The organism is Acrocarpospora catenulata (genome assembly GCF_018476525.1).
Classification (GTDB): Bacteria; Actinomycetota; Actinomycetes; order Streptosporangiales; family Streptosporangiaceae; genus Acrocarpospora; species Acrocarpospora catenulata.
This window is the reverse complement of sequence record NZ_JAHCST010000013.1, coordinates 1-56,177: the sequence shown is the minus strand read 5'-3', so window position 1 is coordinate 56,177 and position 56,177 is coordinate 1. Positions and strand designations below refer to the sequence as shown.

At 68.7% G+C, this 56,177-nt stretch carries 52 protein-coding genes, 3 tRNA genes and 1 pseudogene (1 of these 56 running past the window's edge); 31 read left to right on the top strand and 25 right to left on the bottom strand.

Annotation, left to right across the window (positions count from 1 at the left end):
• On the bottom strand, nt 1-1,910 hold the 5' portion of the coding sequence (locus KIP79_RS15925) for a heavy metal translocating P-type ATPase (RefSeq protein WP_308169742.1). It extends 79 nt beyond the left edge of the window; the window shows 1,910 of its 1,989 coding nt (coding positions 1-1,910); it begins with the start codon at nt 1,908-1,910; its stop codon lies off the left edge, out of view.
• Nucleotides 1,911-1,976: 66 nt separating this feature from the next.
• Here KIP79_RS15925 and KIP79_RS15920 point away from each other — a divergent pair, with 66 nt between their 5' ends.
• Nucleotides 1,977-2,333, top strand: a complete 357-nt coding sequence (locus KIP79_RS15920; RefSeq protein WP_214105584.1) for an ArsR/SmtB family transcription factor — start codon at nt 1,977-1,979, stop codon at nt 2,331-2,333.
• A 34-nt stretch (nt 2,334-2,367) separates the two neighbouring features.
• Here the strand turns inward: KIP79_RS15920 and KIP79_RS15915 are convergent, their stop codons facing one another.
• From KIP79_RS15915 to KIP79_RS15905, 3 genes are all read right to left on the bottom strand, one after another.
• Nucleotides 2,368-3,786 (bottom strand): RCC1 domain-containing protein, encoded by a 1,419-nt coding sequence (locus KIP79_RS15915; RefSeq protein ID WP_214105583.1) that lies wholly within the window; start codon nt 3,784-3,786, stop codon nt 2,368-2,370.
• A 312-nt stretch (nt 3,787-4,098) separates the two neighbouring features.
• Nucleotides 4,099-5,256 carry a tetratricopeptide repeat protein gene (locus KIP79_RS15910; RefSeq protein ID WP_214105582.1) on the bottom strand — a complete coding sequence of 386 codons (1,158 nt, stop codon included), beginning with the start codon at nt 5,254-5,256 and terminating at the stop codon, nt 4,099-4,101.
• A gap of 238 nt (nt 5,257-5,494) precedes the next feature.
• The gene (locus KIP79_RS15905) at nt 5,495-6,376 is read right to left on the bottom strand and encodes a GAF domain-containing protein (RefSeq protein WP_214105581.1); all 882 of its coding nucleotides are present in this window, start codon (nt 6,374-6,376) and stop codon (nt 5,495-5,497) included.
• A gap of 144 nt (nt 6,377-6,520) precedes the next feature.
• Here KIP79_RS15905 and KIP79_RS15900 point away from each other — a divergent pair.
• A pseudogene (locus tag KIP79_RS15900) lies at nt 6,521-6,697 on the top strand (S1 RNA-binding domain-containing protein); the annotation flags it as partial.
• An 80-nt stretch (nt 6,698-6,777) separates the two neighbouring features.
• Here the strand turns inward: KIP79_RS15900 and KIP79_RS15895 are convergent.
• From KIP79_RS15895 to KIP79_RS49455, 4 genes are all read right to left on the bottom strand, one after another.
• Entirely contained in the window at nt 6,778-7,602 is an 825-nt protein-coding gene (locus KIP79_RS15895) for a hypothetical protein (RefSeq protein ID WP_214105580.1), read from the bottom strand.
• 98 nt (nt 7,603-7,700) lie between these two features.
• Entirely contained in the window at nt 7,701-8,120 is a 420-nt protein-coding gene (locus KIP79_RS15890) for an SRPBCC family protein (RefSeq protein WP_214105579.1), read from the bottom strand.
• Between the two features lie 431 nt (nt 8,121-8,551).
• The gene (locus KIP79_RS15885) at nt 8,552-9,310 is read right to left on the bottom strand and encodes a hypothetical protein (RefSeq protein WP_214105578.1); all 759 of its coding nucleotides are present in this window, start codon (nt 9,308-9,310) and stop codon (nt 8,552-8,554) included.
• A 362-nt stretch (nt 9,311-9,672) separates the two neighbouring features.
• Complete coding sequence (locus KIP79_RS49455; RefSeq protein WP_214105577.1) at nt 9,673-11,580, bottom strand: Ig domain-containing protein; 1,908 nt, start codon at nt 11,578-11,580, stop codon at nt 9,673-9,675.
• Between the two features lie 491 nt (nt 11,581-12,071).
• Here KIP79_RS49455 and KIP79_RS15875 point away from each other — a divergent pair, with 491 nt between their 5' ends.
• From KIP79_RS15875 to KIP79_RS15825, 11 genes are all read left to right on the top strand, one after another.
• A complete protein-coding gene (locus KIP79_RS15875) occupies nt 12,072-13,295 on the top strand; it encodes an ABC transporter substrate-binding protein (protein WP_214105576.1) in 1,224 nt (407 codons plus the stop codon).
• A complete protein-coding gene (locus tag KIP79_RS15870) occupies nt 13,292-14,485 on the top strand; it encodes an acyl-CoA dehydrogenase family protein (protein ID WP_214105575.1) in 1,194 nt (397 codons plus the stop codon). Before KIP79_RS15875 ends, KIP79_RS15870 begins: the two co-directional genes overlap by 4 nt.
• On the top strand, nt 14,482-15,357 hold the full coding sequence (locus KIP79_RS15865) for a branched-chain amino acid ABC transporter permease (RefSeq protein ID WP_214105574.1): 876 nt from the start codon (nt 14,482-14,484) through the stop codon (nt 15,355-15,357). The genes KIP79_RS15870 and KIP79_RS15865 overlap by 4 nt, the downstream gene beginning before the upstream one ends.
• 8 nt (nt 15,358-15,365) lie before the next feature.
• A complete protein-coding gene (locus tag KIP79_RS15860; RefSeq protein WP_214105573.1) occupies nt 15,366-16,394 on the top strand; it encodes a branched-chain amino acid ABC transporter permease in 1,029 nt (342 codons plus the stop codon).
• The gene (locus KIP79_RS15855) at nt 16,391-17,104 is read left to right on the top strand and encodes an ABC transporter ATP-binding protein (RefSeq protein WP_214105572.1); all 714 of its coding nucleotides are present in this window, start codon (nt 16,391-16,393) and stop codon (nt 17,102-17,104) included. Before KIP79_RS15860 ends, KIP79_RS15855 begins: the two co-directional genes overlap by 4 nt.
• Nucleotides 17,097-17,963 carry an ABC transporter ATP-binding protein gene (locus KIP79_RS15850; protein ID WP_214105571.1) on the top strand — a complete coding sequence of 289 codons (867 nt, stop codon included), beginning with the start codon at nt 17,097-17,099 and terminating at the stop codon, nt 17,961-17,963. Before KIP79_RS15855 ends, KIP79_RS15850 begins: the two co-directional genes overlap by 8 nt.
• Nucleotides 17,947-18,774 carry an enoyl-CoA hydratase/isomerase family protein gene (locus KIP79_RS15845; protein ID WP_214105570.1) on the top strand — a complete coding sequence of 276 codons (828 nt, stop codon included), beginning with the start codon at nt 17,947-17,949 and terminating at the stop codon, nt 18,772-18,774. The genes KIP79_RS15850 and KIP79_RS15845 overlap by 17 nt, the downstream gene beginning before the upstream one ends.
• Nucleotides 18,775-18,813: 39 nt before the next feature.
• A complete protein-coding gene (locus tag KIP79_RS15840; protein WP_214105569.1) occupies nt 18,814-20,340 on the top strand; it encodes a phenylacetate--CoA ligase family protein in 1,527 nt (508 codons plus the stop codon).
• On the top strand, nt 20,337-21,941 hold the full coding sequence (locus KIP79_RS15835) for an AMP-binding protein (protein WP_214105568.1): 1,605 nt from the start codon (nt 20,337-20,339) through the stop codon (nt 21,939-21,941). The genes KIP79_RS15840 and KIP79_RS15835 overlap by 4 nt, the downstream gene beginning before the upstream one ends.
• Nucleotides 21,942-21,961: 20 nt before the next feature.
• Entirely contained in the window at nt 21,962-23,941 is a 1,980-nt protein-coding gene (locus KIP79_RS15830; RefSeq protein WP_214105567.1) for a helix-turn-helix domain-containing protein, read from the top strand.
• Between the two features lie 101 nt (nt 23,942-24,042).
• Complete coding sequence (locus KIP79_RS15825) at nt 24,043-24,450, top strand: DUF6461 domain-containing protein (RefSeq protein WP_214105566.1); 408 nt, start codon at nt 24,043-24,045, stop codon at nt 24,448-24,450.
• Between the two features lie 375 nt (nt 24,451-24,825).
• On the opposite strand, the gene KIP79_RS15820 is transcribed toward KIP79_RS15825, so the two are convergent.
• Nucleotides 24,826-24,996, bottom strand: a complete 171-nt coding sequence (locus KIP79_RS15820) for a hypothetical protein (protein WP_214105565.1) — start codon at nt 24,994-24,996, stop codon at nt 24,826-24,828.
• A 172-nt stretch (nt 24,997-25,168) separates the two neighbouring features.
• On the opposite strand from KIP79_RS15820, the gene KIP79_RS15815 reads away from it, so the two are divergent.
• The 6 genes from KIP79_RS15815 (at nt 25,169) to KIP79_RS50060 (ending at nt 30,982) form a co-directional block, all read left to right on the top strand.
• On the top strand, nt 25,169-26,620 hold the full coding sequence (locus KIP79_RS15815; protein WP_214105564.1) for a helix-turn-helix domain-containing protein: 1,452 nt from the start codon (nt 25,169-25,171) through the stop codon (nt 26,618-26,620).
• Nucleotides 26,574-28,115 carry a tetratricopeptide repeat protein gene (locus tag KIP79_RS15810; protein ID WP_214105563.1) on the top strand — a complete coding sequence of 514 codons (1,542 nt, stop codon included), beginning with the start codon at nt 26,574-26,576 and terminating at the stop codon, nt 28,113-28,115. The genes KIP79_RS15815 and KIP79_RS15810 overlap by 47 nt, the downstream gene beginning before the upstream one ends.
• Before the next feature lie 180 nt (nt 28,116-28,295).
• Nucleotides 28,296-28,463, top strand: a complete 168-nt coding sequence (locus tag KIP79_RS15805) for a hypothetical protein (protein WP_214105562.1) — start codon at nt 28,296-28,298, stop codon at nt 28,461-28,463.
• A gap of 311 nt (nt 28,464-28,774) precedes the next feature.
• Nucleotides 28,775-29,041 carry a hypothetical protein gene (locus KIP79_RS15800; protein ID WP_214105561.1) on the top strand — a complete coding sequence of 89 codons (267 nt, stop codon included), beginning with the start codon at nt 28,775-28,777 and terminating at the stop codon, nt 29,039-29,041.
• Nucleotides 29,038-30,030 carry a hypothetical protein gene (locus KIP79_RS15795; RefSeq protein ID WP_214105560.1) on the top strand — a complete coding sequence of 331 codons (993 nt, stop codon included), beginning with the start codon at nt 29,038-29,040 and terminating at the stop codon, nt 30,028-30,030. Before KIP79_RS15800 ends, KIP79_RS15795 begins: the two co-directional genes overlap by 4 nt.
• Complete coding sequence (locus tag KIP79_RS50060; protein ID WP_372453586.1) at nt 30,002-30,982, top strand: nSTAND1 domain-containing NTPase; 981 nt, start codon at nt 30,002-30,004, stop codon at nt 30,980-30,982. The genes KIP79_RS15795 and KIP79_RS50060 overlap by 29 nt, the downstream gene beginning before the upstream one ends.
• Before the next feature lie 362 nt (nt 30,983-31,344).
• On the opposite strand, the gene KIP79_RS15790 is transcribed toward KIP79_RS50060, so the two are convergent.
• Together KIP79_RS15790 and KIP79_RS50055 are read right to left on the bottom strand one after the other, a co-directional pair.
• A complete protein-coding gene (locus tag KIP79_RS15790) occupies nt 31,345-32,409 on the bottom strand; it encodes a cellulose binding domain-containing protein (protein ID WP_214105559.1) in 1,065 nt (354 codons plus the stop codon).
• A gap of 137 nt (nt 32,410-32,546) precedes the next feature.
• Nucleotides 32,547-32,729, bottom strand: a complete 183-nt coding sequence (locus KIP79_RS50055; RefSeq protein WP_372453590.1) for a hypothetical protein — start codon at nt 32,727-32,729, stop codon at nt 32,547-32,549.
• A gap of 6 nt (nt 32,730-32,735) precedes the next feature.
• Between KIP79_RS50055 and KIP79_RS49450 the strand changes: the two genes are divergently transcribed.
• A complete protein-coding gene (locus tag KIP79_RS49450; protein WP_308169741.1) occupies nt 32,736-33,299 on the top strand; it encodes a tyrosine-type recombinase/integrase in 564 nt (187 codons plus the stop codon).
• A gap of 88 nt (nt 33,300-33,387) precedes the next feature.
• On the opposite strand, the gene KIP79_RS15775 is transcribed toward KIP79_RS49450, so the two are convergent.
• Nucleotides 33,388-33,462 (bottom strand) — tRNA-Val (locus KIP79_RS15775).
• Between the two features lie 10 nt (nt 33,463-33,472).
• A tRNA-Gly gene (locus tag KIP79_RS15770) sits at nt 33,473-33,544 on the bottom strand.
• Between the two features lie 133 nt (nt 33,545-33,677).
• On the opposite strand from KIP79_RS15770, the gene hutH reads away from it, so the two are divergent.
• The 4 genes from hutH to KIP79_RS15750 all read left to right on the top strand — a co-directional run bounded on the left by hutH (nt 33,678) and on the right by KIP79_RS15750 (nt 37,858).
• Nucleotides 33,678-35,225 (top strand): histidine ammonia-lyase, encoded by a 1,548-nt coding sequence (hutH, locus tag KIP79_RS15765; protein WP_214105718.1) that lies wholly within the window; start codon nt 33,678-33,680, stop codon nt 35,223-35,225.
• Between the two features lie 176 nt (nt 35,226-35,401).
• Nucleotides 35,402-36,424 (top strand): chorismate-binding protein, encoded by a 1,023-nt coding sequence (locus KIP79_RS15760; protein WP_214105557.1) that lies wholly within the window; start codon nt 35,402-35,404, stop codon nt 36,422-36,424.
• A complete protein-coding gene (locus tag KIP79_RS15755) occupies nt 36,396-37,226 on the top strand; it encodes an aminotransferase class IV (protein ID WP_214105556.1) in 831 nt (276 codons plus the stop codon). The genes KIP79_RS15760 and KIP79_RS15755 overlap by 29 nt, the downstream gene beginning before the upstream one ends.
• A 59-nt stretch (nt 37,227-37,285) precedes the next feature.
• A complete protein-coding gene (locus tag KIP79_RS15750) occupies nt 37,286-37,858 on the top strand; it encodes a TIGR03086 family metal-binding protein (protein ID WP_214105555.1) in 573 nt (190 codons plus the stop codon).
• Nucleotide 37,859: 1 nt separating this feature from the next.
• Here KIP79_RS15750 and KIP79_RS15745 read toward each other — a convergent pair whose 3' ends face one another.
• Complete coding sequence (locus KIP79_RS15745) at nt 37,860-39,272, bottom strand: LVIVD repeat-containing protein (RefSeq protein WP_214105554.1); 1,413 nt, start codon at nt 39,270-39,272, stop codon at nt 37,860-37,862.
• Between the two features lie 73 nt (nt 39,273-39,345).
• Nucleotides 39,346-39,762 (bottom strand): SsgA family sporulation/cell division regulator, encoded by a 417-nt coding sequence (locus tag KIP79_RS15740; protein ID WP_214105553.1) that lies wholly within the window; start codon nt 39,760-39,762, stop codon nt 39,346-39,348.
• 694 nt (nt 39,763-40,456) lie between these two features.
• Between KIP79_RS15740 and KIP79_RS15735 the strand changes: the two genes are divergently transcribed.
• Together KIP79_RS15735 and KIP79_RS15730 are read left to right on the top strand one after the other, a co-directional pair.
• Complete coding sequence (locus KIP79_RS15735) at nt 40,457-41,038, top strand: universal stress protein (protein WP_214105552.1); 582 nt, start codon at nt 40,457-40,459, stop codon at nt 41,036-41,038.
• 59 nt (nt 41,039-41,097) lie between these two features.
• Complete coding sequence (locus KIP79_RS15730; RefSeq protein WP_250213312.1) at nt 41,098-42,783, top strand: sensor histidine kinase; 1,686 nt, start codon at nt 41,098-41,100, stop codon at nt 42,781-42,783.
• On the opposite strand, the gene KIP79_RS15725 is transcribed toward KIP79_RS15730, so the two are convergent.
• Together KIP79_RS15725 and KIP79_RS15720 are read right to left on the bottom strand one after the other, a co-directional pair.
• Nucleotides 42,784-43,197 (bottom strand): pyridoxamine 5'-phosphate oxidase family protein, encoded by a 414-nt coding sequence (locus KIP79_RS15725; protein ID WP_214105716.1) that lies wholly within the window; start codon nt 43,195-43,197, stop codon nt 42,784-42,786. It abuts the gene before it with no gap.
• A gap of 56 nt (nt 43,198-43,253) precedes the next feature.
• Entirely contained in the window at nt 43,254-43,892 is a 639-nt protein-coding gene (locus KIP79_RS15720) for a response regulator transcription factor (RefSeq protein ID WP_214105551.1), read from the bottom strand.
• A gap of 291 nt (nt 43,893-44,183) precedes the next feature.
• Here KIP79_RS15720 and KIP79_RS15715 point away from each other — a divergent pair, with 291 nt between their 5' ends.
• Together KIP79_RS15715 and KIP79_RS15710 are read left to right on the top strand one after the other, a co-directional pair.
• On the top strand, nt 44,184-44,519 hold the full coding sequence (locus tag KIP79_RS15715; protein WP_214105550.1) for an ArsR/SmtB family transcription factor: 336 nt from the start codon (nt 44,184-44,186) through the stop codon (nt 44,517-44,519).
• A 13-nt stretch (nt 44,520-44,532) separates the two neighbouring features.
• The gene (locus KIP79_RS15710) at nt 44,533-45,528 is read left to right on the top strand and encodes a GNAT family N-acetyltransferase (protein ID WP_214105549.1); all 996 of its coding nucleotides are present in this window, start codon (nt 44,533-44,535) and stop codon (nt 45,526-45,528) included.
• 19 nt (nt 45,529-45,547) lie between these two features.
• Here KIP79_RS15710 and KIP79_RS15705 read toward each other — a convergent pair whose 3' ends face one another.
• A complete protein-coding gene (locus KIP79_RS15705) occupies nt 45,548-45,961 on the bottom strand; it encodes an arsenate reductase ArsC (RefSeq protein ID WP_214105548.1) in 414 nt (137 codons plus the stop codon).
• Nucleotides 45,962-46,034: 73 nt separating this feature from the next.
• On the opposite strand from KIP79_RS15705, the gene KIP79_RS15700 reads away from it, so the two are divergent.
• Entirely contained in the window at nt 46,035-46,400 is a 366-nt protein-coding gene (locus KIP79_RS15700; RefSeq protein ID WP_250213311.1) for an ArsR/SmtB family transcription factor, read from the top strand.
• A gap of 4 nt (nt 46,401-46,404) precedes the next feature.
• Nucleotides 46,405-47,130, top strand: a complete 726-nt coding sequence (locus KIP79_RS15695) for an aquaporin (RefSeq protein WP_214105546.1) — start codon at nt 46,405-46,407, stop codon at nt 47,128-47,130.
• Between the two features lie 138 nt (nt 47,131-47,268).
• Here the strand turns inward: KIP79_RS15695 and KIP79_RS15690 are convergent, their stop codons facing one another.
• From KIP79_RS15690 to KIP79_RS15670, 5 genes are all read right to left on the bottom strand, one after another.
• The gene (locus KIP79_RS15690; protein ID WP_214105545.1) at nt 47,269-49,119 is read right to left on the bottom strand and encodes a S9 family peptidase; all 1,851 of its coding nucleotides are present in this window, start codon (nt 49,117-49,119) and stop codon (nt 47,269-47,271) included.
• Between the two features lie 51 nt (nt 49,120-49,170).
• Nucleotides 49,171-50,607: a peptide ABC transporter substrate-binding protein gene (locus KIP79_RS15685; protein ID WP_214105544.1), complete on the bottom strand. Its 1,437-nt coding sequence runs from the start codon at nt 50,605-50,607 to the stop codon at nt 49,171-49,173.
• Between the two features lie 627 nt (nt 50,608-51,234).
• Nucleotides 51,235-51,627 carry an ArsR/SmtB family transcription factor gene (locus KIP79_RS15680; RefSeq protein WP_214105543.1) on the bottom strand — a complete coding sequence of 131 codons (393 nt, stop codon included), beginning with the start codon at nt 51,625-51,627 and terminating at the stop codon, nt 51,235-51,237.
• A 43-nt stretch (nt 51,628-51,670) separates the two neighbouring features.
• Entirely contained in the window at nt 51,671-51,949 is a 279-nt protein-coding gene (locus tag KIP79_RS46980) for a hypothetical protein (protein WP_250213310.1), read from the bottom strand.
• An 88-nt stretch (nt 51,950-52,037) separates the two neighbouring features.
• Entirely contained in the window at nt 52,038-53,450 is a 1,413-nt protein-coding gene (locus KIP79_RS15670) for an FAD-dependent oxidoreductase (protein ID WP_214105542.1), read from the bottom strand.
• A gap of 559 nt (nt 53,451-54,009) precedes the next feature.
• Between KIP79_RS15670 and KIP79_RS15665 the strand changes: the two genes are divergently transcribed.
• A complete protein-coding gene (locus KIP79_RS15665) occupies nt 54,010-55,620 on the top strand; it encodes a DUF305 domain-containing protein (protein WP_214105541.1) in 1,611 nt (536 codons plus the stop codon).
• 77 nt (nt 55,621-55,697) lie between these two features.
• On the opposite strand, the gene KIP79_RS15660 is transcribed toward KIP79_RS15665, so the two are convergent.
• Both KIP79_RS15660 and KIP79_RS15655 read right to left on the bottom strand, forming a co-directional pair.
• The gene (locus tag KIP79_RS15660; RefSeq protein ID WP_214105540.1) at nt 55,698-55,910 is read right to left on the bottom strand and encodes a type II toxin-antitoxin system HicB family antitoxin; all 213 of its coding nucleotides are present in this window, start codon (nt 55,908-55,910) and stop codon (nt 55,698-55,700) included.
• Between the two features lie 85 nt (nt 55,911-55,995).
• Nucleotides 55,996-56,070 (bottom strand) — tRNA-Val (locus tag KIP79_RS15655).
• Nucleotides 56,071-56,177 lie beyond the last annotated feature (107 nt).

Sequence of the window (56,177 nt, the reverse complement as noted above, 5' to 3'; positions counted from 1 at the left end):
CCGACGATGACGGTGGAGCCCTCGTGGCCGGCCACGCCGAGCGGCAGCGGCAACTCGCCGAACAGGTCCCAGGCGGCCAGCACGATGATGAAGGTCGCGGCGATGACGAGGTTGGCGATCACCAGGCGGCGGGCGCGCCGGGCCAGGGCGATCATCGCGGGCACGGTGGCCAGCTCGTCGCGCGTGATGACCGCGTCGGCGGTGTCCAGGGCCAGGTCGGAACCGGCGCGGCCCATCGCGATCCCGGCCTGGGCCGTGGCCAGGGCGGGGGCGTCGTTGACCCCGTCGCCCACCAGCGCCACCCGGGCGCCGCCGTCCTGAAGTTCACGCACCGCGCTCACCTTGTCGGCGGGCAGCAGGCCGGCGCGCACCTGGGTGATGCCGACCTGGCCGGCCAGCCTGCTCGCCGCCCGTGGGTTGTCGCCGGTCAGGAGCACCGGCGTGGTGCCGGTCAGGGTCGTCAGCCGGGTCACGGCCTCGGCCGCGCCGGTCCGTACGCGGTCGGCCAGGGCCAGCACCGCGGCGGGGTGGCCGTCCAGCAGCATCACCACGGCGCTGTGCCCGCCGTCTTCGTGTTCGGCCACCACGTCACGGGCCGCGGTTCCCTCGGGGATCAGGTGGGCGGGGCTGCCGACCTCGACCAGGCGCCCGTTGACGCGGGCGCGTACGCCACGTCCGGGCAGGGCGGTGAACTCGGTGGCCGCGGGCACCGGCAGGCCGGCCTGGCGGGCCGCGGCGACGATCGTCCGGCCCAGGGGGTGTTCTGAGCCGTTCTCGGCGGCGGCGGCCAGCGCGAGCAGCTCGTCCCGCTCGGTGGCCTGGCCGGGGAGGGGGCGGATCTCGGCCAGGTGGGGTCGGCCCTCGGTGAGGGTGCCGGTCTTGTCGAAGGCCACGGTGGTGACGTCGGCGAGGTGTTCCATCACGACGGCGGACTTGACCAGGACGCCGTGGCGTCCGGCGGTGGCGATGGCGGCCAGCAGCGGCGGCATGGTGGCCAGCACGATGGCGCACGGCGATGCGACGATCATGAAGGTCATCGCGCGCAGCAGGCTGTCCTGCAGGTCCTGGCCCAGCGCGAGCGGGATGGCGAACAGTGCCACGGTGGCGGCGACCATGGCCACCGAGTAGCGCTGCTCGACCTTCTCGATGAACAGCTGGGTGCGTGCCTTGGTAGCGCTGGCCTGTTCGACCATGGCCACGATCCGGGCGATCACCGTCTCGGCGGCGGGGCGGGTGACGCGGACGCGCAGGGCGCCGGTGCCGTTGAGGGTGCCGGCGAAGACCTCGTCGCCGGGCTGTTTGTCCGCCGGCATGCTCTCGCCGGTGATGGAGGCCTGGTCGACGTCGCTGGTCCCGGTGACCACCTGGCCGTCGGCGCCGATCCGCTCCCCGGGGCGTACCAGGATCACCTCGCCGACGGCGAGCGTGGCGGCCTCGACCACTTCCTCCTCGCCCGCCTCGTTTATCCGGGTGGCCCGGTCGGGGGCCAGGTCGAGCAGGCCGCGTACGGAGTCCTCGGTGCGTTTGGTGGCCACGGCCTCCAGCGCGCCGGAGGTGGCGAAGATCACGATGAGGAGGGCGCCGTCGAAGACCTGCCCGATCGTGGCGGCGCCGATCGCCGCCACGATCATGAGCAGGTCGACGTCCAGCGTCCGCTCGCGCAACGCGCGCAGCCCGGACAAGGCGGGTTCCCAGCCGCCGGCGGCGTAGCAGGCCAGGTAGAGCCCCCACCACAGCCAGGCGGGGGCGCCGGCCAGCTGGACGGCACCGCCCGCGGCGAACAGCGCGGTCGCCGCGATCGCCCAGCGCACTTCGGGCAGAGACCCGGCCCCCGACCGCCACCACGATGGGGGGCGCCCGGGTGGGGCCGTGGCCTGCCGGGCGGGAGGCGTTCTCAGTTCAGTCACCACAGTTGCATCGTACCTGCGCACTCACGTAGGTATGCAAGCAGTGAACTCCGCAGGTACGCTGGCGGCATGCACACCTCGCTACCCGACTTCGAGATGCCGAACGAGGAACAGGTGCACCTGGCCGCCGAGTCGTTCCGGCTGCTGTCCGACCCCACCCGCATCAAGATCTTGTGGGCGCTGCTGCAGGGCGAGTCATCGGTGGCCTGCCTGGCCGAGCTCGCCGGGGCCGCGCCGACCGCCGTCAGCCAGCACCTGGCCAAACTCCGCCTGGCCGGGCTGGTCAAGGGCCGCCGCGAGGGCACCTTCGTGTACTACCGCGCCGCCGACGAGCACGTACGCCGCCTGCTGGCCGAAGGCCTCTTCCACGCCGACCACATCGACCGCGGCGAACCGGACTCCTCTCCGGTTTCCTCCTCCGTATGACGGTTCCTGGCGCGGCCGCGCCAGGAACCGTCGGTCAGGACAGGGTGAGCAGGAGCGACAGGGATTCGGTCCGGTCAGGATCCTTCTCCACCGACGCGTCCACTCTGATCGGGACTGCTCCCTCCGTCCGGCTGTCACCGGTCAGGGTGATCTTCGTGTCGCCCTTGGAGGGGACGACCGCCGGATCGACCGTCGCCTTCACGCCGTCCGGCAGTCCGCTCACCGTGAACGTCCGCTCCTCGGCGGTGTTGTTGGTGACCAGCACCGAATCGTTGAGCCGTACGTCGGTGCGCTCCGCCACGATTCCGGCGGAGACCGCCGCGTCGCGGAGCACGAACACGCCGAGCGGTGACGCCGAGATCGCCTGCACGCCGGTCAGTCCCGGGACGAGGAACGGCGACATCTGCTGCTGCGTGATGGCGCACGAGCCGAGCATGCAGTACGTCGCGTTGCCCAGGGAGTAGATCCTCCCGTTCCTGATGGCGAAGCTGCTCTGGGTCGATGCCGCGATGGCGTCGACGTCGGCGAGTTCGTACATCCAGCGGGGGGACAGGCTCTCCTGGACGCTCCACGTGTTGAGCTGGTAGGACGCGTTCGACCCCCAGCCCATCACATGGCCGCTGGACAGCAGCGCCAGACTGTGCTGGCCGCCTGCCGCGATGGCCGTCACACCGTAGAGGTTGCCCAGCACCTTCACCGGCCGGGTCCGCTGCGTCTTGGTGCCGTCACCCAGCTCGCCGCTGATGTTCCGGCCCCAGGAGAACAGCTCCGCCGTGCCGCCGGCCAAGGCCACCGTGTGGAACTCGCCGGCGGCGATGGCGGTGATACCGCCCTGGATGATCGCCACCGGATACCACCGGGTGATGGTGGTGCCGTCGCCCAGCTGCCCGTTGGTGTTACGCCCCCACGCCCACGTCCGGCCGCCATGGTCGATGGCGAAGGCGTGCTTGCTGGAGGCGAACACCTTGGTGATCGGCGGCAGGCTCGTCACCTGAGTCGGGGCGATCCGCCGGGAACTGGTTCCGAGGCCGAGCTGACCCGTGTCGTTCTCCCCCCAGGTCCAGACGGTGCCATCGGACCGCAGCGCCACGCCGAAGCTCTCCCCGGCCGCGATGTCGACCACGTTGTCCAGCTCGCCGAACCGCTGCGGAGTGAAGATGATCACCGAGCCCGGGGCGGTGTGCGTGAAGAACTTGCCCCAGTGCCACACGCGGCCGTCTCGGTCGAGAGCCACGGTGTAGTTCACGCCTGTGGCGACCTTGGTGTATGTCTCACCCCCGATGACCTGGACCGGGTCGTGCGGGGGAGAGGAGAAACCGGCACCCAGGCTGGCCTGCCCGTTGGCTCCCCAGGAGTGGGTCTGCGGCGCGATCAGATCGGCCCGCGCCGGGCTCATCGGTACGAACAGTGTCGCCGTGACCGCGAACGCGATCACGGCACGTAAGAACTTCATGAAGCCTCTCCGTGTTTCGGTCGTATGTCTTCACCTCCAGGGAAACGGAGGCGGAGAGGCCGGGACGAGGTCCACTCACCACGGGATTGCGCGGGTTACTGGTTGGTCGTGGTCGCGACACCGCGGGAGCCGAGCGCACCTGGCTGATCGCCGCCCAAGGACTCCGCCAGGCAGGACTCCGTCGAACAGATCGTGGCGGAGAGTCCCAGTGCTGTGAAGACCTGGCCGAGTGGGCCGGAGCCGAACGTGTCAGCCGGTCTGATCCGGACATCGTGGTCGGCTGGAGAATCCTCGAGGCGACCGATTACGGCACTAGCCCGGAATGCGACCCATGTTGCTTACCTTGATGATCGGCACAAAGACCGCCAGCATCCAGGCGAAATGGAGGACGGTGACCGTGATCCAGGCGCGTTCATCCGTAACCTGAACGGCCGCCATGATGATGGAGGTCGCCATGAGGCCGCCGGTGATCAGCAGGTAGATGCACAGCGTCAGGCTGGCGGTGAGGAACCGCCGGGGCTGTCCGGGGCCGAGCCACCAGCGCAGGGCCGGCCACAGCAGCAGGCTCAGCACGGCGACGACGGCGGCCGCGACGGCCACCGCCCCAGGACTGGGCGGTACTTTTTCATCCAGCACGGCAATGCCGAGCCACACCGTGACGAGGAGCGGCAAGAAGCAGAGCCAGCCCGCGAAACTCGTCGCCGAGACGGCGAGCTTGTCGGGGAGTGTGACATGGAGTTCGCGGGACACGGCCCGCCGACGCTGGATGGCGGGGCCGATCCTGTCGCCGCCGCGCCAGATCCTGATCGCCCGGTAGATCCCCCATCCGGCCACGCCCACCGCGAGGACGATCAGGACTCCCACCAGGGGGAACTCGTCCTGAGGTCGGTCGACTTCCAGCAGGTCCTCGATCCTGCGGCCCAGCCATTTCAGGATGGTGGCCCCGAACATCAAGCAGAGGATGCTCACCACCAGGAGCACCCCTGGGCGGATCGAGGTCCAGGAGGAACGCCTCTCCACCTGTTCCTCGGGCGTCGGCTGGGTTTCCGGTTCCCCGGCCGCCAGCTCGGCCGCCTTCGCGGCGTGGTAGTCGGCCTCGAGCAGCAGGTTGCGCTTGGGGTCTGCGGCGTACGCGTCGGCCAATGCTTCGTGGGCCATCCAGAGGTCGGGATCGATCTCAACCGCGCGCCGACCGTGGGAGATCGCCTGGGTGACGTCACCGAGGAGACGGAACAGCCTGCTGGCTAAGACGAGTTCGCGTGCTTGGAGGTCCGGGGTGACGATCATCGCCCGGTCGATTGCCTCGCGGGCGGCGTGAGGACTGCCCTCAAGGATGTGGACGTGGGCCAAGACAAGGATGGGACCGGGATCGTGTGGATGCTCCGCTATCAGGTGGTTCAGCCGGGTGCGAGCCTGATCAAACCGTTTCAGAGTACACAGTTCTAAAACATGATCGTACTCACTCTCCATTTCTCCAGCTTAGCCAGGAGATCGGCGTGTGGAGTCTGCGCGCGAGCTCACTGCCGCAGTTCGATCTCGCGCTCGAACGCATACGGGGCGTGCCCCGGCGTGAAGGACACGTTTAACTCCCTGGACCACCAACGCCCGCACCTGATCACGCATTGCTCACGCGTGGATGACCGCACATGAGAAGGCTGGGCATGATCGTGGCGGCCTGCAGCGTCAAGACGTTGTAGGTCCTGCGACTTCAGGGGCCTGGCAACAACACGCTTACGGCGATGCCGGCAGGCTCCGCGGAGCCGGTCACCGGTTGTGCCACCAGCGTGGCGATGCGGCCGTCGGAAAGGGCGACCTCCCGCGTTGCCGTCCGCCCCTCCGCGATCAGGCTCACGGCGGAGTCCTCCAAGGCGAGTTGATCGCGGCGGCACAAGCCCCTGAGCGGGGAGCCCGGCGTGCGTCTGGCACCCTGCGACCGGAGAAACGTCTCCAGCAGCGCACGCTCGCGCTCGGTGGCCATCTCGATCAGTTGCTCCTCGACGGCGGCGGCCGAGCGCCGGGCCAGGGTCATCATCTCCACGTTCGCCCACTCGTTCGGGCAGACGACGCAGACGACGCCGTTCAGGCGCCCGCTGAGCGGATCCCGTACCGGGGTACCCACAGCTGTGAACCTGCGCAGCACCTCGGCGTAGTGCTCGTTGCCCGTGATCTGGCAGGTGCGCCGCTCTGCCAGCACCGAGCCGTGGGCGTTGTTTCCCATTTCCGCCTCGGTGAAGCCGAAGCCGGGCGCGGCGCCAACCTCGTCCATCGCCCTGCGCATCGCTGGTTCACCCACGTTGCGCAGGACCATCGCGCCGTTGGCATCGCCCAAAAGCATGCATACCGGGGTGTTCGCGATGGTGGTCCCCAGTCCCTCGAACACGGGCCGGGCCGCGCGCACCAGGCCACACTCAAAGTCCAGGCCCTCGATCACGGGCGCATGGGCGATGCCGGGGCTGAGCCCCGTCGCCTGGCACCGTCGCCACGAGTGCACGATCTGGGCGCGTACGTCGTTCCCGGTGGTCCCCCCACCTAGGAACCGCTCCACGATCTCCTCGGTGGCTCCTCTCCCGTCGTCCCAGATATCCGTCATTTCGCCATAATACGAACAAATGGTATTATTATTCTCACTAGCGGGCAAAAGGATACCCCCTTTCGGGCGATATGGTGGCGCGGCTTATATCGGATGCGATCTGCTCGTGATGTCGGGTCCGGCGTCGAAGATTTCGAAGCCCGCCTATCGCTGCGAGCTACCCAACCCGACCTGTTCCAGGAGTTCGCGCGCCGCGCTCACGTGGGGCAGATCCTGCACGGTCCGGTCACCAAGCTGGTGCCCTTCGGCGTCTTCGTCCGCGTGGCAGACGGCATCGAAGGCTTGGTCCACATCACCGAACTCACCCCATCGACTGCCGAGGAAATCAGACGCTGCGGTCCAGGCCGGCGACGAGGTCATCCTCTTCTACCCGGTCGTCTGGTGGGACCCGGCTGCGGCCGTCACGGTGTCGCCGGGTGCGCGGGGAGGGGCTCGGACGGGGCCGGCTCGTGGTGCGGGTCCGCGAGGTCGTGGGCCGAGCGGGCCAGCCAGATCATCATCAGGACGTCGGCGGCCGCCTTGGCGTCGCTGTAGACGTTTCCCATGCTAGTGAGCAGCCCGCCCACCAGCCCGAGAACGAGCGGCACCACCAGGGAGGCGATGCCGTACCGGACGGTGGCCCGCTGCCAGCGGCCGTCCCGCCACTGGGCGCGCAGGATCAGCACCGTCCAGACCAGGCCGGCCAGGCCGCAGAGCGCGATCAGAACGCCGGGCAACGGCCAGTCGAGGACGTCGAACACCTCGATGGCGGCGATGCCTCCGTACGCCAGCACGCCCGCGGTCCGCGCGGGATCGGCATACGCCAGGTTGCGTCCCAGCACTTGGTGGAACAGCATCACGACCGCCCCCATCACCACGGCGTCGAGCGCCACCGCCCACCAGGGCCAGAACGGCATTACGGCGTAGAGCAGCCAGGACACCACCGCGGCGTACAGCCCCACCCGCAGCCGCCGCGTGTCCCGGTCCAATTCCGGCGGTGGCCCGGCCAGCGGCCCGCGCAGGCTCTGCCACAGCGCCCAGGCCCACGGCATGCCGACCAGGACCAGGATGAGGACGTTCTGCCACGTCACCGCGACGCCTTCGCCCATCTCCGCGAACAGCGTCAATCGCCACAACGCGCCGAGGCCACCGGTGGTCAGCGCGATCACGGCGGCGACCGCCAGCGCGAGGATGTACCCGCCCGCGATGAGCAGGGCGGGACGGCCGAAACGGTAACGACCGGACACGTGACACTTCCTGGGGGAATGGGAATGAACGCCCCACCTTAGCGAGCCGCCGCCGCGAAGTCGATCAAGAATCCCGAGGGGATGCTGTCCAGCAGGCGTCAAGTGCCGAGCGTCCGCCGCAGGGCGTCGAGGCCGCCGCTCAAGACGCGGTGGACGATGGCGATCGCCTCCTCTTCGGTTACCCCCGCCGCTGTGAAACTGCCCGACCATTCCACCTGGGATCTTTCCGGTTCGCCGGGAACCTCGTGTACGACGATGGTGGCGCGGTAGTCCTGTACCGGAAGGGGCGGCTCCGGGGCGGAGTAGCTGTAGGTGCGGGCCCGCTCGTCGAAGTGTTCGAGGCGCTCGACGATGACGCCGCCGTCCTTGGTGGTGACCCTGCGAACGCGGCCACCCTCGAGGAGCTCGCTGCCCGTAATGGAAGGCAGCCAGTCGGGTAGCGAGTCGAAGCCGCCGATGAGCCCCCAGACGCGGTCGGGCGAGGCGGCGAAGTCGGCGGATGCGGTCGTGCTGGCCATGATGATCTCCTGAAGCCGGGGCGCTCATGTGGCGTGTACGATGCGCCACCTTTTCGCATGTGCACTCCTGTGTGTATCTTCACTCGGACCCGCGATCCAGGCTTCGCGGAGACACGGTCGTGTTAACTCGACGGCATTGGCGCCACGGTTTTCACCACGCGTTCCAGACGTGGTCGGCTTGTGGAAGAGAAAAGTCCAGCGACATGGTCACGGCGAGATCGCTCCCGAGCGGGCCCGCGTCTCGGATCCTTCCGCTTTGACTCACGTGCACGCTGTGACCGTTGGCGTTGGAGTCGCCGTGTCGGTCTGTGCGGGGTGGCGTTCGAGGCCCCAGCTGCGGATGTCCGCAGCTGGGGTTAAGCGATCGGCGCGCGCGATGCCGTCGCCGCCACCACGATCACGATGCTGTGTCTCGCGGCGATGGGTTCTGGTTACGAAACCTGGGCAGTGGAAGCGCTCCAGGTGTTGCAGTACTTGGGGTTGCGGGAGTTGAAGCCGCGGTTCAGCCAATACGTGATGGCCTTGGCTGAGCCGTAGATGTAGCCGACCTCTTTGCTCTTCTCGCGGACGATGGACTTCCACTCGGCCGTCTTGCGGGGCATCGACTTGTAGACGCTCGCGGTGAAGGCGGCACCCAGGCAGACGGCTTGCAGGTGGAGGCGGCGGACGCTCTCGGCGAACCCCTCCTCGTCCTCATCGGGGTCGGGGGCGGTCTCGGCCCAGCCGGCGTCGAGGCGCGTGAGACTCTGGACGTGCTGGCCGTACAGTTCGGCCGTGGTGAGGAAGATGTAGAGGTCGTTGGGCTCGAGGTTGAGCAGGCGCCGGTCGAGCACGATGGCGATCGTCCGATTGAGCAAGCAGTAGTCGTAAATGGTCTCCTTCTCCCACTTGCTGCCGCAGAAGCGGGCGGGGTTCTTGGACAGCAGCGTGACCTTGGGTTTCGCGAACTTGTGGCCGGTCTTGGCCAGGTGCTTGGACCAGGCCTTGTTGAGGCAGCCCACCACGCTGGTCACGTACGCCTTGGCGATGGGGAAGTTGTTGCGTTTGCTGATCGGCTTCTCGGCGCAGGTCGTGCGGGCGATGGCGCCGGCAGTGTAGAGGCGGTTCACGGCGGGGTCGTCGGCAACACGTGCGAACGCGGCGCTGCTCGGGATCAAGCTGGCGGCGAGGAACGCGGCGATGGGAACCATGATTCGGATCACGAGTCCCATATCGTTGTGGATCGCTTACTGCATGGCAAATGGGTAGTTAGGCCGCATCCCGGGCTCAACGAGACGGGAAGGCCGGGAACCTCGCCCGAGAAATCTTCGATGCGGCGTTGGACCGCGACCGCCGCGAACACGGCGGACAAGGCCAGGACCGCGAGCATTGACGCTCCGATCCTGGCCTTGAGGCGAAGGAGCATTGCGCCTCCTTGGTGGGGGAGCGTTCACCGGGGGAGCGAGCGCACCGTAGGATCCCTGCCCGCATTTTGTCAATCGACCAAACTAATAACAGGAATCCAGCAGGTGGAACGCGTGATAGTAAACGCTTCCCGTTCAAAGAGGGGAGATCAGCCGAACGCCTTGACCTCCAGCAGCCCGACCGACGCCGCCCCGCTCTGGAGGGCGACCCGCAGCCGGGTCGTGGTGACCGGGGAGAAGGTGGCACGGTTGTAGGTGTTGGCCGCGACGGGGTAGGTCGCCGGGATGTCCACGTAGGACGACCCGTTCCACCACTGGAGCCGCCACGAGGCCGGCAGGTCGATGCCCTGGCCGTCGTCGAAGAAGTACACGTCCGCAGACCGGAGGGTCTGCGCCGAAGGCCAGGTCAGTTCAGCCCACTGGGCGCCGGTGTTCGGCCAGGTGCCCCAGCGCGGGTTGACGGTGTCGTTCGAGCTCGGCGGGTCGATCCCGTCGTTGATCGCGGCCACCGACTCCCACGGCGAGGTGTAGGAGGCGCTCGGCGTGGCGCTCCGGGCGAGGTTCACGGCCGAGGTGCCGCCCACGGTGATCGAGAAGGTCCGGCTCACCGGGGTGCTGCGGTTGTCGTAGTCCCGGAGTTGCACCGTGAACTGCGAGGTGCCGTTGGCCGTCGGGGTGCCGGTGATGCTACCCGTGAAACGGTCGAGGGTCAGCCCGGCGGGGAGCGCGCCGCCGGTGATCGTCCAGTCGTAGAACGGAACCCCGCCGCGTGCCGCCAAGGTCTGGGAGTAGGCCGTGCCGGCCGTTCCGGCGGACAGCGTCGTCGTGGTGATCGACGGGGGCAGGAACGGGGTCAGGTTGCGGTTGAGGCGCCAGCCGGCGTTCTCCGCGATGAGCAGCGCCAGCTTGGTCAGGGTCCAGCGCCGGGTCGGGAAGGCGTGGGTCCAGCCGCCGCTCTGGCCACTGATGCGGTCCCAGTACTGCTGGGTTCCGGGGATGTGGTAGCTGGAGTCGAGCGGCACCCGGATGCCCTGGTAGGCCTCGACCTCCGCGTCGACGCCGCCCGACTGCACGTAGGACCGCATGCCGGCCCAGTCGCTGTGGTAGGCGACGGCGTGGCCGTATTCGTGCATGACCAGGCCGTACACGTCGAGGACCGAGCCCTGGATGGTGGTGCGCCACCAGTCCTCGTCGGCGAGGGAGGTGAAGAGTTGTTTGCCCGCCTCGTCGTACTCGAAGATCATCGAGGTCGAGCGGTGCAGCGGGCCCGCGACCTGCTGGCCGCCGCGCGTGGCGTAGCGGCCGTTCGCGGCGGGATAACCCGTCGAGTACGGCGTCTGGATGCCCCGGAAGAACACGTAGTGGCCGTTGAACGCGGTGTTGTTCGTGACGTTGATCGTGTTCTGCCAGTCGTTGCCCGGCAGGTGGTTGGGCTCGGCCCCGGCCGCGACGCTGTCGAAGGGCGCCAGCTCGAAGTAGCGGAACCAGTCCTTCACCGCCTCCTCGGCCGCCGCCCGGAACGCGGCGTTGCCGAAGTAGCCGGTGATGTTGTCGAACCGGTAGTCGAAGGTGATCGGGATCGACGGTTCGAGCGGGGTCTTCTCGTCCTGCTGGACCCGGATCGGCATCGTCTGCGTGTACGTCGCGCCTCCGGCGTCCCGGATCGTCAGCCGGAAGAGGTGGGTCTCGTCCTGCCCGGCGCCCCGTTTCGACTGGATGCCCAGCCGGAACGTCTTCTGCTCCGAGGCGTTGGCGAACGTGAGCGTCTTGGTCGCGCCGGTCGCGGTGAGCTGGCTCGGCAGGTCCATCATCAGCCGCGAGGTGCCCTCGGCCTTGAGGTCGACGGTGACGGGGAAACGTACGTCGGCCGGCGGCCGGACCGTGAAGGTCAGGGCGGGGTTGGCGACGTGCCCCTGCCAGTCGACGAGCTGGATGCCGTACGCGTTGATCGTGCGCCCGAACATGTCGACGACCGTGGCCGTCGGGGCGGCATGGGAGGTGGTGGGGACGGTGAGGAACGCGATGAGGAGAGTAGCGGTCAGGGCTAATCGTCTCACTGGGGGATCCTTTCTGGCAGAAAACCTTTTCGTCCACCTTTCGCGGGTACCTTACGCCGCAGTCAACATCACCGAAAGCGTTTTCGTACACTCATTCAGGCTTCTGCCACGCCCGCCCCGCCCGGCGAGACGGTCACCGGGCTCAGGCCGAGTGTCGCGACCTCGGAGGACGGAGATCAGGCGGCCGACCTTCGCCGGCAACACGCCCAGCGCCCGAGGAGGCGGGAGCCTTCGCATCAGGGGGCTCGGGAGGTCGTCCTCCGTGTAAACGACGAAGGAGACCCGGGGAAGCGGCGAACGCCGGGCCGAGGCCCGGGTTCCTGAGGGAGGCCCGTCCGGCGGCCGACGGTCGACGGGCGGTGTGACTCAGCACACAGAACACCACTGATTGTGGAGAGCGCCCCATTGAGGCGCCAAATGCCCGCTTGCTTGAGTGGTGCCCCCACAGCCGTGCCCCCACAGCCGTGGCCAGCATCAGCAAGGGATCAAGCATGAAGCGAGTGCGCACGATGGCAGCGCTCACCACCTCGGTGGTGGCACTCATGGCCGCGGCCGCCTGTGGCGGCCACGAATCGACCAGTGGTTCGGACGGCACCACCTTCCAGCTCGCCGCGGTGGCCGACTTCACCGGCCCGGCCAGCGGGTTGGGTAAGACCTACACCAACATGATCAAGATGTCGGTCGACGACATCAACAAGGCCGGCGGCTTCACCGTCAACGGCAAGAAGGTCACCTTCAAGCTCACCACGGTCGACCACCAGAGCAACCCGTCGGTGGCCGTCACCGAGGTCCGCAAGCTCATGGATAACCCGGGGATCAAGCTGCTGCTCGGCGACACCACCACGGTGGCTCAGGCGCTCCAGCCCGTCCTCACCCCACGCAAGATCCCGATGGTGTGGCTCGGCTCGGACCCCAGCGTCATCCAGGCCGGCGGCGGCAACTACTTCGGCGTGCTGCCCGGGCCCAATGACCGGGCTTCGCTGCTCGGCCAGTATCTGTCGCAGAACGGCATCACGAAGGCCGCCATCATCGCCGAGGACTCGGGCTACGGCAATGCATACGCCAAGGAATTCAATACGACCCTGCCCACGTTCGGGATCGACGTCACGGGCACCGAGAAGTTCCCCGCCGACGGGACCGACTTCACCACGCCGCTCACGTCACTGCGCAAGGGCGACCCCCAGGCAATCATCATGCTGACCTTCCCGAAGGCCGGCGGACTCATCGCCAAGCAGGCGCGGGAGCTGCGCTTCACCGGCGACATCGTCAGCGACGGCACCGCCGCCTCCGGCTCCGACTTCGTCAGCAGTGGCGGCTCGGCGGTCGACGGGGTCATCACGCTGGACTACGGCACCGACCCGCTGTACCAGGACAAGACCACGCAGGAGGTGACCTCGCGGTTCCAGGAGGAGTACGGCTTCGCGCCGGCGTCGGTCGGGCTGTACTACTACGAGTACCCGCAGCTGATCGCCAAGGCGCTCTCGGACGCCGGCACGCTCACCGACGAAGCGAAGATCCGCGAAGCCATCAGCAAGGCGAGCGTGGACGGCATCGCGGGCCACATCCAGTTCGTCACCCAGGCCGGCGGCCGGGTTCCGGCGAACCAGGCCCTGCCGGTCCTCTCGATCGTCACCTGGAAGGGCGACGGCTCCCGGGTGAAAGGCTCGACCTGGACCCGTGACCCGCAGTCGGGTGACTGGTCGGAGGCCAAGTGAGCGACACGATCGCATCACCGCTGCAGCTCGACGAGCTCGTCGACCGGCTGTTCGGCACCTTCGACCCGTCCGCGCAGCCCAGCGCCGACCACGTCCGTGAGCTGGGCAGCCACGGCTGGGCCGCGCCCACCGTCCCGGTGGCGTACGGCGGGCGCGGGGTCGGCCTCCGGTCCGCGTGCGAGCTCGCCGCCGAGCTGAGCCGAGTGGATCCCTCGCTCGGCATGGCCGCCGGCGCCCAGCTCCTCGCCGCGACCCTCGTCCAGGAGCTGGGCACCGATGAGCAGAAGCGCGAGCTGCTGCCGGCCATCGCCGACGGCTCGTTGGTGGCGTCGGTGGCCATCACCGAGCCGCAGGCCGGAACCGACATCGCGGGCATCTCGACAACCCTCCTCCGCACCGCCGACGGCCTCCGGCTCGACGGCACCAAGGCGATGGTCAACAACGCGGGTCTCGCGGACCGCTATTTCGTGGTGGCCAAGGTCGAGGAGGAGCCGGCCGGAGAAGATCGGCGCCCCGGCTTCGCCGTGGTCGTGGTGAGTCCGTCGGCGGACGGGGTCACCATCGGGTCCGGCGAGCGCATGATGGGCTTCGAGGGCTGCAGCGTGGCGGGACTTCAGCTGGCCGGCGTGCAGGTCGACCCCGCGGACGTCCTGGGGGCGGACCTCACCAGGTCCGCGCTGCCCCATCTCATGCGCAGCCTCGTCTTCACCCGGTGCTGGACAGCAGGCATGGGGGTCGGCGTGGCGGCGGAGGCGCTGGACCGGGCACTCCTCCACGCCGAGTCCCGGACGGTGGGCGGTCAGCCTCTCGCGCGGATGCAGGGGATCGCGTTCAAGCTGGCGGACATGGCGGTCCAGGTCGAGGCCGCGCGGCGGCTCACCATCTGGGCCGCCGAGACGTGCGACCCCGGTTCGGGCGCCACGACGGGCGAGCGGGCCTATGCTTCCTCCCTGGCGAAGTTGCGGGCCACCGATGCGGCAATGGCGGTCACCATCGAGGCCGTCCAGGTTCTCGGTGGATGGGGCTACTTCGAGAGCGGCGGCGTGGCGCGGCTGATGCGCGCCGCCAAGGCGTTGCAGATCTTCGAGGGAGCGAACGAGGTCCACCGTTCGATCATCAGCCGCAACCTGTACCCGGTGTCCCCGCGGGTAGCGGCCCGGGTTCCGGACACCTCCCAGCAGGCGACATGACTGAGCTGGGTCAGTACCTCGCCAACGGGCTGGTCAGCGGTGCGATCTATGTGCTGGTCGCGCTTGGGCTGGCGATCGTGTTCAGCACCCTGGACGTGGTCAACTTCGCGCACGGGCAGCTGTTCATGCTGGGCGGCTACGCGGCGTACGTGTGCGTTGTCTCGCTCGACTTGCCCTACCTGCTTTCGCTGCCCGTCGCGGCGCTGGTGCTGGCCGTCGTCGGCCTGGTGATCGAGCGCCTGGTGTTCCGGCCGCTCTACGACCGACCTCACCTCGACATGATCCTTGTCTCGGTGGGGCTGATCCAGATCTTCCAGTACGGCGCGTCGTGGATTTGGGGCATCGAGGCCCGGGAGGTGCCGACCGGGATGGGCCCGAGCGTGGAGATCCTCGGTACCGGCATGTTTCTCAGCCGCGAGCGGCTGCTGCTCATCGCCGTCGCCACGCTCCTGATCCCGGTGGTGGCGCTGCTGCTCCAGCGCACGCTGTTCGGCAAGGCGCTGCACGCGATCGCCGACGATGAGGAGGGGGCGGCCACCGTGGGCATCCATCGGCCGACGTTCGCCTCCTTGGCGTTCATCGCCGGCGCCGCGCTGGCCGGTCTGGCGGGTGCCCTGCTGGCGCCGATATCGCTGGTCAGCCCCAGTTCGGGCGCGGAGGTGGTCATCAAGGCTTTCGTCATCCTGATCGTCGGCGGGATCGGCAGCATCCGGGGCGCGATCTCCGCGGGCGTCCTCCTCGGGCTCGCGGAGGCGGTGCTGGGCGGCTACCTCGGGTACCGCTACGTGGACGTCTTCGCGTTCGGTCTGGTGATCATCGCACTCATCGTCCGCCCCCAGGGCCTGCTCGGTCGGGCCACCCGACCCGTCTAGGGAGAACGATGAATACGGCGACTCTTGTCCATCAACGACGACACCGGCTGCTGGTCGCGGTGGTCCCGCTCGCGCTCACACTCGCGGCGTGGGCCTACCTGTTCACCGGCATGGGCGACTACGGCTACACGCTGATCATCCTGATCGCGATCAACGCCCTGATGGCCACGTCGTTCAACGTCGTCCTCGGTCGCGCCGGTCAACTCTCGCTCGCCCAAGCTGGAGTGATGGGCGCCGGCGCCTACGCCACCGGTCTCCTCATCGTGCGAGGTGGCTACGCACCCTGGCCGGCGCTCGTGGCGGCTGTCCTGGTCGGGATGGTCTTCGCGGCGCTCACCGCACTGCCGGTGCTGCATCTGAAGGGGCTGTACTTCGCCATCACCACCTTCGCGGCGGGTGAGCTGGTGGTCATCTACCTCGGCATCGACGAGGCGCTGACGGGGGGCGGCATGGGGCTGACCGGCATCGCCCCACTGAGCCCGGTGCATCTGGGCGGTAGGACGCTGCTCGACCCGCTCTTCCCCCGTGACATGGCGATCGTGACCTCGCTCGCACTGATGCTGGTCACGGTGCTGGTGGCGCTGCTCGCGCGGCTGCGGGTCGGCGCCACCTGGACCGCGACCAAGGACGACGAGACGTTGGCCGCCTCGCTCGGCGTCACGCCGTACCGGGCCAAGCTCACGGCCATCATCGTGTCCGGAGGCATCGCCGGGCTGGCCGGTGGCCTGTACGCCACGTACCTGCAGTACCTGCAACCCAGCCAGTTCGACTCGTGGCAGTCGATCATGTTCCTGTCGATGGCCGTGGTGGGTGGCCTGGGCCGGACCTACGGCCCGCTGGCAGGCGCGGCACTGCTGACACTGCTCAGCGAGTGGCTCCGTGACCTGCACCTCAACGACGCCGCCTTCATCCTCAGCGGACTCGCGCTGATCGCCATCGTGCTGGTGGCCCCGCGCGGCATCGTAGGGGAACTCGCCCGGGCCGTGCCGCGGCTCCGGCCCGGTGCAAGCCCTCGCGAGGAGGTTCGGCCGAGATGACTTTCTCCATCCACAACGTCGCCAAGAACTTCGGGGGGCTGTCGGTGCTGACCGACGTGTCCTTCGACGTGGATCCAGGACGGATCGTCGGCCTGATCGGACCAAACGGCGCGGGCAAGACCACGCTCCTCAACATCGCGAGCGGCTACCTGGGCACCCGAACCGGGACGATCACCCTCGAGGGGCGCCGGATCATCGGTCGATCGCCGGCCCAACTGCACCGGCTCGGCATGTCCAGGACCTTCCAGGACGGGCGCCTGTTCGACAGCCAGTCCCTGCGGCGCAACCTCGACCTTGCCGCCCAGATCAGCGGCCGACGGGATCGCCCGGAGGAGTACGAGCGCGTCGTCGGCTTCCTGCAGGAGCGCAGCGGCCTCGACGTGCCGGCCGCCAACCTGCCGCACGGCACCCGCATGCTGGTCGGGCTGGCGATGGCGATCACCCGCAGGCCACGCCTCCTTCTCATGGACGAACCGCTCGCCGGCCTCGACCAGGACGAGGTCTCGCTCCTGCTCGGCTCAGTCCGCTCCTTGGCCGCCTCGGGCGTGGGGGTGATCCTCATCGAGCACAACATCGACCACGTCGTCCGGACCTGTGACTCGGTCGTCGTCCTCGACCGCGGCACTGTGATCGCGGAAGGTGCGCCGCACGACGTGGTCGCCGATACCGCGGTCATCGAGGCCTACCTGGGGGTGTCGCTCCATGCCTGACGGACAAACGGCTGACGGACAAACGGCTGGGCCCCCGAACACCAAGACGCTCGAAGTCCGCCGGCTCACCTGCGGGTACGGCGGGCGGCCGGTCATTTTCGGGGTGGACCTGCGGGTGCGCGGCGGCGAGTGTCTGGCCGTTCTCGGGAGCAACGGGGCGGGCAAGTCCACCCTCATCCGGTCGATCGCCGGGACGCTGCGGCCGGTGCTCGGCGGTGAGGTGACGGTGGCAGGGGTGCAGCTCGCGAGGGCCGGCGCCGCGGAGGTCGTGCGGCACGCGGTCCGCCTCGTCCCAGAGGGACGTCGCCTGTTCCCGACCATGACCGTGGAGGAGAACATCGAGCTGGGCGGCTTTACCCTGCGCAGCAAGAGGGACAGAGGGCGTCGCCTGGCCGAGACGCTCGAAGCCTTCCCCCGGCTCGCGGAGCGCCGTCGGCAGCTCGTCGGCACGCTGAGCGGCGGTGAGCGGCAGATGACCGCGATCGCGCGGGCGCTGATGACTGACCCGGACTTCCTGCTGCTGGACGAGCCGTCGCTTGGTCTCGCACCCAAGATCCTGCTCGAGATCGGCGAGTTGATCACCGGGCTCAAAGCGCGTGGCACCGGGGTTGTGCTCGTCGAGCAGAGCGTGGGACTCGCCGAACTTCTCGCGGAGCGCTACCTGCTCCTGAGCAAGGGCGCCGTCGTGGCCAGAGGCGACATCGCCGACATGGCCGACCGCACCAGCATGGCCGACGCCTACCTGGGACAGACCGCCGTCAGCGCGGCCGCCCACCATCCCGACCGCGCAGCCGACGACCCGAGCTCGGCCGGTCACGACAATCCGCCACCAGGAGGCGAACATGCCGATCTTCCTTGAGCACCTCACCAATGTCCGGGTCACTGTCGAGGAGGGCGTCGCAATCGTGACGATCAACCGCCCCGAGGCCGGCAACTCCATCAGCCAGGGCCTGGACGCCGACTTCGGCGAGGTCTGGCCCGCGCTGAGGGACAGCCCGGACGTCGAGGTCGTGGTCGTGACCGGCGCAGGCGACCGGTTCTTCTGCACCGGCGCGGACGTGAACGAGTGGGCCGAGACCGGCCAGATGCCGATGTCGCACACCACCGGTGGCCACGGCTTCCGGCTGCTCGCCAACGACCAGGCGTTCTTCAAGCCGCTGATCTGCGCGGTGAACGGGCTCTGCGCCGGCGGCGGTCTGCACTTCGTCAACGATGCCGACATCGTCATCGCCTCGTCGACCGCGGCGTTCACCGACCCGCACGTCAGCGTGGGTCAGGTCTCCGCGCACGAGCCCATCGCCCTTTCCCGGCGAATCCCCCTGGGCGAGGTGATGCGGATGACGCTGATGGGCGTCCACACCAGGATGTCGGCCGACCGCGCGTACCAGATCGGACTGGTGTCCGAGGTGGTCGAGCCCGACCAGCTCCTCGAGCGCGCCGTCGAGATCGCGAAGTCCATCCAGCGGAACTCGCCCACGGCTGTCTCCAAGTCCAAGCGCGCGGTGCTCGAAGGGCTGGAACGTGGCCTCGACGACGCGCTGTGGTGGGGGTTCGGCATCGTTCGGTCCAACTGGGACCACCCCGACTGCTCCGAAGGTCCCCGGGCCTACCTGGAGAGGCGCCAGCCGGTGTGGCAGGCGCTCGGCGAGACCGGCACGCGAGGGAAGTAGCCGATGCGTCGCATTCTGTCCATGCAGCAGCTTCAACGCATGACGCGCGCGGAGCTCGCCAGCTTCCAGGACCGCAAGTTCGCCCGGTTCGTCCGGGACCAGGTTGCGCCCAATGTTGAGTACTACCGCCGCAACGCACGCTCCCGGGCCATCGACCTGGACGCGGTGGAGTCGATCGCGGACTGGCAGCGGTTGGGGCTGCCCCTTGTCACCAAGGCTGAGTACAGGCGTCACACCCAGGAGTTCGTCGCGAGCCCCGTGGCGTCCCGGTCGGGCGCGGGGGCCGACGGCTCCACGGGAACGCTGCCGGGCGGTGCGATCCCGCCGTCGGTCAACGTGTCACCCCTCGATACGCGGCCGGTCCTGGTCGGCACCGCGCCGGTCAACGGTGACTCGGCGTACCGATACTTCTTCGAGGTTTTCACCGCGTTCCACACCGGTGGGTCGACAGGCGAGCCGACCGCCGTGCATCTGACGCGGTTCGACTGCGACCTCTACGACATCGCCGGGTCTCGCGAGGTGGCGATCGCTGCCCTGCACCTGTGGCGGCGGAACATGCCCTGCCGAGCCGCGAACCTCTACCCGTTCGCGATCCACAAGGGGTGGTGGACGTTCAACAACGGCGTGGAGAAGGTGGCCGACTTCAGCCTCCGGTCGGCGGCCGGTGGCGCCATCGCCACCGAGCGGCTGGCGCGGCACCTGCTGCAGAGCCAGGTCAACCTGATGTTCGCGACCCCCTCGTTCCTGAGGAACCGTTTGTTGCCGGTGCTGACCCAGGCCTCCCGGGACACCGGGATCTCGGTGCCGCCGGTGGTGGTCTGCTGCCTTGGCGGGGAGCCGATCTTGCCGAGCCTCCGGGCCGACGTCGAGGACTCCTTCCACGCCATCGGGGCGGAGACGGTAATCCAGCTCAACACCTACGGCAGCACCGAGGGGCGGTTCGGGTGCTTCTCCGAGTGCGCGCCCGGGACCGGGTACCACGGATGGGGGTCGGACCTGTCGACGGTGCGGCTCATCGACTTTCGTTCCTCCACCGACTGGGAGTTCGTGGAGGAGGGCGGCGAGGGCTACATCGCCGTGTTCCCCCTGGACGGCAGCGGCTCGGTGCTCCCGGGTTTCGTGACGGGTGACCGCGCCGTTTCGGCCGCCGGGCCCTGCGAGCACTGCGGGTCTTCGGTCGACCGGCTGCTGTCGATCGGTCGAGTGCAGGACGTCGCCTCGCAACTGCGCGTGATGGGAACCGTCGAGAGCAAGGTCAAGGGGACGACTGTCAACCTCACCGACCTCCGGGCCACGCTCCTGGACATGCGGGGGGTTCGCGAGGTACAGGTCGTGATCGACAAGAGTGACCCGTCGGACCTGTCGTCGCTGGATGTGCTGAAGCTTCGCGTCGCGATCTCGGACGACGTAGAGCCGGCGGACCTGATCCAGAACGTCGCATCCACCTGCAAGTCGGCCACCGAGGTCACGCCCCATGTTGAGGTCATGGAGCTCGGTGCGCTGCTCGGGGAGGGGGTCAAGTTCCGGACCATCGACGACCGCAGAGCAGGACGGACCAGGTTGTGACCGAGGAGCTGTCACTCCCGGGCCTGGTCCGGGCCAAGGCCGACCTGGCGCCGGACTCGGTCTTCCTGCGGACCGTCGCAGGGCGCACGCTGACCTACCAGCAGGCGGACCTCGGCTCGCGCCGCCTCGCGACTTACCTGCGAAGCGTGGGGATCCACCGCGGCGACCGGGTCCTGACCATGTTCCCGACCGATGTCGAAGGCGTGCTGACCTGGATGGCTCTGGGGTGGCTCGGCGCCTGGGAGGTACCGGTCAACACGGCGTATGTCGGTGCGATGCTCGCGCACGTCGCGGCGGACTCGTCGGCGTCGACGGCGGTCGTGGACGCACGGTTCGCCGAGCGCCTGATCGCGGTCCTGGACCATACCCCGCAACTGGAGACGCTCGTGGTGTTCGGCGACTTCACGGTACCGGCCGGCTGCCGGGTGCGCGTGCTGGTGAATCCCGACACCGAGTCCTCCGAGCCGTGGCAGGGACCCACGCCGTACGGGAGCGACGTCTCGTGCGTGATGTACACCTCCGGCACGACCGGGCCCTCCAAGGGCGTGGTCGTCCCCTGGGCACAGCTGCATGCCACCGCCACAGGCGTCTTCCCGAAGGGCGCCCTGACCGAGCGGGACCGCTACTACTGCCCCTTCCCGCTGTGCCACGTGAGCGGCAAGCACATCGTAACCGGCATGGCAGCCGCCGGTGGGAGCGCCGTCCTGCGGGACGGATTCTCCACGTCGGCGTTCTGGCCGGAAATCGACGCCGAAGGGTGCACGGTCACCATGTTGCTGGGAGCCGTCGCCAACTTCCTCTACCGCCAGGACCCGCGTCCCGACGACGACGCGCACCCACTGGAGAAGGTGATGATGGTCCCGATCATCCCGGAGGTGGCCGACTTCCGGTCCAGGTTCGGTGTGGACGTCGTGAGCATCTTCAGCATGACCGAGGTCAGCTGCCCACTCCAGACCGGCTGGGTCACCACCCCTGAGGTCGGCTGCGGCTGGGTCCGACCGGGGTACGACGTCCGGGTGGTAGATGAGCTGGACCACCCGCTGCCCGACGGCGAGATCGGCGAACTGGTGGTGCGGGCCAGCGAGCCGTGGGTACTCATGAACGGCTACTGGGGCCGTCCGGAAGACACGGTCCGCGCTTGGCGGAACCAGTGGTTCCACACCGGCGACGCCTTCCTCCGGCGGCCCGACGGCACCTTCCACTTCGCCGACCGGTTGAAGGACTCGATCCGCCGACGCGGTGAGAACATCTCCTCCTTCGAGGTAGAGTCGGCCGCCAACCAGTATCCCGGCGTTCTCGAGACCGCCGCCGTCGCCGTGCCGAGCGAGTGGGGCGAGGACGAGATCAAGCTCGTTTTCGTGGTCAAACCTGGAGCCTCCGTCGACCCGGAGGCGCTCCTGCTCCACCTCGCGAGTACACTTCCTCACTTCATGGTGCCCCGCTACTTCGAACGGGTCGACGAGCTGCCCCGGACCGAGACGCAGAAGGTGCAAAAGCACATCCTGCGTGCGACCGGGATCACGTCGAAGACCTGGGACCGGGAGGCGGCAGGGATCTCGGTGACCCGCAACGGCGTGAGGCGTCAGCCCTACGACAGCTGAGATCAGAGAGGTCGGACAGTATGAGCGTGCACGGGCCGCCGCCGGACCCAGACGTGCGAGCGGTCCGCAACGTCATCGACGCCCTCGGCGAGGGCGATGCCGAACGGGTGCGCGCGATCGTCAACGAGCTCACCAGCCTCCTGCACCAAGGCGACCAGGCCCGCCAGGCCCGCCAGGCCCGGCTATTCGAAGAGTTCCTGCACCACGCGCGTGAGAGGAGTCCAGAGGTCTCGCGGGGCCGCCTGACCAACAAGGCGGTGCACGAGCTCAATGCGTCTCTGCTCGAGCTCTCCCGCCTGGTCAGCGCCCGGGAGTTGTCCGACGGGGTAGTCCGAGCCGCGCTCCGGCTGCTCCCGGCCGACATGGCCATCCTCTTGCTGGAGGACCTCGCGGCGGGCGCGCTCACCGTGGCCGCCTCGGTCGGGTCCATCGGCCCGGACACGCATCTGATCATCCTCGACCAGGGCCAGGGTGTGGCCGGCCGCGTCGCCCAGACCGGCCAGCCGTTCGTCTCTCACGACTATCTGACCGACGAGCGGATCCAGCACATCGGTCCGGTCGACGAGGCGATCCGGAACGAGCAGCTGCGGACCGTCGTCGGCGTACCGCTCCAGACGCGATCGCACCTCATCGGCGTGCTGCTACTGAGCTGGCGCCGGAGCCGCGAGCTGCTTCCGTCCGAGATCTCCCTGCTCCGCGACCTGGGCGACCACTCCGCTGTGGCGTTCCGGCGTATCCGGACTCAGGCGGAGAAGGAGAAGCTGGTCGACCAGCTGAACTTCTCCAACGCTGAGCTGCGCCACCACGTCGTCGCGGCAGAACGCGTCGCCGGCGTGTACGACCGAATCATGCAGGTACTCCTCGACAGCCTGGGTCTGGTCGAGCTCTGCAACGCGGTCTGCGACGTGCTGGACGGTGTCATCCTGGTCGTCGACTCACGAGGTCGCAGGGTGGCCGAGGCCTCATCGCTCGGCGACAATCCCCTCCGGTCCATGCGTAGTGAACTCGGTCGGGTCCTCGGCTCCCGCGAGCTGGCCACGACACCGTTGTACGTGTGTGTCCCCGGCGTCAGCGCGGCCGATGACCGCCACTACTACGTGCCCATCGGGCTACCCGACGGCTTCCGCGGGCTGCTCGTATTCCAGGCTCATGGAGCCGAGCTCGCCACGGGCGACATCAGGCTCCTCGAGCGCGCGGCCATGGCGGCCAGCGTGCTGCTGCGTCAAGCCGATGCCGTGGACACGGGGCGCGCATCCACCGTCGCCCAGCTCTTCAGCGAGCTCCTCTCGCAGCCGTTCAGGTCCGAGCTCGGACGCAGGCTGGCCCAGGAAGGCGTCGAACTCGACCCCAAGGAACCACTGGCCGCCGTCCATCTCGCGGGTGCGGCGTCGGCCACGGTCGACTCCGTGGCCAGCCAGTGTCGTCGCGCTGGTCTCCTCGTCGCCGAGCTCGACGGGCTGCTAGCCGTACACGGCGCCACCGTCGACCGGCTCTACGAATTGTTTTCGGATCTGGCGGCCGCGATCAAGGTTCCACTGCTGGTCGCCCACGCCGAGGCCGACAAGGTCGAACGCCTCCACGAGGCGTGGTCGGACATCGTCCGGGCAACTCGGCTGCTCCACCACCTCGGGTCCACAGACGCCTTCCTGGATGTCTCGGCCTTGCGATGCCTTGAGCTCGCATTGTCGGCAATCGGGGTTGACGAACTCGAGCAGATCCGCCGCGTGAATATTCTGCCGGTCGCCGAGTACGACGAGGCGCACGGTGCTGAACTCACACGCACGCTCGGCACCTATTTCGCCCATGGGAGGAACGCCGGCGCCACCGCGAAAGCGCTGCACGTCCATCCGAATACCGTCTATCAGCGCATCTCGCGCTGCCAAGCGCTGCTACCGGAATGGGGCGACGTCGAGCGCCAACTAGAGCTGCAACTCTCCCTCAGGCTAGAAGGGCTACGCATCGGCGATTGGGTGGGAGGCGTCCGCCGACTGACCATTTGACCGACGCGGCCGGGAGTCGACCCTGACGGCCCGCAGACGAGGACATCCGCCCGATCGGAGATGAGGACTACTCCTCTCCGGAAGGGCCCCAGGTCATCACCGTGCGGCGAATCGGCGAATGGACCGTCGCGATCGAAGACTGCGGCTGGCGCGGCGCGCAACGGGAGGCTTTGAGCGCCCTGTCACGCGACGGCGGAGAAGCCGCGGCGGTGCTTCGTGCTGACTACGCCCAGGACCACGTCGCCTACGCCGTCGACGGCCAGCTCATCACCGACATCAACCCGGGGTATCCCGTCGACAGGCAGGGCGCCGATCCGGACCGGCTCAATCGCCACCTCCGTGAACTGGGCATCGATCCGGCCGCCAGCGACTCCATCGACAACCCCATCCCGGCGGCCTTGGCACTCGCCACCCGCATCACCGGCGTCATGATCAGCCCACAACACCTTCACCGCCCCATCCTCGGCGCCGCCATACGGCGCCCATTTCTGACGATGCGGCAATGCTGACGTCTCGCTGATCCGCAAGATCATCCACTACTGCCAACTTCGATGACGCGTCCGGCGAGTGGTCACGGAGCGCTATCTGACAGTGCGCAGGTCACAGCGTCGGCCACTGTCATCTTCGCTGACGCCAGACAATTGATGTCTGGCGTCATCGGGGTTGGCAGTACGTCATCGAAGCTGTTAGTGCACTTGGCAGTGAGCAATCGAAGATGGCAGTACCGGCTTTCGCGTTGACGGTAGCCCTGTTGTGCGCTGCTGCATAGTGGGCGCACGTCTTGTCCTGGTTCGTGTCGGTTCTGCTTGCCCGTGCGGCGAAGCCTGAAGGTGGAGCTGGGCCGAGCGTTGCGTGGCTCCGAGCTCGGCCCGGCCGGTGGCTGGTCACGAAGCCCTTCGTCGGCGGCCGCGAGCCAGCGCGGCCCGCAGTTCGGCCAGGGTGGTGATGACGGGGAGGAAGGCGCGCAGCAGCTCGGCCAGGGCGGCAGGGAGCCGGACCGCGGTGTGGAGGATGAGGGTGAGGGCGCCGATGGCAGCCAGGATCGTGGTGGTCATGCCCTCAACGTTCGGCGGGTGGGTGGGTTCGGTGCATCCGGTCGGGACGAAGTCGGGCGAATCGGCCGGTCAGGGGCAAGGCCAGGGTTAGGCTCCGATCAGCAACCGAACAGAAGCGAACGCGTTCCCGGACTCCCTTCGGGGTGGGGCGTATGCCATGCGTGGAGGGGGAGTGGTGGCCGACCCCCGGACCATCCGGACCCGCGCCGATCTGCGGACGGCGCTGCAGCGGCTTTTCCACGCTGACGGCCGTCCCTACCTGGAGGTGGCCACCGCCGCCAAGGTCAGTAACTCGACCCTGCACGACATGGTCAACGGCAGGAGCTTTCCCCGGTGGGACACGCTCCGCGCCGTCCTAGCCGTCTGCGGCATCTCTGCCGGCCAGATGACGGCCTGGCAGCAGGCGCACGCCCGGGCCCGCCCCGACCGGCCTGCCTCGCCTGGACCGGACAACCGGCCCGGCCGACCGCTGGAAGAGATGACCGATCCGTTCGCGTTGGAGGTGCATAAGCCGATCCAGCTGGACATCCCCGGCCCTTCGGCTCTTCCGGTGTTGCCGCCGTACGTGCCGCGCGCCCATGACCGGCAGTTGGGCGAGGTGGTCGGCCGTACGTTGACGGGCCAGAGCGGGATGGCGGTGCTGGTCGGCGGCTCCTCCACCGGAAAGACCCGCGCCTGCTGGGAAGCCTTGACCCCGCTCCGCGCGGCGGGCGGGTGGCGGTTGTGGCACCCGTTCGATCCAACCCGGCCCGAAGCCGCTCTCGCACAGCTGGCCGAGGTCGGCGGCAAGACGGTGGTGTGGCTGAATGAGACCCAGCGCTACCTGGACACCCCCGGCGATACCGGGGAGCGGGTGGCGACCGCGTTGCGCACCATGCTGGCTGATTCTTTCCGGGCTCCGGTGCTGGTGCTGGGCACCATCTGGCCCGACCACTGGGATGTGCTGACACGGGACGGCAACGACCGCCATGCCGAGGCCCGGTTGGTCCTCGGCGGCACCGATATCCCCATCACTGAGGGCTTCGCTCACGTCCAGGCAGCACTGGAAGAGGCCGCGTCCACCGATGCCCGTCTGGCCGAGGCGCTAGCGCGGGCTGCCGATAGGGAGGTCACTCAGTATCTGGCCGGGGTGCCAGAACTGCTGGCCCGCTATCGCAATGCCCCGCCTGCGGCCAAGGCGGTGATTCACGCGGCGATGGACGCCCGCCGGATGGGCCACCGCCACGCCCTCTCCCACGCGCTGCTGGAAGCCGCCGCACCCGCCTACCTGACCCAATCGCAGTGGAGTGTTCTCAGCGATGACTGGCTGGAACAAGCGCTCGCCTACACCGCAGCCCTCTGCAAGGGTGTTCCCGGACCGGTGACCCGGCTGCGCCCCCGCCAAACCGAACGACTCCCCGCCGGAACGGTCATGCCCGTATGCGCCGCGACGACCCGCGACGAGGGCATGCCTAACATGGCCGGCCCGTTTTACCAGCTTGCCGACTACCTTGACCAGCACGGTCGCCGCCACCGGGCCGACCAGATCCCGCCCATCGGCTTTTGGGCTGCGGTCCGCGCATGCCCATCCAGACGACTTGGACACCCTCGGCCAGGCCGCCTGGCGCCGCGGCCTGTACCGTGACGCCGCCCAGATCCACGCACAGGCTGCAAGCTTCGCTCGTGACCTCGGCGACCTCGGCGACCTTGGCGACCTCGATGACCCTGATGACATCGTCGTTGAGGGCTCGCTCGACATCGACGCTCTCCTCGATCTGCTCTCGCGCATGGACGACGAGGGCGATGAGGGCGACTACCCGTTCGATGAGCTGATTGATGAACCGATTGATGAATCGACGGGATCATTGGAAGCCCTGCCGGGCAATGCGGATGCCACATCGGCCATATGGCTCTCGTATCCTGCCCTCGCCGACGCGCTGGCCGGGTGGCAGTGCTGGCCGTGGGTGGACGCCAAGCCCGGCGAGATCACCGCGGTGATGGAGATGGCCGCCAACGCCGTCTATGCCGCCCTTGACCAACCGGCCCACGTGGCCGTGCTGCTGGATGGCTTTGACAAGGCCGGGGGGCGCAACCTGTACTTCGCGCTGGCAGAGCATGTTGCCGTCCGCGCAGCCCTCGACCGCCCGGACAAGGTGGCTGCGCTGCTGGATGTGTTACGGAAGGCGGGGGCCCACGACCAGCACATCACGCTGGCCGAACGAGCCGCTACCCTCATCCCCCTGGACAACCTCTCCACCGTGGCCGAGCTAGTAGAGGTGCTGCGGAAGGCGGGGATGCATGATCAGCTCACCGCGCTGGCCGAACGAGCTGCCGCCCACTTCTCCCTGGACCGCCCGGGAGCCGTGGCCCGGCTGATGAGGGTGCTGCGGAAGGCGGGGATGCATGGCCAGCTCACCGCGCTGGGCGAACGAGCTGCCGCCCACTTCTCCCTGGACCGCCCGGGAGCCGTGGCCCAGTTGATGAGGGTGCTGCGGAAGGCGGGGGCACACGACCAGCTCGCCGTGTTGCTGGCCCGCGACCCCGCCACCCACCTCCCCCTGAAGGATCCGTACGCCATAGTCCTGCTCATGCGGGAGCTGTGGGAGGCGGGGGCGTCCGACCAGCTCACCACGCTGTTGGCCCGCGACCCGGCCACCACTCTCCCCCTGAACAACCCGTACGAAGTAGCCCTGCTGGTGAAGGCCCTGCGAGAGGTGAGCGCGCACGACCAGCTCACCACGCTGTTGGCCCGCGACCCCGCCACCACCCTCCCCCTGAACAACCCGTACGAAGTAGCGTGGCTGGTGAGGGCGCTGTGGGAAGCGGGGGCGCGCGACCAGTTCGCCGCTTTGCTGGCCCGCGACCCCGCCACCCACGCTGTCCTTGACGACCCGGTTGGCGTGGACGCGCTGCTGGCCAGCTTGTTGAAGGCGGGGGCGCACAACCAGCACACGGTACTGGCCGAACGGCTTCCTGCCGCTGGCTTGTTCGATCTATTCAGGAAAATCGGCGACAACAATCAACGGTTCAGGTTCGGGCGAGACCCTGATGGAAGCCCGGCTGAACCCTGGACATGGGACGATGGGAGACTCGGGAGCTGGCGTGATGGGAGTCCCCCTGACCCATGGGACGACCTGTAGTGATCAGGTAAGAGCTCGACTTTGACAGTAGCCCCTCATCCTCGCCACTGGACGTGATGGCTGAAGGCTCGGCCTGGCTGATGGCCGGGCACGCCAGGTCACCGCCGACCTGCCCACCGCATACGCACCTCGTTCCGGCACTGGGTCGACGCCGACGACGACGGCTGCACGGCCCGGGCGATGTACAACCTCGGGCTGCCGGAGTACGAGCAGGGGGATGTGGAGGAGGCCCGCCGCTGGTACTTCGAAGCGGCCGCCACCAGCCACCCCGATTACGCGGCACGGGCGCGGAGCGAGTTGAGGGATCTTGACCGCCGTGAGGAAGAGCAGCGGCGTGCCAGCTGGTAAGTACGGCTACCAGGCCTACGCCGACCCCCCGATGATGCGTCGTCCCACCGCCCTCAGCCCAACCAGAGAGTCCGGCGAGTCGTTCAGGGGGGTGTGGGTGGCGGGGTCGCGGGGCCAGCAGTGTGGTGAGTTGGTCGTGCGCGCCGACCTCGTCCAGCGCTTCCACCAGGCTGGCCATGCCGGACGGGTCGTTCGGGGTGTGGGTGGCGGGGTCGCGGGCCAGTAACACGGCGAGCTGGTCGTGTGCCCCCGCCTCCCGCAGTATCGTCACCAGCAGGGCGACGGCGGCAGGGTCATCCAGGGCGATGTGGGTGACGGCCCAGCTGGCGGCCGTGGTCGCCGGGGTGCAGGCCGTGCAGGTGGGTGGCGAGGGCGTGGGCGGCGTTGGGGTCGCCGTGTGTGGTGGCGTGTTTGTGGAGCTGGGCGGCGTCGCGGTACAGGCCGCGTGTCCAGGCGGCGTCCCCGAGCGCTCTCAGGTCGCCCGGGTGGGCGTGGGTGGGGCGTCCGGCTTGTCGGCCGGGTTGTGCGAGGTCGCGGGCGGTGACGGTGGTGGCTGGGTGGCGGGAGTTGCCAGGTGAGCGGACCGGACGAGGGGGAGCCGTCCCTGCTGCCGCGCGCCGAGAACGGGGTGGAGCTGGACGGGCAGATCACCACCGCCCAAGACGGCGCGCGCCATTGGATCCGCCAGGACTCCGCCGTGTCGGTGCGGGGTGTGGCCTGGGCCAGCCTGCGGGCGATGCTGGCCGGGCAGTGCGCCAGCGCGCTGGTCCCGATCGCGTTGGCCGAGCCGGGGCTGCTGCCCGTGGCGGCCGGATTGGCGGCCGGGCTGGAGGTGGTGGGCTCGGTCGGGTCCAACATACTGGCCAGTCTCATCGGCGAGTCCTTGAACGCCGCCAGGGCCCGCACACGCAGGCCATCACCGGCAGACCCGGGGCCGGCCAATCCTGACGCCGGGCGTGGACCCGACGCCGGAGCCGGCCCGGACGCGGAGGCGGGTGAGGCGGACGCGGCTTTTGCCGAGCAGGCGCGCCAGGAGCTCGCCGCCCGGATCGAGCAGGTACTGGCGGCACAGGATCGGCAGGCCGAGGCACTGGCCGCAACCCTGGCACGGGTGCTGGAACGGATCGACGCGACCGCCGTCGTGGTCGGCGAGGTCATGTCCCGCGGCCAGGAAAACCAGGAAAGGCTGCTGCGGGACCTGACAGCCGGGTTCGCTGGTCTCGGCGGGCAGGTGGCCGGGTTCGGTCCGCTGTTGCGGGGGCTGGACGGCGCGGTCGTGCGGATCCAGCAGACCTTGTCTCGGCAGGACGCCGAGCGCCGGTTCCGACCGGTCCCAGGACCAGCGGCAGACCGCGTTGCTGCTGGAGGTCCAAGAGCAGCTGGCCGAGCTGGCCCTGCGCCGGCCCGAGGCGGAAGCGGGGGTCACGGCGGATCCCACGGCGGGTCCCGGCTTGGAGGATCCGGCGAAGCCATCGACAGCCTGGGCGGGGATCTGCCCGTATCAAGGGCTGGCCCCGTTCGGGCCCGCCCAGGCGAGGGTGTTCTATGGCCGAGGTCAGTCCACTGACCAGCTGCTGACGATGGTGGCCACCCACTCCGGGGGCGGGCCGATCATCGTGACCGGGGCGTCCGGGGCGGGTAAGTCCTCCCTGCTGCACGCCGGGCTGCTGCCCCAGCTGAGCACCATGGCCCCCGATTCGCTGGCTGCGCCTACGGCACAACGGCTGGCCGCAGATCACCTTAACCCTCGGCCCGCAGCCGTTGCAGCAGCTGGCGGTACAGCTCGCGGTCCGCTGCAACGCCGATCCCGACCGGGTGCTGGCCGAGTTACGCGCCGACCCGGCCGAGGCGGCGGTCCGGCGTGCCCAGCAGATCCTGGCCGCCGAGCAGATCCGCCGCCCTCGGGGCGAGGGGACGCCCGCGAAGGCGTATGCGAGGGTGGAGCAGGGCCCACGGCGACTGATCGTGGTCGTCGACCAGTTCGAAGAACTGTTCACCCTGGCCTCATTTCACCGGGGCGGCAGACCGGCTCCCGGCGGGGATCGTGGTGCTCGCGGTCCGCGGCGATTTCATCGACCGCTGCTCGGCCTACCCGGTCCTGGCCCGCGCGCTGGAGGAGACGGCGTTCGTGCTGGGCCCGACTTCGAGCTTGGGGATCGGGCGGGATCCATCGCGGAGTTGGAGGAAGCCAGCCGTCTGAGGTCCTCGGTCTATCGGCGAGTCTGCTACGGCATCTCGGCATCCTCGCCGAGCGCAAGTTCGGGATCGGAAGACTACAGCCGCCGAGAGCCACCGGCTCAGGGCTTGGCCGTCTCCTCCGACGTACGCGCGAACATAGCGGCTCAGCGGCCGGCCACCCCGGTCCACCAGGTCGTCGTAGCCTGCGGGGTTGCCGTTCTGGGTGTACCGCACGGCCGCTCACAGCAGCCAGAAGGCCCGCAGATCCTCCTCGTCCGGCGAACCAGGTCGAGGATCCGCTCGGCCCAGTCGCCGATCTCCGGGCTGGCCACGGAGCGTGAGCTCCGTCGCGACCGGCCGGACCAGTGCGTGGGCCAACCGAGGATCCCCGGCCGAACACGCCCAGGCGACCGTCGCCCGCGCACGGCCCACTTCGGCAGACCTGTGAATCGTCCGAGGGCCTCACCTGGGAACGGTCTATGACACGGCTCTGATCCGGGTGGGTCTCACGATCGTGAGCGTGACGACACCGCAGTCGCCCGCTGCCATCGGGGAGGTCGCCCAGATCGTTGAACAGCACCGTCGGCAAGGACCGACCCGGGAACCCTACTCCCGACTAAGGCCTGTTCGGTGAGTGACCAGTTGGAATGGAGAGCCGCCGGCTGTGGGTCCACTGCCGGCGGCGTGTCGTCGTGGAACCGGCTCAGGGCGTGATCGTGCAGGCCAGGCCGTTGAGGGTGAACTGGGTTGGCTTGGGGTTCTGACCGGTGTGGGTGCCGTTGAAACCCATGCTCACGGTGGTGCCCGGTGGGAGCTGGCCGTTCCAGGGCATGTTCACGGCGGTTACGTGGCGGCCGGACTGGGACCAGGTGGCGCTGTAGCCCTGGGTGAGGCGCTGGCCGGTGTCGGGGAAGTCGAACTCAAGGGTCCATGCGTTGACCGGGGTCGTGCCGGTGTTCTTGACGCTCATCCAGACGCTCATGCCGGTGTTCCAGGTTGAGGAGTTGTAGGTGACCTCGCAGGAGCCAGGAGTGGGCGTAGGAGTCGGTGTGGGGGTGGGTAGGCCCTGGCGGGCCAGGATTCGGGTGGGGGTCGCGGGTGCGCTGACGTTGCCTGCGGCGTCCTTGGCCACCACTGTGTACGTGTAGTACTGGCCGGTCACCAAGCCGCTCTCGGTGAAGTACGGATATTGCGGGCCCACGCTGCCGACCTTGATCCAGCCGCCACTGATTGGCTCGCGGTAGATGTCGTAGCCGGTCACGGCCACGTTGTCGGTTGACTTGTCCCAGCAGAACGCCGTGCCGGGGAAGTCGAACAGGCAGTTGTCGCGTACGTTCTGCGGCTGGGTGGGCGGGATCACGTCCCCGGTGGGTGAAGGGGTGGGTGAGGGCTGCGTGCCGGTGGTCGCCGTCAGAGTGATGAACGGTGACGGCAGGCTCACGTTGCCCGACAGGTCGAGGGCGACGATGTAGAACGTGTAGGCCCGGCCCCGGGTCAGACCACTGATCATCGTCGGACTGGCCGTCGGCGACGCCTTCTTCGCGAAGCCGTCCGCCGTGAGCATGTGGACCTCGTAGCCGGCCACGGAGCCGCTGTCGTCGGTCGACGACTGCCAGCAGATGCCGGCGTATCCGGCCTGCGAGCTCGGGGGCGGGCAGGGCGTCAGCCCGCTGGGACGGGACGGTGGTGTCGTGTCCGCCGCGTACGCCGGGAGTGAGGTAGTGATCGCGAGCAGGGCTCCAGCGATCAGGGCGAATGGGAGCTTCATGACCCGGATGATTCGCTGGGGCGGTCGGTGGGGCGAGGGAGCGGTCGCCTGGCGTGGCGTCCGCCCAGGTCAGAGAGCGGTAAAGGTGAACATTTCACTTCCGCGATCCGGCGGCTCCCCAACACACCACATGCGGGTTACCCTCGGGAGCCACTTTGGGTAGTCGCCTCCGGTCGCTCACGCAACCTCGGGTGCCGCCGAGCTGAACCCTCGGCGGCAGCCTGCCCGTTCACGGCATTGCTAGCTGGGGCACGACGAACGCCTTTGCCGACCGCGCCCCACCGCTGGTCGGGCACCCCGAGCACGGAGGCCTCCGCCACGGCCGGGTGCTCGAAGAGCACGCCCTCGACCTCGGCCGGGTAGACGTTCTCGCCGCGCAGCAAACGAGGTCCCGCCCGACGACTCGCAGCGTACGGGCCGGCCAGGTGGGAGGCGGATCACATCGGCGGCGGCATCGTCGACGCGTCGGCGTTCGGCCTCCCGCCTATTCGGGGACGGCAGCGCGGGCCGCGGCATGTCACGCTGCAACGCCATCACACCCGTCAGGCCCGGCAACGGCTCAGGGCGAGGCGTGGCAGGATCACCAGCTGGTGTTCTGCACGCGGTTCGGTACTCCCAAGGACGCTGCGAACGTGCGGCGGTCCTTCCGGCGGATCACTGTCAACGCCGGGATCGGGGCGGATTGGACGCCCCGTGAGTTACGGCACTCGTTCGTATCGATCATGAGTGCGCACGGTGTGCCCATCGAGACCATCGCCGATCTCGTCGGGCATGCGGGCACCCGGGTCACCGAGGCGGTCTACCGTCTTCGGCTCAGGCCGGAGATCACCAAGGGTGCCGAGACCATGAACACCATCTTCGGCGCCAGCCAAAAGGGAAAATCCGCCTGAGGTGGCTCCCCAATTGGCTCCCACGACCCTCAAAGATCGAAAGAGGGTCCCGGAGACGCTCCGGAACCCTCTCTGAACTGCCAAAACATGGTGGACGATACTGGGATTGAACCAGTGACCTCTTCCGTGTCAGGGAAGCGCTCTCCCGCTGAGCTAATCGTCCGGGGTTGCCGAGCGGAAGACGGGATTCGAACCCGCGACCCTCACCTTGGCAAGGTGATGCTCTACCACTGAGCCACTTCCGCGTGATCACCGGATGGCCCGGCTCACGGAGAGAACACTAGCGAATCCTGGGCGACTCCCCAAATCAATTGAGCTGTAAGGAGCTATCTTGGGTGACGATAGTTACCCTGGTCGGTTGAGAGAGTGAGCGATGTAATGCGCGACAACGGTGTCGTGGAGGTTGGGCCGGGGCCGTTGGGTCTCGGGGAGGTCGTCCGGGTGGCCAGGGGCGGGGCCCGGGTGCGGCTCGATGAGGACGCGGTCGCGGAGATGGCGGCCTCGCGCGGGAGGATCGAGGAGCTGGCGGAGGGGGCCACGCCGGCGTACGGGGTGTCGACGGGGTTCGGGGCGCTGGCGACGCGGCACATCGATCCGGCGCTGCGGGCGCAGTTGCAGCGGAGTCTGGTGCGATCGCATGCGGCGGGGTCGGGGGCCGAGGTCGAGACGGAGGTGACCCGGGCGCTGATGGTGCTCAGGCTGAGCACGCTGGCCACGGGGCACACGGGGATCCGGCCGAAGACGGCGAAGGTGCTGGAGAGCCTGCTCAACGCGGGGATCACGCCGGTGGTGCACGAGTACGGGAGCCTGGGCTGCTCGGGGGACCTGGCGCCGCTGTCCCACGTGGCCCTGACGATCATGGGGGAGGGGCCGGTACGGGACGCGCAGGGCAACCTCCGGGAGGCGGGGGAGGCGCTCAAGGAGGCCGGGATCGAGCCGGTCGAGCTGGCTGCCAAGGAAGGGCTGGCGCTGATCAACGGCACGGACGGCATGCTGGGCATGCTGATCATGGCCATTGACGATCTCACCCGGCTGCTGAAGACGGCCGATATCAGCGCGGCGATGAGCGTCGAGGCGCTGCTGGGAACCGACCGGGTGTTCGCCGCTGATCTGCAGGCGCTGCGGCCGCATCCGGGGCAGGCGGCCAGCGCGGCCAACCTCCGCCAGCTGCTCGGCGGGTCGGGGATCATGGAGTCGCACCGGAACGAGGGCTGCACGCGGGTGCAGGACGCCTACTCGTTGCGCTGCGCGCCGCAGGTGGCCGGGGCCGCGCGGGACACGGTCGCGCACGCGCGGCTGGTCGCGGAGCGGGAGCTGGTGAGCGCGATCGACAATCCGGTGGTGCTGGCCGACGGCCGGGTGGAGTCGAACGGCAACTTCCACGGGGCTCCGGTGGGGTATGTCCTGGACTTCCTGGCGATCGCGGTGGCCGACGTGGCCTCGATGGCGGAGCGGCGGACCGATCGCATGCTGGATGTGGCACGTAGCCATGGTCTGCCGGCGTTCCTGGCGGATGATCCTGGAGTGGACTCGGGGCACATGATCGCCCAGTACACCCAGGCGGCCATCGTCTCCGAGCTGAAGCGGCTGGCCGTGCCGGCGAGCGTGGACTCCATCCCGAGTTCGGCCATGCAGGAGGACCACGTCTCGATGGGCTGGTCGGCGGGGCGGAAGCTGCGGCGGGCGGTCGACGGGCTGACCCGGGTGCTGGCCATCGAACTGCTGACGGCGGCCCGCGCCATCGACCTGCGCAGGCCGCACCTGCCGGGCGCCGGTACGGGCGCGGCGGTCGCGCTGCTGCGCGAGTCGGTTGCCGGTCCCGGGAGCGACCGGTTCCTGGCTCCGGAGATCGAGAACGCGGTACGGCTGGTCGCGGACGGGTCCTTCGTAGCGGCGGTAGAGGCGGCGACCGGCCCGCTGGCCTGAGCGCCCCCGGTCGGGTTCCCGGTCGGGCGCGCTCAGTCCAGGCCGGGGTTCCCGGCCGCGCAGTGCACATGGGGTTGGGCGCCTGGCCGGGCACATGGCATGGGAGCCCAGGCGGGCGGCATACACGGGATGGGAGCCCGGGCGGGCGGCGCACACGGGGTTGGGAGAATAAGGGGATGCACGGCGCCTTCGCCCATATCGGTGGCTATCTGGCCACCGGCCTCAGGGACGTGACCACCGACCTCGGGGCTCTCGACTCCGAGGGCTGGTGGGCGGTCGTGGTGAGCTTCGAAGGCAAGGTCACCTGCGCCCGCTTCGACCAGGTACGCCCGGCGGGCCTTCCGCGGCCGACGACCCCCTGGCGCGGCCCCGCGGTCGGCGACTGGCGCTCGTCACTGGACCAGCAGGCGTACGAGAGGGCCGTTCAGCACATCCGTGAGGAGATCGAACGAGGCGAGGTCTACCAGGCCAACATCTGCCGGATCATGTCAGCGCCGCTCAGGACCCCCGCCAACCCCTTGGCCCTGGCAGCCAGGCTCCACGAGGGCAACCCCGCCCCACACGCGGCGACGATCAGCGTCCCCGGCCTGGAGGTGATCTCCGCTTCCCCAGAACTCTACCTATCCAAATCCGGAAATATCGTGACCTCGGGACCGATCAAGGGGACGGGCCGGACCCCGGAGGACCTCCTCGAAAAGGACTACGCCGAGAATGTGATGATCGTCGACCTCGTACGGAACGACCTCGGCCGAGTCGCCGACGTGGGCTCGGTGCGGGTAAAGGCATTGTGTGAGATCGAGCACCACCCCGGCCTCGTCCATCTGGTATCAACCGTACAGGCGACCACAGAAGCCACCTGGCCCGAACTGTTCGCCGCGACCTTTCCGCCCGGTTCGGTAACCGGAGCTCCCAAGTCCTCCGCCCTCAACATCATCAATGCGCTCGAACCAGAGCCCCGGGGGCCGTACTGTGGGGCGGTGGGCTGGGTGGACGCCGACCGGCGCGAGGCCGCGCTGGCGGTCGGCATCCGCACCTTCTGGATCTCCGGGGAAGAGATCCACTTCGGCACCGGAGCGGGCATCACGTGGGGCTCCGATCCCCGGCTGGAGTGGCGGGAGACGGAACTGAAGGCGGCGCGGCTCATCGGTCTGGCGTCTAGGGAGGTTGGTAATGGGAGTTCCCATCTGGGTCAACGGTGACCTGCTGGCACCGGAGCAGGCCACCGTATCGGTGTTCGACCACGGGCTGATGGTCGGTGACGGGGTCTTCGAGACGATCAAGTGCATGTCGGGCGAGTCGTTCGCGCTGACCCGGCACCTGGACCGGCTCGCCCTCTCGGCCAAGCGCATGGATCTCCCCGAGCCGGACCTGGCCGCCATCGCCGACGGCGTGCGGCAGTGCCTGGCCGCCGCCCCCAAGTGGCCGCTCGGCCGGATCCGCATCACCTACACCAGCGGCCCGGGCCCGCTCGGCTCCGACCGCGGCGACCAGGGCACCACCACCGTCATCATCGTCGGCGAGCAGAAGCCGTTCCCGGCCGGCGCCGAGGTGGTCGTCGTCCCCTGGCCGCGCAACGAGCGCGGCGCCCTGGCGGGCGTCAAGTCCACCTCGTACGGCGACAACGCCAAGGCTCTGGCGTACGCCAAGGAGCGCGGCGGCGGCGAGGCGATCTTCGAGAACCTGGCCGGGCGGCTCTGCGAGGGCACCGGCAGCAACATCTTCATCGTCACCGGCGGCCGGTTGATCACCCCCACCCTGGCCAGCGGCTGCCTGGCCGGCGTGACCCGCGCCCTGGCCCTGGAGTGGTGCGGCGGCGTCGAGGAGGACGTGCCGCTGGCCGCCCTGTACGACGCCGAGGAGGCCTTCCTGACCTCCACCACCCGCGACATCCAGCCCATCTCGGTGGTCGACGGCAAGCACCTCCCGCAGGCGCCCGGCCCGATCACCCGCGCCGCCATGGCGACCTTCGCCGCCCGCTCGGCGGACGACCTCGACCCCTGAGACCCGCAGTAGCCGGGGGCGTCCAGGTGGCGCCCCCGGCTTTTATCGAAGGAGAATCGATGGCGCTGCCTTACCGCCCAACCGAGCGGCATCGCCAGGTTGCCAGGCTGTTCACCGACCGGGTCCGCGGTACCCGGTCCTGGGACGCGCCATCCCCGGTCGCCGACTGGGCTGCCCGCGACGTCGTACGTCACCTGGTCGAATGGTTCCCCGGGTTTCTCGCCTCCGGCGCCGGCATCGAACTGTCCCGCGGACCGTCGGTGGACGAGGACCCGGTCGCCGCGTGGCAGGTGCACTGCGATGCCGTGCAGGCGGTGCTGGACGATCCGGAGACGGCGCACCGGAAACTCGTCAACCCCCACATCGGCAGCCTGCCGCTGGCGACCGCGATCGACCAGTTCTACACGACCGACGTGTTCATGCACACCTGGGATCTCTCCAGGGCCACCGGCCAGGACGATCGGCTGGACCTCGACTTCTGTGCTCTGCTCCTCGCTCAGATGGAGCAGATGGAGCAGGCGATCCGCTCCTCTGGCCACTACGGCGCTCGAGTCGAGGTACCCGGCGGCGCGGATTCCCAGACCAGACTGCTGGGTTTCATCGGCCGGGACCCGTTCTGGCCGGGGCGATGACCTAGTACGAGTGCTGGCTCTGCACGTTGAGCTCGGTCATCTTCACGGCCTTGGCGGGATCGGTGAGCGGATCGTTGATCTCCAGGATGTCCAGGCCCTTGGTGATGTCGCTGGAGTAGATGTAACCGTTGTAGTAGTACGCCGACCACGACCCGCCCAGCCGCGCACCCTTCGGCAGCGGTCCGCGCTCGAAATATCCGATCTCGCGGGGCTTGTCGGAGTCGGTGAAGTCCCAGACCGAGACCCCGCCCTGGTACCAGCCCTGGACCATGATGTCCTTGCCCGGCACCGGGATCAGCGACCCGTTGTGCGCTACACAGTTCTCCTCCGGAGTCTGCTCCCGCGGAATCTTGAAATATCCACGTTTCTCCAGTCGCCGGTTGTCGACGATGTCGTAGACGGCGTCCGCGCCGCGCTCGGTCCCCGCGCTCGCGTCGCAGGTCGCGGCGATGCCACCGCCGAGTTCGTCGCTGAAGACCACCTTGGTGCCGTCGTTGTTGAAGGTGGCGGAGTGCCAGATGGCGAAGTTCTCGTCCTGTACCAGCTGGAGCGGCTTCGGCCGGAGCGGGTCGGAGATGTCCAGCAGCACCCCGTCGCCGAAGCAGGCGCCCGCCGCCAGCTTGCGCTCCGGGTAGACGGTGATGTCGTGGCAGCCGGCCGCGCTGAAGCCCACGCCGCCGTCCTCCACGACGACCCTGCCCTTCAGCACCTCCGGCTTGGCGGCGACCCGGGCGGCCTTGGGGTCGGCCACCGGCACCTCCACGATGGTGATGTTCTCGTGCGGCGGGGGGCAGTTCTGCGGATCCGGGGCGGACATGGGCGAGGCGACGTAGATGTAGATCTTCTCGGGGGTCGGCATGATCGCGTGGGTGTGGGAGCCGCAGTCGGTCCGTACCGAGGTGAGGTAGACCGGTTTGGCCTTGTCGGTGATGTCGAAGACGCGGATGCCCTCCCAGGAGGCGGGCGCGGTGGCGTCGCCGGGGGCGCTCTGGCAGGTGTCGTCGCCTCGCGGGGAGTCCACGGAGAGGAAGAGCAGGTTCCCGTGTACGGACACGTCGTTCTGACCCCCCAGGCAGACCACCCGGGCGACCACCTTGGGGGCGGCCGGATCGGCGATGTCGACCACCATGAACCCGTCATAGTTGCCGACATAGGCGTACGTGCCCTGGAACGCCAGATCGGTTCCCCAGGACTGGGGCCCGTTGAACGGCGCCTCCAGCGGCACGTTGGCGACCAGCCGCATGTTGGGGCTGTGCCCGATCTCGTCCACGCCGAGTTCCTGGCCGGTGTCCGTGGCTGCCGAGGACGTGGCTATCGACGGGTTCGGCGGCGTTTGCCCGTCGCCCGCCGGGGTCGTGCACCCCGCCAGCAGCAGCACCGCCGCCAGTAACGCCGCTCCCGCGCCACGCCCCATGCCCCGCGCCCCCAATCCTCTGTGAGGACGCTATTTCACCAACGCATGAGGCGTGTCGGGATTTGGTAACGGTTCAGGAGCTCCACAACATGTTGGTGAGCTCCTCGTCAAGGTCCATGAAGTCGACCTCCCGCCCGGCCGGCACCAGCTCGTACGTCCGGTGCAGGAACTCGGTCAGCGGGGCGAGCGGGACCTCGAAGAGCGCCTGCCCGAAGGGGGAGGTGAGGCTGATGTTCAGCGTGCGCTCGCCGTCCGCTCGGGCCGGCCAGACCTGGACGTCACCGTCGCCCACGCGGCGCACGATGCCCACGGTCAGGAGTTCACGGGCGAAGATCCACTCGACCGGTTCGTCGTTCCCCACGTGGAAGGCCATCCGGATGGCGTACGGATCCTGGGCCGTGTAGCTCAGACCGGCGAGAAGGGGGACGGTTGTACGGTCGGGGACCACAAGCCGAAGGCCCAGCTCGGCAGAGACGGTGGTGCTGTTCATCGTCAGCCAAACCTTTTCGTCGTCGGGTCCCCTCATCGGGGCTTGCACTGCTCAGACGGAACTATCAGACGGACTACGTCCCGAGCTATGACGCGGAACGAAGAAACCTGTAGGAAAGATTCCGCTCTCCGGGCCTTCTGTAACGCAGATCACAGCTAGACATTTATGCAGCTACCTGCGCAAACGTCGCCAACAGGTGCATGTTTGCAAGGGTTTTGCGTGTCCTCGGGAGGTGTGTATCGGGCTCAGGTGGTGCTTATTGGTCGAGTGTGGGGCATCACGATGCTATGCCAACACACCGCCACGCCGTGGCTCTCCTGGGAACCTTTCGGTGACGATGCCGTGCCCGTAGAGGGCTGGTAGCCCTACATCGGGGCGAAATGGGCGAATCCCCCTGCTTTGCGATCATGTGGTTGCTCTCCGTGGTGGATCACGTACCGTCCGGCGATTCGGTCAAATCATGTCAAAACGGTCAAAGCTTGTGTGTTTTGCCATAACCTGGGGTAGTACCTAGAAACCCCCAAGAAACCGGCGCGAACCGCTTGACCGTGCTCGCGTCGCCGCAGGCACCGGAACGCCTGCGCCACCGGGAGGGGCGTCGCATGGGACTGACGGTCCAACACCAAAGGACCAAAGACCCTGGGTATCGAAGAGCCCCCCGAAATGTAATGGAAGTCACAAGGGGGGACTTTTCATGATTCATGACATCGCCTTCACCGGTGGGGGACCGGGGAGGGCGACCAGAACCGCGGCGGCGGCGGGGACCACCCGCCGGGGATTCGCCGACTTCGCCCGCTCCATCGGCACCCGCCTGGCGGGTCGCCCGGCCGAGCAGGCGGCGGCGAGCCTCAGCCGCGCGGAGATCGTGGTGGGCCTGGACGGCTCGCCCGTCAGCGAGCGCGTGCTCGCCTACACCTTCGAACAGGCACGGCACCGCAAGTGCACGGTCCGGGCGGTGCACGCCTGGCTGGACCGCCGGGAACCGGTACACATCGAGCAGGAGCACCTGGCCCCGTGGCGGGCCCGCTATCCCGAGATCGAGGTCATCGAGGACATCCGGCGGGAACATCCCGTCGGCGCGCTGGTGTCGGCCTCGCGGGGGGCGAACCTGCTCGTCGTGGGGGCACGGCAGGGGGCGTCGGGGTCCTCGGCGCGCCTCGGCTCGGTCGCCCGCGGCGTGCTGGACAACGCCCGCTGCCCGGTGGCCGTGGTGCGCCTGCCGTACGAGCAGCAGCGCCGGGTCTGGGCGGAAGGCTCGTTCCGGCCGCCGGCGTGAGCCTGGCCGCCCGTCCGAGCCGGATGGGGGGCTACCAGGGGCGATGCGACAATAGACCCATGACCGATGGCCCGTCGTATCCGTTGATGCCGGGCATGCGGCTGGACGACCTTCTGTCGGAGCTGCAGTCCCGGCTGGAGGCCGTGCTGGCCACCAGGGACCGCATGCACGCGCTGCTGGAGGCGGTCGTCTCGGTCGGCGGCGGGCTGGAACTGGAGACCGTGCTGCGGCGGATCGTGGAGACCGCCACCCACCTGGTGGACGCCGCTTACGGGGCGCTCGGGGTGATCGGCGAGGAGCGCACCCTGGTGGAGTTCGTCCCGGTCGGGCTGAGCCAGGAGGAGATCGCCCGCATCGAGCACTGGCCGCACGGTCTGGGCCTGCTCGGCCTGCTGATCAAGGAACCGGTGCCGCTCCGGCTGGCCCGCATCTCCGACCATCCCGAGTCCTACGGCTTTCCCCCCGGCCACCCGCCGATGGGTTCCTTCCTCGGCGTGCCGATCCGCATCCGCGACGAGGTGTTCGGCAACCTCTACCTGACCGAGAAACGCGGCGGGCGCGAGTTCGACGAGGAGGACCAGGCCGTGGTCACCGCGCTGGCCACCGCCGCCGGCGTGGCCATCGAGAACGCCCGGCTGTACGAGGAGACCCGCCGCAGGGAGATCTGGCTCCAGGCCTCCGCAGAGGTGACCACCAGCCTGCTCTCCGGGGCGGGAGTGGGGGAGGTGCTCGCCCAGGTGGTGCGGCGGGCGGGGGAGATGGCCGACGCCGACATCGCCACCATCCTGTTCCCGGTCGGGGACGACCGGCTCCGCGTCATGATCGCCCAGGGGGCCGAGCAGCTGACCGGCACCGAGATCCCGATGGGCAACTCGCTGGCCGGCACCGCCTACCGCACCGGCGAGCCGCACATGGCCGCCGACCTCGGCACCTGCGACCTGGAGCTCCCCGGCCTGGAGGCGTGGGGGCCGGCCGTGGCGGTGCCGCTGGGCGCGGCCGGATCGGTGCGCGGCGTGCTCGCCATCGGGAAACGGCCCGGCCGCATGCCGTACACCCTGCCCATCCTGCGCATGCTGAAGGCCTTCGCCGACCAGGCGGCCATCGCGCTGGAGCTGGCCGAGACCCGGCAGCACGCCGAGCGCCTCGGCCTGCTGGAAGAGCGCGACCGGATCGCCAAGGACCTGCACGACGTGGTCATCCAGCGGCTCTTCGCGGTGGCCATGACCCTGATGAGCACGGTCCGCCTGGTCGACCGGCCGGAGACCTCGGCCCGGCTCCGGCACGCCATCGACGAGCTGGACGAGACCATCCGGCAGATCCGCTCCACCATCTTCGCCCTCCAGCCCCCCCAGGACATCGACGAGCCCAGCCTGCGCGCCCGCATCGTGGAACAGGTCGAGAACGCCCGCGGCCACCTGGGCTTCATGCCCGGCCTGCGCATGGAGGGCCGCCTCGACAACGCCGTCCCCGCCCCGGTCGCCGACCACCTGCTGGCCGTGCTCCAGGAGGCCCTCTCCAACGTGGTACGGCATGCGAAAGCGTCCAAGGCGGAAGTCTCCGCCGAGGTACGCGACGGCCAGGTCATTCTGATGATCTCTGACAACGGGGTCGGCCTGCCCCCGGACGGCCGCCGCAGCGGCCTGCGCAACCTTCAGGAACGGGCGCTCCGGCTCGGCGGGGAATGCGAGGCCGTCGCCCTCGACGTGGGCGGCACCCGGGTCACCTGGCGCGTTCCACTGGCCTGACTACAGCGTCTGTTCGAGGTACCGGCCGGAGAGCTGCATCGCCCGGATGACGATGAAATGCTCGCGGTCGCCCGGCGCCCACGGGGTGATCGGCAGGCTGCGGTACCAGGCGAGCTCGTCCGGGTCGGTGGCCGCCCTGGCCCGGCCCACCGCCGTCACCGACCATCCGGTCCGGGTCGCCACGTCGATCTCGTCGGCCTCGAAGGCCACCACGGCGTTCCGGGTGGCGGCGGCCAGCTTCGACCCCACGGCGGTCCGGATGACGATGTCCTGACCGTCCAGGCAGTAGTTGACCACCTGTACGGCCGGCAGCGCCCGGTCGGTGAACACGATCCGCCCGATCGGCGTCACGGCCAGCAGCCGCAGGCACTCCTCCCGGGACAGCACGCGCAGCCCCGCCGAGTCCAGCGGCATGTCCGTCAGGTACAGCTCGTCGGCCGTACCGGAAGGTGGGTCGAAAGTCATCTCGCTCATTGCCGTTCCGCTTTCATCCGCGCCGCCAGCGCCGCCGCCTGGGTCCGGCGCTCCATGCTCAGCTTGCCGAGCAGGTTCGACACGTAGTTTTTGACCGTCTTCTCGGCCAGGAAGAGCCGCTCGCCGATCTGCCGGTTGGTGAGGCCCTCCCCGATCAGCTCGAGGATCTGGCGTTCCTGGTCCGACAGGGCGCCCAGCGGGTCCTTCCTGGCGGCCTGCGCCCGGAGCCGCTGCAACATCGCGGCCGTGGTCCGCGGGTCGAGCAGCGACTGCCCCCCGGCGACCGTACGCACCGCGCCCACCAGGTCGGATCCGTGGATCTGCTTCAGCACGTATCCGGAGGCCCCCGCCATCACCGCGTCGAACAGCGCGTCGTCGTCGGCGTACGAGGTGAGCATCAGGCAGGCCAGCTCCGGCATCCGCGACCGCACCTCGCGGCACACGTCCACGCCGCTGCCGTCCGGCAGCCGCACGTCGAGCACGGCCACGTCCGGCCGCAACGCCGAAATCCGCGCGACCGCCGACTCGGCCGTCCCCGCCTCCCCGACGACCTCGATGTCGTCCTCGCTCTCGAGCAGGGCGGCCACCCCGCGGCGTACGACCTCATGGTCGTCCACCAGGAACACCTGGATCATTCCTCAACGCTATGCCCCGGCCACCCCCCGCAACTAGGGACGAAGGTCCCAAGTCCCTCTTGCCCAGGTCCTGACCGTCCCAAGGACGCAACAGAGCGGTAACCAGCCCACACCCGATGGCACCTGTGCCCTCTTGACCCGATTCCGGGCAGACCGATGGACTGTTGTGAAAGTTCGGACACTACGCGAAGTCCCTCGCCAGAGCATTGAAGGCGCTGCGGTACTTCGAGGCTGAGTTCCTCGACCCTTCCGGCTGACAGCTCACCATTCATCGTTTATCGTAGATTTTCGATGAATGCGGCAGTGGAGCCGTTGGACCGTGCGACGGCGGAAGAGTACGCGAGCTGGTTCAAGGCGCTGGCGGATGCGACCCGGATCCAGATCGTCTCGCTACTGGCTCGCCGGCGGGAGCCGATGAGTGTAGGCGAGATCGTGATCGCCTCTGGGGTGGGCCAGTCGACCGTTTCTCACCACTTGAGGATCCTGGCCGAAGTGCGGTTCGTGCTGGTCGAGCGGCAGGGTACCTCCGCCTTCTACCGGATCAACCAGGCCTGCGTGAGCTGCTTCCCGACCGCGGCCGATGTGGTGATGGGCAACCCGGTTCCTGCCGCTCCAGTCTGCGAGTGAGGGAGGGGCTTCGATGGCCGACGAGGTGGTGGTCGAGCGGTATTCCGGGCTGGCCAGGGACGGCAAGGTCTACGGCCTGGACGCCAGCCCGGACATGCTTGAGCTCGCTCGCGCCAACGCCGCTCAGGCGGGTGTGACGAACGTCGAGTTCCTGCACGGAGGCATCGAGGCCATCCCGCTGCCTGGCCAGGCCGTGGACGCCGTCATCTCCAACTGCGTGATCAACCTGTCCGACGACAAGCCCGCCGTGCTGGCCGAGGCGTTCCGCGTGCTGCGCCCCGGCGGCAGGTTCGGGGTCAGCGACGTGGTGACCGACGGGATGATCGATCCGGTACGGCGGCATGCTGCCGAACGGCGCGTGGGCTGCGTCGCCGGTTCGCTCGAAGTCGAGGAGTATCGGACTCTCCTACGGCAGGCCGGTTTCGTCGGCGTCCGCATCCGCCTGACCGCCGACCATGGCGACGGGGTGCACTCGGCCATCGTCCAGGCCGTCAAGCCCGCCATCGGTCCAGGGCTGGAGATCCGCCCGATGCGGGAGGCGGACGCACCTCAGGTCCTGGCCGTCTATCAGGCCGGGCTGGACACCGGCCAGGCCAGCTTCGAGATCGTCGCGCCGTCGTGGGAGGCGTTCACCGCCACCCGAATACCTCAACTGCGTTATGTCGCCGTCGACACCGAGACCGATCAGGTCGTCGGCTGGATCGCCGCCTCGGCCGTCTCGGCGCGCCCGGTCTACGCGGGCGTGGTCGAGCACAGCGTGTACGTGCATCCGGACTGCCAGGCCCAGGGTATCGGCCGCGCCCTCCTGGCCGCGTTCATCGCCGCCAGCGAAGATGCCGGGGTGTGGACGATCCAGACCGGTATCTTTCCGGAGAACGCCGCCAGCCTGTCGCTCCACCAGGCGCTCGGCTTTCGCGTGCTGGGCACCCGCCAGCGGGTGGGCTGCCACCACGGCGTCTGGCGCGATGTGCTGCTGATGGAACGTCGCAGTACGATCATCGGCCGCTGAGCAGGCCGGGCCGGCCCGATCAGCCGGTTTTGAGCGTCGTGAGCTCGCCGACGAGGTGGGTGACGCGGTCGCGGATCTCATCGCGAATCGGGCGCACGGCGTCAATGCCCTGCCCGGCAGGGTCGTCGAGCTTCCAGTCCTCATAGCGTTTGCCGGGGAAGATCGGGCAGGCGTCGCCGCACCCCATCGTGATCACCACGTCGGAGGCCTCCACGGCATCAGCGGTGAGGATTTTCGGTCGCTGGCCGGTGATGTCAATGCCGACCTCGGCCATCGCCTCGACCGCGACCGGGTTGATCTGCGAGGCGGGGGCGGACCCGGCCGAGCGGACCTCGATGCGGTCGCCGGCGAGATGGGCGAGCCATCCGGCGGCCATCTGAGACCTTCCGGCGTTGTGGACGCAAACGAACAGCACACTGGGTTTGTGGGGCATGTCTCGCCTCTCTCGCAACTCTGGTATTGATGGTAGTCGAATTCGATATCGGTCAATACAGGAGGGTCGAGCCTTGGATCCGCTGAACGTGCTGGACTGCTGCGCCCCGCTGGCCCGCCAGCCCCTACCGCCTGACCGGGCCGCCGGGCTGGCCCGGGTGTTCAAGGCGCTTGGGGACCCGGCCCGGCTGCGGATCCTGTCCCTGGTGGCCAGCCACGAGGGCGGCGAGGCCTGTGTGTGCGACCTGACCGCGGGCTTCGAGCTGTCCCAGCCCACCATCAGCCATCACTTGAAGGTGCTCAAGGAGGTCGGCCTGCTGACCTCCGAGCGCCGCGCCTCCTGGGTCTACTACCGCGTCGTCCCCGAACGGCTCGCCGAACTGTCGGCCCTGCTCCAGCTCCCCGCCTCCGCCCCGTCTCCAGATCCCCGCTCAAGGTGAGTTCATGACCCCCCTGCCACGCCGCCTGCTGGCTGAATTCCTTGGTACCGCCCTGCTGGTCACCGTCGTGGTCGGTTCGGGCATCATGGCCCAGGCCCTCTCTCCGGGCCAGGTGGGCCTGCAGTTGCTGCAGAACTCCACCGCCACCGTCTTCGGTCTGGCTGTGCTCATCGTCACTCTCGGTCCGGTTTCCGGCGCGCACTTCAACCCGGTGGTCTCCCTGGCCGACTGGTGGCAGGGAAGGTACACCGGCGTGGGGCTGGCGCTGGGTGAGGTCGGCGCCTACGCGGTGTGCCAGATTCTGGGTGGGATCGGCGGAGCCGTCCTGGCCAATGCGATGTTCGGCAAGGCGCCGATGGCCTGGTCGACGACCGAGCGGGCCGCCGGGCACCTGTGGCTGGGTGAGGTGGTGGCCACCGCGGGCCTGCTGCTGGTGATCTTCTGCCTGGTCCGTTCCGGCCGGACCGCGGTCGCCCCGGCGGCGGTGGCCGCCTACATCGGCGCGGCCTACTGGTTCACCTCCTCCACCAGCTTCGCCAACCCGGCGGTCACCATCGGCCGCGCCTTCACCGACACCTTCGCCGGGATCGCCCCCGCCTCGGTGCCCGCCTTCATCGCCGCCCAACTCGTCGGCGGAGTGATCGGCCTGCTCGTGGTGCACGGCCTGTTCGGCCGCCCCGGCCCGGCGGTTCCGGAACCCGTTGTTCCCCATCAGTCCACCGTCCGTTAACCCGCAGCCGTACAGGAACCGCTCTCCGGGGCTCGATCACTCGCCGAGGGGCGTGTGCCGGGCCATCTTCACCGCGGAGATCAGTAGCACCAGAGCAGCACGATCGCCGGGATCGGCAACTCGCCGCCCGCGACACGGTCACCATCCCGGAGGGGGCGTCACCGGCCCTTTGGACCAGCGCTCGCCGCGCAGCGCCGACCGTACCAGTTCCAGCATGCGCCGCTGGTCGGCGATGGCCTGGTCCCTGCTGCTGGTCTCGTGACCGCCGGTGAACCAGTCGAGGACGACGTCGCCGCCGGCGCGTTCGAGCGACAGGGCGTACTCGTGGACCTGGCGCGGCGGGCAGCGGGTGTCATGGGTGGCGTGGCTGATCCAGACGGGTGCGCGGACGTCGCCGACGTAGGTGATGGGGGACGCCCGCCGGTACCTGTCGGGTACTTCGTCGGGGAAGCCGCCCATGAAGTACCGCCACGCCCGCTGCTGCGCAGGATTCTGGTCGTGGTACGCGGAGAGCCAGTCGGCCATCGGCACGAACGCCAGCGCGCCCGCGAACAGGTGGGGCGCGCGGCCCATTGCCAGCAGCGACAGGTAGCCGCCGTAGGAGACGCCTGTGACGAAGACCTGGTCCTTGGCGGCCATCCCCGCGGCCACCAGCCACTGGACCGCGGCGTTCAGATCCTCCAGTTCCCGGTCGCCGAGCGACGGCCGGAACCCTTCCCGGAACTCGCGGCCGAATGTGACCGAGCCACGATAGTTCAGCGCCGCGTAGCCGACGCCCTCGTCGAGCCAGGTCTGCGCCTGCGCGTTGTACCGGTCGACTGTCACCATGTTGGGGCCGCCGTGCAGATAGAGGACGAGCGGGCCAGGGGCGGTGGCGCCGGGCGGCACGCACGTCCACAGCTGCAGCGGCGTGCCGTCGGCGGAGCGGATTGTACGCGAGACGGCGCGGACGCCGGCGGGAGCGCTGCCGGGCCGCCGGAGCGTGGTGGCCCCGCTGCCCCGATCGACGTCAAGGACCGTGAGGGGGATGTCGAAGCGCTGGCGCAGCAGCCGGATGCCGTCCTGGCCGTAGTGGGAGGCCCAGATGTTCAGGTGGGTCGCGGCGACGTCAGGCTCGAAGTAGGCGCCCGAGGGGTGTTCGACGGGTGCCACCTCCCCGGTGCGGACATCGAGTTCGAGCATGCGGTGGACGCCCCCATCCACGTGCGCCAGCAGCACGTACGCCGCGTCGTCGGACCAGTCCAGAGGCACGACGTCGCCGACCAGGTGTGGGGCGCCGACGTCCAGGCGGCTCCCGTCGAGGGGGTTCCAGACGCAGGGCCGGGCGAACCCGGATCGCTCCGTCGAGACGAGCAGGCGCGGGTCGCCGGGCACGGGGGAGAAGCGCACCGCGCGCACCGGGCTGGCCGGGCCGTCGGACAGGAAGGCCAGGACGGTCCCGGAGGCGGGGTCGAGCACGGTCACCCCGAAGCGTCGAAGGCTCGGGTCGTGGTCGGTGGTGTCGACGCTCACCAGCGTCCCGTCGGCGGAGATCAGGCCGTTCCACGCCTCGTTACGCGTGGTGAACAGCCGCCTGGGCGGTCCGCCCGCGACCAGCCAGAGGCTGAACCCGTCCGCCGCGACGGCGGTGAGCACCACCTGGTCGCCCTCCCGGGCCACGTCGATGCCACGCAGCGTGTACGGCGGCAGGCCGGGGGTCAGGTCGCGCACCGCGCCCGTCGCCAGGCAGGTCGCCATGACGTGTCCCATCTCGGAGCCGTCGTCGTCGGAGTGGTGGCTCAGCACGGCGTCGCCCGCGGCGGTCAGTACGGCGTTCTCCGCGTCGCCGACCTTCCCGGTTACCGGGCGGGTCACATCCTCCCGCGCGTCCCACACCGACAGTCGAGGACCGATCTCGGTGTCCTCCACCCACAGCACGAGGTCTCCCGCCCCCCGGCCCCGGCGAAGGGTCAGGCACTGACGGGCTTCGAAGAAGCGTTGCCACGGCATGATCGCTCGGTCCTCTCAGATGTCCATAGGAAAGTCAGCAAGGATTCCGCCTCACTGCGCCAAGCCCCATTGCTCCAGGTTCCACCAGGGTCCCTCGACCGGGTTGATGCTGATCGGGCCGCCGAGCCGCTTGTTCCACAGCAGCACGTTGGGGACGGCGCCGAGCGGGATCGACGGGACGGCGGCGGCGATCAGCTCGTCGGCCTTGACGGACGCCGCCGTACGGGCGGTCTCGTCCAGCTCGGCGTCCACCTGTTCGAGCAGCGGGTCCAGGCCGTCCACCTTGGCCCTGATGAAATTGATGCCGGAGTTGCCGTTGGCCTCGGTCGGGATCGAGGTAGAGCTGAAGGAGTTGCTGAGCGAAGGGTCGGGGAAGGTGTCGACGAGGGTCCACAGACCCATCTGAAAGTCGCCCGCCGGTGCCTGCTTGCCGAAGAGGTTGGCCGGTGTGGTGTTCTTGATGTCCAGCTGGAAGCCGGCTTCCTTGAGCTGCGTCTGGAGCACCTGCTCGGTCAGCTCGCGGCGCTTGTTGCCGGCCAGCGAGACGATCGTGAAGCGGGCGGGGCGGCCGTTCTTGGCCCAGATCCCGTCCGCGTTCTTCGCCCACCCGGCGCCGGTCATGATCTGCTGGACTCTGGCCAGGTCGCGGGTGTACTTGGCGAAGGCGGATGCCGCGTACGTCGAGAGAAGCGGCGACAGGAAGCTCTGCGACGGTTCCTTGACCCCGAGCGAGCCGTACAGCCGCTCGACGATCGCTTTGCGGTCGACGGAGTAGGCGATGGCCTCGCGGACCGGCTGGGAGTCGAACGGGAACGTTCCGTTGTTCATCCAGAGCGCTTCGAGGTTGCCCGTCTGCGCGTCCACCTGCGTGTTGGCGTCCGGCAGCCCGGACTTGATCTGCTCGACCGCGTCGAGCTGCGGCGTCGGGTAGAGCGCGTCGAGCTGGCCGCTCTTGAACGCCTGGAAGGCGGCCGCGGTGTCGGGGGTGAACTGGAAGGTGACCTGGTCGAGCTTGGGGCGCTCGCCCCAATACCGGTCGTTGGGGACCAGGGTGACGGAGACGCCCCTGGCCCATTCCTTGATCTTCCAAGGGCCGCCGCTGAAGTCGTAGCCGTCCTTCATTACGGCGTTGCGGTCCTTGCCCTGCAGGAGATGCGCGGGCAGCACGCCATACCCGGAGCTGAACAAGGTGCGCCAGCCTCCGTAGCGGGACTTGAGGGTGACGACCGCGGTCTTCTCGTCGGGCGTTTCGATCGAGGAGATCCGGTCGTAGCCGGTCTTGTCGAAGACGTCCTTGCCGTCGCGCACCTGCAGCGCGGTGTACTCAAGGTCCTTGGAGGTGATGGGCTTGCCGTCGGACCAGACGGCCTCGGGGCGGATCTTGTAGGTGATCTGGGGGCGGTCCCCGTCTTCGATCGTCGGCTCCGAGGCCATCAGCTGGGAGGCGACGGGAACCCAGTTGTCTCCCTTGCGGCGCACCTCGAACACTTTGGGGATGGTGGGGGTTTGCATGATGTAGGTGCCCCAGATGGATCCTGCACAGGTCCCGATCCAGTCGGTGCAGTCTGGTTCCTGCTCGGCGCCGATGACAATGGCGCCACCCGTCCGGACGTGGACGGCCGCGGACGTGGACGATCGCGCGGCAGGGGAGGTGTCTGCGGGGATCGAGCAACCAGCCGAGCCGAGGGCGAGACCGGTCAGACCGGCTAGCGCTGACAGGGGGAATCTGTGACGGTGGTTCATGCGCCGGACCTTCCTTGACAAACCGCCGCACCAGCGGAATGTGACCCACATCGTAGATACGCTGGTCATCCATGGCAAGGATGATGGGCAAACTCATAGTCAATGCCGATGACTTGTGCGGCGGCGTATGTTTGGGCATGGTCGTGTAGGCACCGGGTAGTCGGCGAGGAAGGACCCAGATGGGCGCCGGCTCGGATCGAAGTGCCGCGTCCGCCGCGCAGGGGCACAGCCGCCGGGCGCGCGGCAGCCTGAGCAGGGCGATCATCCTTGCTGTTGACCAAGAGACGTTCCTGGTCACTTCGTGGCGATGAGGCTGGGGCTCGCCGTTCTGGCAATTTTCTGGCTCTAACCCGACGGATCGGCCCGCGAGCCCTACCCCTGACGGGCGAGGTGATCGCGGCGTGTGGCGAACTCCACCTCAGCCGCAGGGGTGGAGATGGTTTCTTGGTGCGGGACGAACAGGTCGCCGAGGCGGTTCACCACATCCGGGATGATCCAGTAGTAGACCCAGGTGCCCCGGCGTTCGCCGCCGATCAGCCCGGCGGTGCGCAGCACCTTGAGGTGGTGGGAGATGGTGGGGGCGGTCAGGTCGAAGGCGTCGGTCAGATCGCAGACGCAGACCTCGCCCCCGGCATGCGAACCGATCATGGACAGCAGGCGGAGCCGTACGGGATCGGCGACCGCCTTCAGCAGCACCGCCAGTTCGGCGGCCTCGCCCTCTGACAGCGGCTGGCGGGTGATCGGCGCGCAGCACTGGGTGCTCATCCTGCGCCTCCTTGCTTCCACCTTGTTTTGATATCGATCTAAACTATATGCGGTGATACGCCAGCAGCGCGCCCGCTGCCAGCGCGCATGCCACGGCGACGGCGGCCATCACCCACCCGTATCTCGCGACCTGCGCCAGCGCGACCGTGCCCACGACCAGGGCCTGGCGCCAGCCGTACTTCTCAACGAGCAGGCCGGTCAGAGGCAGGAAGATGCTGGAGGCGAACCCGGCGACGATGGTCACCGCGAGCAGGGCGTTGGCGCGGGCCTGGGCGTCGAACCTGGCGACGATGACCGCGAAGGCGGATTCGTAGAGCACCATCGCGGAGGCGATCCCCGCAGAGCCGAGGTGGTGGGTGCGACCGCCGCCCTCGGCGGGGCGGCGGTCGGGGCCGTCTCGCTCATCTTTCTCAGCAGCAACCGCCGTCGCCGGCGGTCACCAGGGGTAGCGCGGTGGGCAGTGGAGTGGACAGCAGGCCGCCGCTGATTCCGGTGGCCAGGCCGGCACGCTGTTCCTGGGCCTCGGCGAGAGCGGAGGAGCAGACGCCGGTCTCGGGCAGGTCGAGCTGGACGTCGTGGGCCGCCTCCCAGTCATCCGCCAGCGCGGCGGCCACCGAGCGGACCTGCTCGTAGCCGGTGGCCATCAGGAAGGTCGGGGCGCGGCCGTAGCTCTTGACGCCGACGGCGTAGTAGCCGGGCTCGGGGTGGGCGAGCTCGTCGACACCGTGGGCGGGGACGGTGCCGCAGGAATGCTGGTTGGGGTCGATCAGCGGAGCCAGCTGCCGGGTGGACCCGAGGATCGGGTCGAGATCCAGGCGCAGTTCGGCGGCGATGGCGTGGTCCGGGCGGTAGCCGGTCGCCGACACGATCCGATCGACGGTGACCGCCTGCTCGTGGCCGGAGGGGTCCCGGCTGACCACCTTGACGCCATCGGCCGTCCGCTGAACGCGGTGGGTGAAGAAGCCGGTCAGCAGGGTGATGCGGCCGGACTCCACATGGGCGCGCAGCCGGGTGCCGAGCGCGCCTCGGGCCGGGAGCGCGTCGGCGTCGCCACCGCCGTAGCTGCGGCTCGCGCCGCCCGCGCGGATCGCCCACGTGATGGGCGTGTCCGCCAGCTCGGTCAGGGCAAGCAGGGTGGTGGCGGCCGAGTGGCCCGCGCCGACGACCAGCGTGTGGCTACCTTCGTACCTTTCGCGGTCGGCGCCCAGCACGTCGGGCAGGGCGTGATCGATCAGGCTCGCGACCTGTGACTCGCCGTGGGCCGGTAGACCGCTCGCGCCCAGCACGTTGGGCGTGGCGTAGGTGCCGGACGCGTCGATGATCGCGCGGGCGTGCAGTTCCTCACCGTCGCTCAGGCGGATCAGGAACGGGGCCTGCTCACGGCCGAGAGTTCGGACCCGGTCGTAGCCCAGACGGCTGATCGCGGTCACCTGCGCACCCAGCCGCACTTTGTCGCCGAACAGCTTGGCCAGCGGGGCCAGATAGTCCTCGATGAGCTCGGCTCCGGTGGGCAGCCAGTCCGAGTCCGGTGCGATCCACCCGGATGCCGCCAACAGGCGGCGGGCGGCGGCGTCGATGTTGTACTTCCAGGGGCTGAACACCCGTACCTGGCCCCACCGCGCCACCGACGCGCCGGCCTGCCGGCCCGCCTCCAGGACCAGGAAGTCCAGGCCGCGCTCGGCCAGGTGCGCGGCAGCGGCCAGCCCAACCGGGCCCGCACCGATCACCACCACCGGCTGGCTCTCCAGGCCGCCATCGGGCACGGCGAAGACGGGCTCGGCCGTCTCCAGTTCAGCAGCGACAGGGCCGCAGCATCCACTCATGCTCTTCTCCTCTCGAGGACGGACGTTAGTGCCGCCCTATCCGGGGCACTCTGATTAGAAGAGCATCTAATCAGGGTCACTTGATGAGGGTGCCGGACTGATTAGGCCCTTGTCAAATTAGATACTCATCAAAGTAACACCTAGGTGGCGTCAGGCGTTCGGTCCGTACGGACGCGCGGCCGACACCGGATCCGGCGCTCAGACGCCTGCCACGGCGGTGGGTGAGATGCCGTACCAGGTAGCGGGCAACCGGCGCCACCGCGTGGCTACGCGACGCCGCCCTACGCGCGATACCGCGGCGACTGGCTATGCGACAGCTCGCCTCCATGTGGCGCGTCTAGCAGCGCGCCCGGGGTGGCAGTGGCACCGGCACCCTCCCTGAACAGGACGTTCGGGTGGACGTGCCGCCGGGGATGGGTTGGGCATGACGATCACTCTCAGGAAGTGCCTGGCTTTGGGTGTCACGGGGTCCGGGATGTTCGGGGCGCTTTCGTGCGGTCACTCGGCACATGTGGACCGCTCGCCATTCGCCTGGGAAATGGCGCAGAGCATGGAAAGAATGAAGCGGGACATGGCGGCGGCGCCCATGACCGGCGATCCGGGGCATGATTTCGCCGCGATGATGATCCCGCATCATCAGGGCGCCGTGGACATGGCCAGGATTCTGCTGGCCCAGCGGGGCGGCGATCCCGCGCTGAGGCGACTGGCCCAGGAGATCGTCGTCACGCAACAGCAGGAGATGGACCTCATGAGCCGCAGAATCGCGGCGTTGTCGCCACCGCCGGCCGGGCCCACATCCACCGCCGCCGGCCGGATTCGGGTCTCCGGGCAGGATCGTGTCTACACCGCCGACCAGACGTCGAACACGGTCTCGGTCCTCAATCCCGCCACCAATCGCCTGCTCGGCGTCATCCGGCTTGGTGACACCGTTCCCGGTGCGCTGAACCCGTTGTACAAAGGCCAGCTTCTCGTCCATGGCATGGGTTTCTCGCCCGACCACCGGACACTCTGCGTGGTCTCCATCGGCTCGAATTCCGTCACGCTCATCGACACGGCCACGAACAAGGTCAAGGGGGTTGTGTACATCGGACGAGCCCCGCACGAAGCGTTCTTCACCCCCGACGGCAAAGAGGTCTGGGCGACCGTACGCGGCCAGGACTACGTGTCGGTGATCGACCCGGTGGCGATGAAGGAGAAGCGCCGGGTGGTGACGGCCAACGGTCCCGGCATGGTGTTGTTCCACCCGCAGGGCCGGTACGCGTACGTGCCGTCCAGCTTCACCCCCGAAGTGGACGTCGTGGACACTCGCACGTACCAGGTCATCGCCCGGATTCCCCAGGCCAGCCCTTTCTCTCCCAACCTGTCCGTGACCCGGGATGGCAAGGAGGTGTGGTTCACGCTGAAGGACTCCGGTAAGACCCAGGTTATGAGCGGCGAGCCGCCCTTCCGCATCCTCACCACACTGAACACCGGCCCCATCACCAATCACGTCACCACCGTGGACAACGCGAAAGGCCAGTTCGCCTACGTGACGGTCGGCGGCGAGAACAAGGTCAAGGTCTACCGCCGGGGCGGGGCGAATCCGCAACAGGTCGCCACGATCGCCGTCGGCGACCTGCCCCATGGGGTCTGGGGATCCGGCGACGGGACCCGGGTCTACGTCGGCCTGGAGAACCAGGACGCGGTGGCCGCGATCGACACGCTGACCAACCAGGTGATCGCCACCATTCCCATCGGACAACAGCCGATGGCCCTGGTTTACGTTCCCGGAGCGGTGCCCACCGGGAACGGTACGGCCAACCTCGCATCAAGAGGCTCAGCGGGAATATCCAGCCACCTCACGATGACGGCTCCCCAGGGCAGCGGTCACCAAGGGCACGCCACGGTCTCGGTCAACGGAATGGGCCCCCTCGACACCCTGGAAATCGCGGCTTCCGGCCTCACCCCAGGAAAGACCTACACGCTCTGGCTCGTGACCTCCCGCACCCCACCCTTCGGCCACAAGCAAGCCCTCGCCACCTTCACCACAAACATTTCCGGATCACAGATCGCCCAGGCCATCGGCCCACTGAGGGAGCCCCTCGCACCGAACAACAGAGACCGGCAGCGCTATCTGCTGCTCACCTTGAAAGACTCCACCACACCGGTCCTCGTACAGCAGACGCCCTAGAAATCGCCGCCTGAACCACCTGAGACGTTCCTGGCGCACGCCCTGGGTTTCCGGACAGATCGGGAACTGACGGAGGCTCAGGCCGAGAGCCGGATCTCGATAGGCGCGACGATTGGTTGCTCCGGCAGGGGTTCGTCCTCGAAGTAGAGCTCAAGGGCATCCCGGAGATTGGTGAGTGCCTCTTCGACAGCCCGGCCCTGGCTGGCGACCTCCACCTGAACGCAACGCGCGACGTGCCACCCCTCGTCGTCGAGGGTGACGGTCGCGGTGAACGTGATGGGGGAGCTCATGGCGACTCTGAACCTCCCGGAGGCTTCCCAATAGCAAAGTGGCCGCCCCTCCCGAAGGAGAAACGGCCTCTGAGCTGGTGAAACATGGTGGGCGATACTGGGATCGAACCAGTGACCTCTTCGGTGTGAACGAAGCGCTCTCCCGCTGAGCTAATCGCCCGGGATCGTCTGCCCCTTCGGGCTGACGGGAAAACCATACCGCACTTCTGGGGGTGGTGGCCAAGTTGGCGGGGGCGGGGTCGGGGTGTGGGGGGTTCGGTGGGCTGG

Bases quoted from the DNA above. Each gene is read 5' to 3' on its own strand.
- KIP79_RS15735 (WP_214105552.1), top strand. From the start codon at position 40,457: ATGATTCATGACATCGCCTTCACCGGTGGGGGACCGGGGAGGGCGACC.
- KIP79_RS15670 (WP_214105542.1), bottom strand. From the start codon at position 53,450: ATGAGTGGATGCTGCGGCCCTGTCGCTGCTGAACTGGAGACGGCCGAG.
- KIP79_RS15845 (WP_214105570.1), top strand. From the start codon at position 17,947: ATGCCGATCTTCCTTGAGCACCTCACCAATGTCCGGGTCACTGTCGAG.
- KIP79_RS15830 (WP_214105567.1), top strand. From the start codon at position 21,962: ATGAGCGTGCACGGGCCGCCGCCGGACCCAGACGTGCGAGCGGTCCGC.
- KIP79_RS15730 (WP_250213312.1), top strand. From the start codon at position 41,098: ATGACCGATGGCCCGTCGTATCCGTTGATGCCGGGCATGCGGCTGGAC.
- KIP79_RS15805 (WP_214105562.1), top strand. From the start codon at position 28,296: ATGTACAACCTCGGGCTGCCGGAGTACGAGCAGGGGGATGTGGAGGAG.
- KIP79_RS15790 (WP_214105559.1), bottom strand. From the start codon at position 32,409: ATGAAGCTCCCATTCGCCCTGATCGCTGGAGCCCTGCTCGCGATCACT.
- KIP79_RS15660 (WP_214105540.1), bottom strand. From the start codon at position 55,910: ATGAGCTCCCCCATCACGTTCACCGCGACCGTCACCCTCGACGACGAG.
- KIP79_RS15690 (WP_214105545.1), bottom strand. From the start codon at position 49,119: ATGCCGTGGCAACGCTTCTTCGAAGCCCGTCAGTGCCTGACCCTTCGC.
- KIP79_RS15665 (WP_214105541.1), top strand. From the start codon at position 54,010: ATGAAGCGGGACATGGCGGCGGCGCCCATGACCGGCGATCCGGGGCAT.
- KIP79_RS15745 (WP_214105554.1), bottom strand. From the start codon at position 39,272: ATGGGGCGTGGCGCGGGAGCGGCGTTACTGGCGGCGGTGCTGCTGCTG.
- KIP79_RS15705 (WP_214105548.1), bottom strand. From the start codon at position 45,961: ATGCCCCACAAACCCAGTGTGCTGTTCGTTTGCGTCCACAACGCCGGA.
- KIP79_RS15725 (WP_214105716.1), bottom strand. From the start codon at position 43,197: ATGCCGCTGGACTCGGCGGGGCTGCGCGTGCTGTCCCGGGAGGAGTGC.
- KIP79_RS46980 (WP_250213310.1), bottom strand. From the start codon at position 51,949: ATGGTGCTCTACGAATCCGCCTTCGCGGTCATCGTCGCCAGGTTCGAC.
- KIP79_RS15860 (WP_214105573.1), top strand. From the start codon at position 15,366: ATGAATACGGCGACTCTTGTCCATCAACGACGACACCGGCTGCTGGTC.
- KIP79_RS15680 (WP_214105543.1), bottom strand. From the start codon at position 51,627: ATGAGCACCCAGTGCTGCGCGCCGATCACCCGCCAGCCGCTGTCAGAG.
- KIP79_RS15885 (WP_214105578.1), bottom strand. From the start codon at position 9,310: ATGGTTCCCATCGCCGCGTTCCTCGCCGCCAGCTTGATCCCGAGCAGC.
- KIP79_RS15750 (WP_214105555.1), top strand. From the start codon at position 37,286: ATGGCGCTGCCTTACCGCCCAACCGAGCGGCATCGCCAGGTTGCCAGG.
- KIP79_RS15850 (WP_214105571.1), top strand. From the start codon at position 17,097: ATGCCTGACGGACAAACGGCTGACGGACAAACGGCTGGGCCCCCGAAC.
- KIP79_RS15840 (WP_214105569.1), top strand. From the start codon at position 18,814: ATGACGCGCGCGGAGCTCGCCAGCTTCCAGGACCGCAAGTTCGCCCGG.
- KIP79_RS15740 (WP_214105553.1), bottom strand. From the start codon at position 39,762: ATGAACAGCACCACCGTCTCTGCCGAGCTGGGCCTTCGGCTTGTGGTC.
- KIP79_RS15755 (WP_214105556.1), top strand. From the start codon at position 36,396: ATGGGAGTTCCCATCTGGGTCAACGGTGACCTGCTGGCACCGGAGCAG.
- KIP79_RS15865 (WP_214105574.1), top strand. From the start codon at position 14,482: ATGACTGAGCTGGGTCAGTACCTCGCCAACGGGCTGGTCAGCGGTGCG.
- KIP79_RS15890 (WP_214105579.1), bottom strand. From the start codon at position 8,120: ATGGCCAGCACGACCGCATCCGCCGACTTCGCCGCCTCGCCCGACCGC.
- KIP79_RS15920 (WP_214105584.1), top strand. From the start codon at position 1,977: ATGCACACCTCGCTACCCGACTTCGAGATGCCGAACGAGGAACAGGTG.
- KIP79_RS15875 (WP_214105576.1), top strand. From the start codon at position 12,072: ATGAAGCGAGTGCGCACGATGGCAGCGCTCACCACCTCGGTGGTGGCA.
- KIP79_RS15915 (WP_214105583.1), bottom strand. From the start codon at position 3,786: ATGAAGTTCTTACGTGCCGTGATCGCGTTCGCGGTCACGGCGACACTG.
- KIP79_RS15820 (WP_214105565.1), bottom strand. From the start codon at position 24,996: ATGACCACCACGATCCTGGCTGCCATCGGCGCCCTCACCCTCATCCTC.
- KIP79_RS15710 (WP_214105549.1), top strand. From the start codon at position 44,533: ATGGCCGACGAGGTGGTGGTCGAGCGGTATTCCGGGCTGGCCAGGGAC.
- KIP79_RS15910 (WP_214105582.1), bottom strand. From the start codon at position 5,256: ATGGAGAGTGAGTACGATCATGTTTTAGAACTGTGTACTCTGAAACGG.
- KIP79_RS15855 (WP_214105572.1), top strand. From the start codon at position 16,391: ATGACTTTCTCCATCCACAACGTCGCCAAGAACTTCGGGGGGCTGTCG.
- hutH (WP_214105718.1), top strand. From the start codon at position 33,678: ATGCGCGACAACGGTGTCGTGGAGGTTGGGCCGGGGCCGTTGGGTCTC.
- KIP79_RS15695 (WP_214105546.1), top strand. From the start codon at position 46,405: ATGACCCCCCTGCCACGCCGCCTGCTGGCTGAATTCCTTGGTACCGCC.
- KIP79_RS15720 (WP_214105551.1), bottom strand. From the start codon at position 43,892: ATGATCCAGGTGTTCCTGGTGGACGACCATGAGGTCGTACGCCGCGGG.
- KIP79_RS15715 (WP_214105550.1), top strand. From the start codon at position 44,184: ATGAATGCGGCAGTGGAGCCGTTGGACCGTGCGACGGCGGAAGAGTAC.
- KIP79_RS15905 (WP_214105581.1), bottom strand. From the start codon at position 6,376: ATGACGGATATCTGGGACGACGGGAGAGGAGCCACCGAGGAGATCGTG.
- KIP79_RS15760 (WP_214105557.1), top strand. From the start codon at position 35,402: ATGCACGGCGCCTTCGCCCATATCGGTGGCTATCTGGCCACCGGCCTC.